Annotated in this window: 43 protein-coding genes, 1 rRNA gene and 1 pseudogene (1 of these 45 cut by a window edge); 32 read left to right on the top strand and 13 right to left on the bottom strand. The window is 69.0% G+C overall.

Annotated elements, in window-relative coordinates:
• From rrf to arfB, 11 genes are all read left to right on the top strand, one after another.
• Window positions 1-99, top strand: a 5S ribosomal RNA gene (gene rrf / locus DEJ33_RS11955); the annotation flags it as partial.
• Window positions 100-455: 356 nt separating this feature from the next.
• On the top strand, window positions 456-1607 hold the full coding sequence (locus DEJ33_RS17605) for a hypothetical protein (RefSeq protein ID WP_258378161.1): 1152 nt from the start codon (window positions 456-458) through the stop codon (window positions 1605-1607).
• On the top strand, window positions 1604-2380 hold the full coding sequence (locus DEJ33_RS11950) for a hypothetical protein (RefSeq protein WP_258378160.1): 777 nt from the start codon (window positions 1604-1606) through the stop codon (window positions 2378-2380). The genes DEJ33_RS17605 and DEJ33_RS11950 overlap by 4 nt, the downstream gene beginning before the upstream one ends.
• Window positions 2381-2411: 31 nt before the next feature.
• Entirely contained in the window at window positions 2412-3386 is a 975-nt protein-coding gene (locus tag DEJ33_RS11945) for an HAD-IIA family hydrolase (protein ID WP_258378159.1), read from the top strand.
• 323 nt (window positions 3387-3709) lie between these two features.
• The gene (locus DEJ33_RS11935; RefSeq protein WP_181437303.1) at window positions 3710-4504 is read left to right on the top strand and encodes a TlyA family RNA methyltransferase; all 795 of its coding nucleotides are present in this window, start codon (window positions 3710-3712) and stop codon (window positions 4502-4504) included.
• Complete coding sequence (locus DEJ33_RS11930) at window positions 4501-5424, top strand: NAD kinase (RefSeq protein ID WP_110904138.1); 924 nt, start codon at window positions 4501-4503, stop codon at window positions 5422-5424. Before DEJ33_RS11935 ends, DEJ33_RS11930 begins: the two co-directional genes overlap by 4 nt.
• A gap of 165 nt (window positions 5425-5589) precedes the next feature.
• Window positions 5590-7281: a DNA repair protein RecN gene (recN, locus tag DEJ33_RS11925; RefSeq protein WP_111195083.1), complete on the top strand. Its 1692-nt coding sequence runs from the start codon at window positions 5590-5592 to the stop codon at window positions 7279-7281.
• Window positions 7282-7416: 135 nt separating this feature from the next.
• Window positions 7417-9129 (top strand): CTP synthase, encoded by a 1713-nt coding sequence (locus DEJ33_RS11920; RefSeq protein WP_111078572.1) that lies wholly within the window; start codon window positions 7417-7419, stop codon window positions 9127-9129.
• Window positions 9130-9252: 123 nt separating this feature from the next.
• Window positions 9253-9822, top strand: a complete 570-nt coding sequence (locus DEJ33_RS11915) for an NUDIX hydrolase (protein WP_111078571.1) — start codon at window positions 9253-9255, stop codon at window positions 9820-9822.
• 39 nt (window positions 9823-9861) lie between these two features.
• The gene (locus tag DEJ33_RS11910; RefSeq protein WP_111195082.1) at window positions 9862-10854 is read left to right on the top strand and encodes a site-specific tyrosine recombinase XerD; all 993 of its coding nucleotides are present in this window, start codon (window positions 9862-9864) and stop codon (window positions 10852-10854) included.
• A gap of 38 nt (window positions 10855-10892) precedes the next feature.
• On the top strand, window positions 10893-11315 hold the full coding sequence (arfB, locus tag DEJ33_RS11905; protein WP_111195081.1) for an alternative ribosome rescue aminoacyl-tRNA hydrolase ArfB: 423 nt from the start codon (window positions 10893-10895) through the stop codon (window positions 11313-11315).
• A gap of 31 nt (window positions 11316-11346) precedes the next feature.
• Here arfB and DEJ33_RS17495 read toward each other — a convergent pair whose 3' ends face one another.
• On the bottom strand, window positions 11347-11802 hold the full coding sequence (locus DEJ33_RS17495; protein ID WP_111195080.1) for a DUF2510 domain-containing protein: 456 nt from the start codon (window positions 11800-11802) through the stop codon (window positions 11347-11349).
• A 120-nt stretch (window positions 11803-11922) separates the two neighbouring features.
• On the bottom strand, window positions 11923-12960 hold the full coding sequence (locus tag DEJ33_RS11895; protein WP_111195079.1) for an LLM class flavin-dependent oxidoreductase: 1038 nt from the start codon (window positions 12958-12960) through the stop codon (window positions 11923-11925).
• A 48-nt stretch (window positions 12961-13008) separates the two neighbouring features.
• Here DEJ33_RS11895 and DEJ33_RS11890 point away from each other — a divergent pair, with 48 nt between their 5' ends.
• Both DEJ33_RS11890 and DEJ33_RS11885 read left to right on the top strand, forming a co-directional pair.
• Window positions 13009-13344: a TraR/DksA C4-type zinc finger protein gene (locus tag DEJ33_RS11890; protein ID WP_111195078.1), complete on the top strand. Its 336-nt coding sequence runs from the start codon at window positions 13009-13011 to the stop codon at window positions 13342-13344.
• A 122-nt stretch (window positions 13345-13466) separates the two neighbouring features.
• Entirely contained in the window at window positions 13467-13946 is a 480-nt protein-coding gene (locus DEJ33_RS11885) for a TIGR02611 family protein (protein WP_258378158.1), read from the top strand.
• Window positions 13947-13973: 27 nt separating this feature from the next.
• Here DEJ33_RS11885 and DEJ33_RS11880 read toward each other — a convergent pair whose 3' ends face one another.
• Window positions 13974-15218 carry an MFS transporter gene (locus tag DEJ33_RS11880; protein ID WP_111195076.1) on the bottom strand — a complete coding sequence of 415 codons (1245 nt, stop codon included), beginning with the start codon at window positions 15216-15218 and terminating at the stop codon, window positions 13974-13976.
• A 93-nt stretch (window positions 15219-15311) separates the two neighbouring features.
• Here DEJ33_RS11880 and DEJ33_RS11875 point away from each other — a divergent pair, with 93 nt between their 5' ends.
• Entirely contained in the window at window positions 15312-15695 is a 384-nt protein-coding gene (locus DEJ33_RS11875; protein WP_111122184.1) for a helix-turn-helix transcriptional regulator, read from the top strand.
• Window positions 15692-17242: a class I SAM-dependent methyltransferase gene (locus DEJ33_RS11870; protein WP_111195075.1), complete on the top strand. Its 1551-nt coding sequence runs from the start codon at window positions 15692-15694 to the stop codon at window positions 17240-17242. Before DEJ33_RS11875 ends, DEJ33_RS11870 begins: the two co-directional genes overlap by 4 nt.
• An 81-nt stretch (window positions 17243-17323) precedes the next feature.
• Here the strand turns inward: DEJ33_RS11870 and DEJ33_RS11865 are convergent, their stop codons facing one another.
• Entirely contained in the window at window positions 17324-18178 is an 855-nt protein-coding gene (locus tag DEJ33_RS11865) for an NAD(P)-dependent oxidoreductase (RefSeq protein WP_181437299.1), read from the bottom strand.
• 628 nt (window positions 18179-18806) lie between these two features.
• A complete protein-coding gene (locus DEJ33_RS11860) occupies window positions 18807-19820 on the bottom strand; it encodes an LLM class flavin-dependent oxidoreductase (RefSeq protein ID WP_111195073.1) in 1014 nt (337 codons plus the stop codon).
• A 76-nt stretch (window positions 19821-19896) separates the two neighbouring features.
• Here DEJ33_RS11860 and DEJ33_RS11855 point away from each other — a divergent pair, with 76 nt between their 5' ends.
• Both DEJ33_RS11855 and DEJ33_RS11850 read left to right on the top strand, forming a co-directional pair.
• Entirely contained in the window at window positions 19897-22452 is a 2556-nt protein-coding gene (locus tag DEJ33_RS11855) for an RNA helicase (RefSeq protein ID WP_111078559.1), read from the top strand.
• Between the two features lie 60 nt (window positions 22453-22512).
• Complete coding sequence (locus DEJ33_RS11850) at window positions 22513-22764, top strand: DUF6458 family protein (RefSeq protein WP_111078558.1); 252 nt, start codon at window positions 22513-22515, stop codon at window positions 22762-22764.
• 79 nt (window positions 22765-22843) lie between these two features.
• Here DEJ33_RS11850 and DEJ33_RS11845 read toward each other — a convergent pair whose 3' ends face one another.
• Window positions 22844-23365: a ribonuclease H gene (locus tag DEJ33_RS11845; protein ID WP_111078557.1), complete on the bottom strand. Its 522-nt coding sequence runs from the start codon at window positions 23363-23365 to the stop codon at window positions 22844-22846.
• A gap of 142 nt (window positions 23366-23507) precedes the next feature.
• Between DEJ33_RS11845 and DEJ33_RS11840 the strand changes: the two genes are divergently transcribed.
• Complete coding sequence (locus DEJ33_RS11840) at window positions 23508-23837, top strand: hypothetical protein (RefSeq protein WP_111195072.1); 330 nt, start codon at window positions 23508-23510, stop codon at window positions 23835-23837.
• A 144-nt stretch (window positions 23838-23981) separates the two neighbouring features.
• Here DEJ33_RS11840 and DEJ33_RS11835 read toward each other — a convergent pair whose 3' ends face one another.
• Together DEJ33_RS11835 and DEJ33_RS11830 are read right to left on the bottom strand one after the other, a co-directional pair.
• Window positions 23982-24800, bottom strand: a complete 819-nt coding sequence (locus DEJ33_RS11835; protein ID WP_111195071.1) for an aldo/keto reductase — start codon at window positions 24798-24800, stop codon at window positions 23982-23984.
• Between the two features lie 76 nt (window positions 24801-24876).
• Window positions 24877-26082, bottom strand: coding sequence for an MFS transporter (locus tag DEJ33_RS11830; protein WP_111195070.1), 1206 nt, complete (start codon window positions 26080-26082; stop codon window positions 24877-24879).
• Window positions 26083-26447: 365 nt separating this feature from the next.
• Between DEJ33_RS11830 and nrdH the strand changes: the two genes are divergently transcribed.
• The 4 genes from nrdH to nrdF all read left to right on the top strand — a co-directional run bounded on the left by nrdH (window position 26448) and on the right by nrdF (window position 30879).
• Window positions 26448-26681 carry a glutaredoxin-like protein NrdH gene (gene nrdH / locus DEJ33_RS11825; RefSeq protein WP_017886897.1) on the top strand — a complete coding sequence of 78 codons (234 nt, stop codon included), beginning with the start codon at window positions 26448-26450 and terminating at the stop codon, window positions 26679-26681.
• A gap of 117 nt (window positions 26682-26798) precedes the next feature.
• The gene (nrdI, locus tag DEJ33_RS11820) at window positions 26799-27215 is read left to right on the top strand and encodes a class Ib ribonucleoside-diphosphate reductase assembly flavoprotein NrdI (RefSeq protein WP_110904159.1); all 417 of its coding nucleotides are present in this window, start codon (window positions 26799-26801) and stop codon (window positions 27213-27215) included.
• Between the two features lie 17 nt (window positions 27216-27232).
• Window positions 27233-29338, top strand: coding sequence for a class 1b ribonucleoside-diphosphate reductase subunit alpha (nrdE, locus tag DEJ33_RS11815; protein ID WP_111195069.1), 2106 nt, complete (start codon window positions 27233-27235; stop codon window positions 29336-29338).
• A 539-nt stretch (window positions 29339-29877) separates the two neighbouring features.
• Window positions 29878-30879 (top strand): class 1b ribonucleoside-diphosphate reductase subunit beta, encoded by a 1002-nt coding sequence (gene nrdF / locus DEJ33_RS11805; protein WP_258374787.1) that lies wholly within the window; start codon window positions 29878-29880, stop codon window positions 30877-30879.
• Between the two features lie 111 nt (window positions 30880-30990).
• Here the strand turns inward: nrdF and DEJ33_RS11800 are convergent.
• A pseudogene (locus DEJ33_RS11800) lies at window positions 30991-31149 on the bottom strand (methionine synthase); the annotation flags it as partial.
• A 126-nt stretch (window positions 31150-31275) separates the two neighbouring features.
• Between DEJ33_RS11800 and DEJ33_RS11795 the strand changes: the two are divergent.
• Together DEJ33_RS11795 and DEJ33_RS11790 are read left to right on the top strand one after the other, a co-directional pair.
• On the top strand, window positions 31276-32880 hold the full coding sequence (locus tag DEJ33_RS11795) for a hypothetical protein (RefSeq protein WP_111195068.1): 1605 nt from the start codon (window positions 31276-31278) through the stop codon (window positions 32878-32880).
• 6 nt (window positions 32881-32886) lie between these two features.
• On the top strand, window positions 32887-33351 hold the full coding sequence (locus DEJ33_RS11790) for a hypothetical protein (protein ID WP_111195067.1): 465 nt from the start codon (window positions 32887-32889) through the stop codon (window positions 33349-33351).
• A gap of 177 nt (window positions 33352-33528) precedes the next feature.
• Here the strand turns inward: DEJ33_RS11790 and DEJ33_RS11785 are convergent, their stop codons facing one another.
• Window positions 33529-34749, bottom strand: coding sequence for an MFS transporter (locus DEJ33_RS11785; protein ID WP_111195066.1), 1221 nt, complete (start codon window positions 34747-34749; stop codon window positions 33529-33531).
• A gap of 1152 nt (window positions 34750-35901) precedes the next feature.
• Here DEJ33_RS11785 and DEJ33_RS11780 point away from each other — a divergent pair.
• Both DEJ33_RS11780 and DEJ33_RS11775 read left to right on the top strand, forming a co-directional pair.
• On the top strand, window positions 35902-37788 hold the full coding sequence (locus tag DEJ33_RS11780) for an alpha/beta hydrolase (protein WP_111078550.1): 1887 nt from the start codon (window positions 35902-35904) through the stop codon (window positions 37786-37788).
• Window positions 37789-37933: 145 nt separating this feature from the next.
• Window positions 37934-38332 carry a hypothetical protein gene (locus tag DEJ33_RS11775; RefSeq protein ID WP_111078549.1) on the top strand — a complete coding sequence of 133 codons (399 nt, stop codon included), beginning with the start codon at window positions 37934-37936 and terminating at the stop codon, window positions 38330-38332.
• 194 nt (window positions 38333-38526) lie between these two features.
• Here DEJ33_RS11775 and DEJ33_RS11770 read toward each other — a convergent pair whose 3' ends face one another.
• The gene (locus DEJ33_RS11770; protein WP_258374784.1) at window positions 38527-39066 is read right to left on the bottom strand and encodes a hypothetical protein; all 540 of its coding nucleotides are present in this window, start codon (window positions 39064-39066) and stop codon (window positions 38527-38529) included.
• Here DEJ33_RS11770 and DEJ33_RS11765 point away from each other — a divergent pair.
• Genes DEJ33_RS11765 through DEJ33_RS11745 form a run of 5 tightly spaced genes read left to right on the top strand, consistent with a single transcriptional unit; the run spans window position 39044 to window position 42180 of the window.
• On the top strand, window positions 39044-39376 hold the full coding sequence (locus tag DEJ33_RS11765) for a hypothetical protein (protein WP_111195065.1): 333 nt from the start codon (window positions 39044-39046) through the stop codon (window positions 39374-39376). The two genes, DEJ33_RS11770 and DEJ33_RS11765, sit on opposite strands and share 23 nt — an antisense overlap.
• 51 nt (window positions 39377-39427) lie before the next feature.
• Window positions 39428-40027, top strand: a complete 600-nt coding sequence (locus DEJ33_RS11760; RefSeq protein ID WP_146242605.1) for a DUF5819 family protein — start codon at window positions 39428-39430, stop codon at window positions 40025-40027.
• Window positions 39955-40995: an HTTM domain-containing protein gene (locus DEJ33_RS11755; RefSeq protein WP_220034481.1), complete on the top strand. Its 1041-nt coding sequence runs from the start codon at window positions 39955-39957 to the stop codon at window positions 40993-40995. Before DEJ33_RS11760 ends, DEJ33_RS11755 begins: the two co-directional genes overlap by 73 nt.
• Window positions 40979-41812, top strand: a complete 834-nt coding sequence (locus DEJ33_RS11750) for a serine hydrolase (protein WP_181437298.1) — start codon at window positions 40979-40981, stop codon at window positions 41810-41812. The genes DEJ33_RS11755 and DEJ33_RS11750 overlap by 17 nt, the downstream gene beginning before the upstream one ends.
• On the top strand, window positions 41809-42180 hold the full coding sequence (locus DEJ33_RS11745; protein ID WP_111195061.1) for an SdpI family protein: 372 nt from the start codon (window positions 41809-41811) through the stop codon (window positions 42178-42180). Before DEJ33_RS11750 ends, DEJ33_RS11745 begins: the two co-directional genes overlap by 4 nt.
• Before the next feature lie 201 nt (window positions 42181-42381).
• Here the strand turns inward: DEJ33_RS11745 and DEJ33_RS11740 are convergent, their stop codons facing one another.
• Entirely contained in the window at window positions 42382-43431 is a 1050-nt protein-coding gene (locus DEJ33_RS11740) for a methionine synthase (RefSeq protein ID WP_111195060.1), read from the bottom strand.
• A gap of 32 nt (window positions 43432-43463) precedes the next feature.
• Window positions 43464-44456 (bottom strand): putative oxygenase MesX, encoded by a 993-nt coding sequence (locus DEJ33_RS11735; protein WP_111195059.1) that lies wholly within the window; start codon window positions 44454-44456, stop codon window positions 43464-43466.
• A gap of 118 nt (window positions 44457-44574) precedes the next feature.
• Here DEJ33_RS11735 and DEJ33_RS11730 point away from each other — a divergent pair, with 118 nt between their 5' ends.
• A protein-coding gene (locus tag DEJ33_RS11730; RefSeq protein WP_111043938.1) for a LysR family transcriptional regulator crosses the window boundary here: on the top strand, window positions 44575-44613 show its beginning. It continues 903 nt past the right edge of the window; only the first 39 of its 942 coding nucleotides appear in the window; it begins with the start codon at window positions 44575-44577; the stop codon falls past the right edge of the window.

The following is a 44613-nucleotide window of genomic DNA, read 5'->3' as shown; positions in this document are numbered from 1 at the left end:
AGGGAAACGCCCGGTCACATTCCGAACCCGGAAGCTAAGCCTCTCAGCGCCGATGGTACTGCAAGGGGGACCTTGTGGGAGAGTAGGACGCCGCCGGACTTCTTTTCATGATGTGGCCATCGGCCCTCCATCGAGAGCAACAGCTCTCGTGAGGGCCGGTGGCCATTTTCTGTTGCATCAGGGGCGCTCGAGGTCGACTCTGCTTCCCGTCCATGATGGACTGGGTGGAGCACGCGGCCCGGGGTGCTTCATCTACACAACGACACAGCGGACGATCGCCGAGACACGAGTCATCGGCACGCGACGAGGAGCAACGGTGGCGAACGACGACGAACAGCGACGAGACGGCCGAGACGGAGACCGTCCGGATCGACCGCGACGTGCAGGCGACAGCGGTCGTTGGTCGTCTGGTCCTCGCGATTTCGAGCGTCGTGAAGGCGATCGTGCGGAACGTGGTGCTCGTCCTCGCGATGAGAGCTCCGACCGCCGTCCGGCCGGCCGTGACTTCCGCGATGGTGGCGCTCGGAACGATCGTCCTTCGTGGCGCTCGGACCGGCCCGCATCCGATCGTCCTCGTCGTGATGGTGATCGTCCGTTCCGTGGGAACGACGAGCGTCCGCGTCGTGATGGTGATCGTCCGTTCCGTGGCAATGATGACCGTCCGCGTCGGGACGGAGACCGTCCGGTGCGCAGCGGTGGCAATGATCGTCCGTTCCGTGGGAATGACGACCGTCCGCGTCGTGATGGTGATCGTCCGTTCCGTGGGAACGATGACCGTCCGCGTCGTGACGGAGATCGTCCGGTGCGCAACGGTGGCAATGACCGTCCGTTCCGTGGGAACGACGAGCGTCCGCGTCGGGACGGAGACCGCCCGTTCCGAACTGGCGGCAACGATCGTCCGTTCCGTGGGAACGACGACCGTCCCCGTCGTGATGGTGATCGTCCCTTCCGTGGGAACGATGACCGTCCCCGTCGTGACGGAGATCGTCCGGTGCGCAACGGTGGCGACGACCGCCCGTTCCGTGGGAACGACGACCGTCCGCGCCGGGACGGAGACCGCCCGTTCCGAAGTGGCGGCAACGACCGTCCGTTCCGTGGGAACGACGACCGTCCCCGTCGTGATGGTGATCGTCCCTTCCGTGGGAACGATGACCGTCCCCGTCGTGACGGTGATCGTCCCGTACGGAGCGGCGGCAACGACCGCCCGTTCCGCGGGAGCGACGACCGTCCGCGTCGTGACGGAGACCGCCCGTTCCGCAGTGGCGGCAACGACCGACCGTTCCGGGGCAACGACGACCGTCCGGCCCGCGATGGGGGCGCCGAACGCAAGCGCTTCGGCGACGGCAACCGATCGGCCGGAGCGCGCTTCGGCGAGGCAGCCCGTGACGACTGGGAAGACCGCGATCCCTACGGCACCCGATCGATCCGCCCGCGCCACGACGACCCGGAGATCCCGGAGGAAGTGGATGCGCGTGACCTCCACCCCGCCGCGCGTGCTGAGCTCAAGACCCTCAGCAAGGACAACGCCGACTGGGTCGCGCGACACCTCGTCACCGCGGCGCTGCTCGTCGACTCGGACCCGGAAGAAGCGAACCAGCACGCGTTGAGCGCAGCCCGGCGTGCCGGCCGGGTGGCCGTCGTCCGAGAGACCGCGGCGATCACGGCGTACCGCCTGGGTGACTTCGCCACGGCCCTCCGTGAGCTCCGCACGTACCGACGCATCTCGGGTCGGAACGACCAGCTCCCGATGATGGTGGACTGCGAGCGTGGCCTCGGCCGCCCCGAGCGTGCACTCGAGCTCGGGCGCTCCGTCGACCGCGCCGCACTCGAGACGCCGGTGCAGGTCGAACTCGCGATCGCGATGTCCGGCGCTCGGCTGGACCTCGGGAACCCCACAGCCGCGCTGGGTGAGCTGGAGATTCCACAGCTCGACCCCTCGACCGCCTACAGCTGGTCGCCGGCGCTCTACAGTGCTTACGCGGCCACGCTCGAGGAGCTCGGTCGCCAGGACGAGGCCGACGAGTGGTGGGCCCGGGTCGACCGCGCGGCCGAAGCCCTCGCGGAAGCCGCTGAAGACGATGCTTGGGAGACAGTGGATGTGGTCGAGGAAGCGATCGAAGTCGACGAGTTCGACGAATCCGGGGACGACGGATCCGGGGACGACGAGTCCGGAGACGACGAGTCCGTCGAGCTCGACGACGCCGAACTCGACGACGCCGAACTCGGCGACGCCGAGCCGGGCAACGGGTACGTCAGCACCCTCGGGGACGACGACACCGACGACGACACCGACGACGACGACTCCGACGACGCCGCCGACCAGCCCGGAGAGATCGACGAGGACAACCCCCGCGACATCGACGGCTCCGCAGCCGGCTGAGTCACCGCGCACTCCGGTCGACGGCATCGACGTGGTCCTGACGGACCTCGACGGTGTCGTCTACCGGGGTCGGAACGCGATCCCGCACGCCGTGGAGGCCCTCACCCGGGCCGCGACGTCGGCGCGCGTCGGCTACATCACCAACAACGCCTCGCGTCGTCCGGCGGACGTCGCCGAGCACCTCGAGCGGTACGGGCTCCAGGTCACCGCTGACGACGTCGTGACGTCCTCGCAGGCGGGGGCGCGGTTGCTCGCCACGCTGGTGCCGGCAGGTTCGACCGTGCTGGTGATCGGTGGGCTGGGACTCACGACGATCGTCGAGCAGGCGGGCTTCGTGGTCACCGACAGTGCGGACGACAGCCCCGCAGCAGTGATCCAGGGGTTCTCGCCGGACCTCGGGTGGCAGCAGCTGGCCGAGGCGTCCTTCGCGCTGGCGGATGCCTCCGTGCCGTGGGTCGCGACCAACATGGACTGGTCGATCCCGGTCGAGCGCGGCATCGCGCCCGGCAACGGCACCCTCGTCGCGGCCGTGCACCAGGCCGTCAGTCGCATGCCCGTGGTGGCAGGGAAGCCCGAGCGACCGATCTTCGACGCCGCCCTGGCACGGTTCGGCGGCGAACGACCGCTGTTCATCGGTGACCGTCTCGACACGGACATCAAGGGCGCGAACGACGCCGGCATCCCGAGCGTGCTCGTGCTCACCGGCATCGACCAGCCCAAGCAGGTCCTGGCCGCGGATCAGCGCTCGCGGCCGACGTACGTGCTCAAGGACCTCCGCGGACTACACGAGCCGTACCCGGTGACCATCCGCAGTGAGGACCCGGACGGCACGCGTCGGGTCACCGTGGGGGAGTCGACCGTCTCGATGCGCGGGCACGTCGTCCGCGCCGAACAGGTGGGACCGGACGAGATGGACCTGTTGCGCGCCGGTGCGACCGTGATCTGGGATTCCGGCCTGGCGATCTACGGCCTTGACGTGGACCCGGCGCTGTACGGCGGCGAGTAGCGTGTCGGGCGTGGAACCAGCCCGGACGGACGACACGACGGGCCCTGCCCTCCCGGCCTCGTCGGGCGGTGTGCCAGCGGTGCCTCGGGCTGTCCCCGGGCCATCGCAACCGACCCCCGGTGGGCCTCGCAGCGGAGCAGCGACCCAGGAAGCCGAGAGCGTCGGGCGCCGAGCTGCAGAGGTTGAGCGTCTCCCACTGGCCGACCGCGCGGACGCGTTCGCAGCGCTGCACGACGAACTCCGGACACGACTCGAACAGGGCGGGGATGCTCGTGTCTGACCACGACGCCGCCGTGGACCCGGTGACGTCGCCGGTCGTCACGATGCGCCTCGACGCCGCGATCCCGGCGCGAGGTCTGGCGCGCTCCCGGACTGCAGCGGCCGCCCTGATCCAAGCCGGTCGTGTGACGATCGACGGGGTCCCGGTCGTGAAGGCCTCGACCCCGGTCACCGCCTCCGCGGACATCGTGGTGGACGCCGAGGACGAGTGGGTCTCCCGCGCCGCGCTGAAGCTCGTCGGCGCGCTCGATGCATTCGGCGTCGATCCGGATGGCCGGACCGTGCTGGACGTGGGTGCCTCGACCGGCGGGTTCACACAGGTGCTGCTGGCACGGGGAGCCGCGCGCGTGATCGCACTGGACGTGGGTCACGGTCAGCTGGCGCCGGCGATCGCCCTGGACGACCGGGTCGTCGTGGTCGAAGGGGTCAACGCCCGGAACCTCACGAGCGCCGACTACCTGGCCCTCGACCCCGCTGCGGAGCGCACCAGCCTGGTGGTGGGGGACCTGTCGTTCATCAGCCTCCGCATGGTGTTGCCCGCCCTGGTCGAGGCGGTCCCGGCCGACGAGTTCGTCCTCCTGGTGAAGCCGCAGTTCGAGGTCGGCCGGACCGGCATCCGTGAAGGGATCGTCCGGGATGCGTCGTTGCGCCAGGACGCGCTCATGAACGTCCTCTGGGCTGCGTGGGACCTGGGCCTCGGAACGGCGGGGTTGGCGCCGTCGCCGATCGTCGGTACCCACGGCAACCACGAGTACCTCGCGCGTCTCCAGCGAGGTGCCGGGGAGAACCCGACAGAATGGATCCTCCGGGCGACGGAACTGGCGGAGGGAGCTCCATGAGCGACGAACGACACATCCTGCTGGTCTCGCACACCGGACGGCGCGACTCGATCGACGCCGCGGTCGAGGTGTGCGACATCCTGCACGATGCCGGCGTGACCCCGGTGATGCCCTTCGACGAGTACGCCGACATCCGTCGGGCCGAAGCGTCGGTCGGTCAGGTCGACATCCTGGGCGTCGACGTCCGTCCCGACGAGATCGAGATCGTCATCGTCCTCGGCGGTGACGGGACGATCCTCCGCGCCGCCGAACTGGCGCGAGGCACCAAGGCCCCGATCGTCGGCGTCAACCTCGGTCACGTCGGCTTCCTCGCCGAGAGCGAGCGCGACGGCCTCGCCGAGACGGTCGAGCGCGCCCTGACCGGCGAGTACAAGGTCGAGGAGCGCGTGGCCCTGCAGGTCGACGTCGTCGTCGGCAACGAGATCGTCTACTCCAGCTGGGCGCTCAACGAAGCGACGGTCGAGAAGGCCTCCCGTGAGCGCATGCTCGAGGTCGTCACCGAGGTCGACGGTCGGCCGCTGTCCTCCTTCGGGTGCGACGGTGTGGTGTTCTCGACCCCGACCGGTTCGACCGCGTACTCCTTCTCCGGCGGCGGCCCCGTGGTGTGGCCCGACGTCGACGCGATCCTGATGGTGCCGCTGAGCGCACACGCCCTGTTCTCCCGTCCGATCGTGGTCGGACCGGATCGGGTCCTCGCGGTCGAGGTGCTGCGCCGGACGAGCGGTGTGGGTGTGCTGTGGTGCGACGGGCGGCGGACGCACGACCTGCCTCCCGGCGCTCGGGTCGAGGTGCGCCGGTCCCCGGAGCCGGTGCGTGTCGCCCGGATCAAGGACGCCGCGTTCGCCGATCGTCTGGTGGCGAAGTTCCGTCTCCCGGTCGCCGGGTGGCGCGGGCCGCAGCGTGACGACGAGGACGTGTGACGCGGCCGTCCAGCCGCACCGGCCGGTCCCGCACGGGCCATGAGCACGACCGACCCCCACGAGCACGACCGACCCCCACGAGCACGACCACCGGCACGAGCATGAGCAACGGCACGAGCACGAGCACCGGCACCACGACGTGAACCAGCAGCAGGAGCACATCCAGTGATCGAGGAAATCCGCATCTCCGACCTCGGCGTGATCGGCGACGCCACCCTCGAGCTCGGCCCCGGCTTCACCGTCGTCACGGGGGAGACCGGCGCCGGGAAGACGATGATCGTCACCGCGCTCGGCCTGCTCCTCGGTGCCCGTGCGGACGCCGGCTCGGTCCGCCGCGGCGCGCCGAACGCCGTCGTCGAAGGACGCTGGGACCTGCCCGACCACGCGGCCGTCGCCGAGCGGGTCGAGGACGCCGGTGGGACCGTGGAGGACGGCGAACTCATCCTGACCCGCACGGTCTCCGCCGAGGGCCGCAGCCGCGCGACCGTCGGCGGCCGCAGCGCTCCGGTCGCGGTGCTCGGCGAACTGGCCGACCAGCTCGTCACCGTGCACGGACAGTCCGACCAGATCCGGCTGACCTCCGCGGCGGCGCAGCGGGCGGCCCTCGACGGCTTCGGCGGCGCTGCGGTCGAGAAGGCCCTGGCGAAGTACGTCGCCGTGTACGACGCGTGGCAGCAGCACGCCGGTGACCTCGAGACGCTGACTCGCGACCGCGACGAGCGGCTCGCCGAGGCTGCGCGCCTCCGTGCTGCCTCGGCCGAGATCGAGGCGGCAGACCCGCAGCCGGGCGAGGACACCGAGCTCGCCGAACGTGCCGAGCGGTTGGGGAACCTCGAGGACCTCCGTCTGTCCGCAGGCCTGGCGCACGAGGCGGTGTCGAGCGAGTCGCTCGACGGTCCGGACGTCATCGGTCTCGTCGAGTCCGCCCGTCGCGCGATCGAGCGCGTCGCGGGCGTCGACCCGGCACTGCAGCCCGTGCTCGAGCAGCTCACCGAGCTGGGGATCCAGGCGAGCGAGGCCTCCGCGTCGCTGTCGAGCTACATCGGCTCGCTCGAGCCCGAGGCCGGCCACGACCTCGAGCTCATCAACGAACGACGCGCACTGCTCGTCGGGCTGATCCGGAAGTACGGCGAGAGTGTCGAGGACGTCATCGCCGCCGGGCAGCGCGCCTCCGACCGGCTCCTCGAGCTCGACGGCGACGACGACCGCATCGTGCAGCTGCAGCAGGCGGTCGAGGCCGACCGGGCAGCGCTCGAGGCGGCCGGCGCTGCGCTCACGAAGGTACGGACGAAGGCGGCGACGGACCTGGCGAAGCGGGTCACCGCGGAGCTGAAGAGCCTCGCGATGGCCGGTGCGACCCTGGTGGTCGAGGTCACCGACGCGGGCGAGTTCCGGCGACACGGGCGCGACCAGGTCGCGATCCTGCTGCAACCGCACTCGGGCACCGACCCGCGGCCGATCGGCAAGGGTGCGTCCGGCGGGGAGCTCTCACGCGTGATGCTCGCGATCGAGGTCGTGATGGCCGGCAGCACCACCGTCCCGACCTTCGTGTTCGACGAGGTCGACGCGGGCGTCGGTGGTGCCGCGGCGATCGAGATCGGTCGGCGCCTGGCGGCGCTCGCCGAACGGACGCAGGTCATCGTGGTCACGCACCTGGCGCAGGTGGCGGCGTTCGCGAACAACCACCTCAACGTGGTCAAGGACGCCAGCGGTGCCGTGACGTCGTCGAGCGTCCGCCGCCTCGAGGGTGACGACCGCCTGCAGGAGATGGCACGGCTGCTCTCCGGCCTCGGCGACAGTGCCAGCGGCATGGAGCACGCACGCGAACTCCTCGAGGTCGCCGGCCGCTCCGCCTGACCCTCCGGCACGACAGCCGGGAGGCACGCCCCGCCTCGGTGAGCACGCTCCGCCCGGGCGAGGACGTGCGGGACGCAACGCGCCCGGCGAACGCGGGTCGCGCCTCCCGGCACTTCTGACGTACGATGGAACCCCGTGGCGGACACTCTCAGCGGCGGAACCAATTCTTCGAACGCGACCCCGAAGGTGACGAAGCAGATCTTCGTGACCGGCGGGGTCGTCTCGTCTCTCGGCAAGGGCCTGACGGCGGCCAGCCTCGGCAACCTGCTCACGGCACGCGGCCTCAAGGTCGTCATGCAGAAGCTCGACCCGTACCTCAACGTGGACCCGGGCACGATGAACCCGTTCCAGCACGGCGAGGTCTTCGTGACCGACGACGGCGCCGAGACGGACCTGGACATCGGGCACTACGAGCGCTTCCTCGACATCGACCTGGCGCAGTCGGCGAACGTCACGACCGGGCAGGTCTACTCGACGGTCATCGCCAAGGAGCGTCGCGGCGAGTACCTCGGCGACACCGTCCAGGTCATCCCGCACATCACCGACGAGATCAAGCGTCGGATGCGCGAGCAGTCCGAGAACGACCCGCAGCCCGACGTCATCATCACCGAGGTCGGTGGCACGGTCGGCGACATCGAGTCGCAGCCCTTCATCGAGGCGGCACGGCAGGTGCGGCACGAGCTCGGTCGGAACAACGTGTTCTTCGTGCACGTCTCGCTGGTGCCGTTCATGGCGGCGTCGGGTGAGCAGAAGACGAAGCCGACGCAGCACTCGGTCGCGCAGCTCCGTTCGATCGGCATCCAGCCGGACGCCCTCGTGCTCCGCTCGGACCGCCCCGTCTCGGACGCGAACAAGCGCAAGATCGCGCTGATGTGCGACGTGGACGAGGATGCCGTGGTGAACGCGGTCGACGTCCCGTCCATCTACGACATCCCGACGATGCTGCATGACCAGGGTCTCGACCAGGTCATCATCGAGGCCCTCCGCCTCGAGGCGCACGACGTCGACTGGTCGCGTTGGAACGGTGTGCTGACCGCGGTGCACGAGCCGAAGAAGGCCGTCACGATCGCCCTGGTCGGCAAGTACATCGACCTGCCGGACGCGTACCTGTCGGTGACCGAGGCGCTGCGTGCCGGAGGCTTCGCCCACACCGCCAAGGTGACGCTGAAGTGGGTCGCCTCGGACGAGTGCCTGACTCCGGAGGGCGCTGCGAAGAACCTCGGGGACGTCGACGGCATCTGCATCCCCGGTGGGTTCGGGATCCGTGGCATCGAGGGCAAGCTCGGTGCGCTGAAGTTCGCGCGTGAGCAGAACATCCCGACGCTCGGCCTGTGCCTCGGTCTGCAGTGCATGGTCATCGAGTACGCCCGCCACGAGGCCGGCCTGCTCGACGCGTCGAGCACCGAGTTCGACCCGGAGACCTCCACCCCGGTCATCGCGACGATGGCGGAGCAGGTGGACATCATCGCCGGCGGCGACATGGGTGGCACGATGCGCCTCGGCATGTACCCGGCGAAGTTCCTCGAGGGCTCCCTGGCCTCCGAGCTGTACGGCGCGCACGAGGCGTCCGAGCGTCACCGTCACCGCTACGAGGTCAACAACCACTACCGCGAGCAGATCGCGGACGCCGGCATGGTGTTCTCCGGCACCTCGCCCGACGGCACCCTGGTGGAGTACGTCGAGCTGGACCGTGCGGAGCACCCGTTCTACATCGGCACGCAGGCGCACCCGGAGCTCCGGTCGCGTCCGAACCGCGCGCACCCGCTCTTCGCGGGCCTCGTCGGTGCGGCGATCGAGCGCAACGAGTCGACGCGGCTGTTCGACCCGGAGACCGAAGCGGTCGCCTGATCCGGCAGGTCGCGGTCGCGACCACGTGTGTGACGGGAGGCTCCCCACCAGCTGGTGGGGAGCCTCCCGTCCGTCTCCTGCCGGTCTGGACGCGCGTCGACCACGGTGGGGCAGGATGGCGAGGTGACTGACGCATCGATCGCCGACGAATCCGCCTCCTTCGACGTGACCGCCTCCGAGCGGGTGTTCGAGGGCGCCGTCTGGGACGTCACCCGCGACACCGTCGACTACAACGGCAAGGACATGGTCCGCGAGTACATCGACCACACCGGTGCGGTCGCGGTGTTCGCGGAGGACGAGGACGGCCGCGTCCTGGTCATCCAGCAGTACCGGCACCCGGTGCAGCTGCGCGACTGGGAGCTGCCGGCCGGACTGCTGGACCACGAGGGTGAGGACCACCTGACCGCCGCGAAACGCGAGCTGGCCGAGGAGGCCGACGTCGAGGCCGACGACTGGCAGCACCTGGTGCGGTACAACACGTCCTCTGGTGGGAGCAACGAGTTCATCGAGGTGTTCCGGGCGACCGGCGTGCGGGCGACCTCGTCCGCGTTCGAGCGGGAGGCCGAGGAGGCCGACATCGAGATCCGGTGGGTGCCGCGTGCCGAACTCGTGGCCGGGATCCTCGAGGGGCGCCTGCACAACTCGGCACTCATCGTGGCGACGCTCGCGGTGGAGGCGGCCGAGCGCCGCTAGCCCGTCGCCCGTCCCGCGCCGCAGTAGCCTCGTCGGGTGATGCCGTTCGAGCGTGCCGTGCAGGACTACCTGCGGCACATCGCCATCGAGCGGGGCCTGTCGCAGCACACCCTGTCGGCGTACCGGCGCGATCTCGTGACGTTCGGTGCGTGGGTCGGCACGCAGCCCGTGGTGGAGTCCACCGGGGCTGACCGCGCCGGCGGGGCAGGGGTCCTCGAGGACGTCGGACGCCTGGCGCGCGCGGACCTCGCCGGGTTCGTCCAGTACCTGACCACGCGACCGGAGGGGCCGCTGGCGCCCCGCTCGGTCGCGCGGATGCTCAGCTCGGTGCGCTCGTTCTCGGCGTTCGCCGCCGGCGAGGGGTGGTTGCCACTCGATCCGGGCGCTTCGGTCCGCCCGCCGAAGGCCCCGATGCGCCTGCCGAAGGCGATCTCGGTGCACGACATGGAGCGGCTGATCGGGTCGGTCGTCGGCGACGACCCCGTCCAACTCCGCGATCGGGCGCTCCTCGAGCTGCTGTACGCGACCGGTGCCCGCATCTCGGAGGCGGTGGGCCTCTCGGTCGACGACGTGACCACGCTCGCCGACGTGGACGGGGTCCCGGACGACGACACCGACGTGTCCGTGGTGCGGGTCACCGGCAAGGGGAACAAGCAGCGCATCGTGCCGCTCGGCAGCTACGCCCGTGCAGCGGTGGACGCGTACCTGGTGCGGGCGCGGCCGGTGTTCGCCGCCCGGGGGGCCGGGACCCCCGCGCTGTTCCTCGGCGCGCGGGGCGCTCGACTGTCGCGGCAGAGCGCCTGGCTCGTCATCCAAACGGCTGCGGAGCGGGCCGAACTGACGGCGCACGTTTCACCGCACACCTTCCGGCACTCGTTCGCGACGCACCTGCTCGAGGGCGGCGCCGACGTCCGGGTGGTGCAGGAGCTGCTCGGCCATGCGAGCGTCGCGACCACGCAGATCTACACGCTGGTGACGGCGGACATGCTGCGCGACGTGTACCAGACGGCGCACCCGCGGGCGCGGCGGTAGGGATCGCGGCGCTGCGGGGAACGTGCGACCCTTGCCGGATGGACCTCGAGGTGGGGCCGGGGCTGACGATCCCCGAGTCCGAACTGCAGTGGCGGTTCTCGCGGTCGTCCGGCGCCGGTGGCCAGCACGTCAACACGTCCGACAGTCGCGTCCAACTGACGTGGGACGTCGCCGGGTCCCCGGTGCTCAGCGACGAGCAGCGGACGCGCATCCTCGAGCGGGTCGCCCGGCGTACGGCCGCGGGGACGATCACCGTGACGGTGTCCGAGCGGCGGTCGCAGTTGCGCAACCGTGAGGCCGCCCTCGACGCGCTCCGTGGACTCCTGCGGGACGCGCTCGCCCCGCCCGGCCCGCCACGGCGCGCGACCCGTCCGACGCGTGGCTCGCAACGCCGCCGCCGGGCGGGCAAGCAGCAGCGCTCCGCGACGAAGCAGCAGCGTCGGCGGCCGTCGGAGGACTGATCGTCGCCCGACGGCCGGGCAGGCGTCGGGTTCAGAACAGGTGCAGGTGCCCGTTCGCGACGACGACACCGGTCGCGACGGCGAGCACGAGCGCGGATGCCCCGATGCTCTGCCCGACGACCCGCCAGGGACCGGTCGCGCCCGGACGCACCAGTGCGATCAGGCCCGCGGCGATGCCGAGCAGGCTGCAGAGCCCCCACGGGTTCAGCACGAGGGACACGATCGCCGCCAGCACGGCGAGGACCGCGAACACGCAGAACCGTCGGTCGGTGCTGCCGTACGCCCACGAGCGGGCCTCGACGGCGCGGGCCGACGCCTCGACGGAGAAGGCCGGTCCGGCGGGCATGGCGGTGAGGACGGACACGATCGGGTCAGGTGCCTCGCGGGGGAGCACCCGGGTCGCCTCGCCCCAGGCGTGACCGTCCCACCACCGCAGTCGTGCGGTGTCCTGCGGGTCCGGGAACCAGCCGGCGGCCGGCAGCGTCACGGGGAACTCCTGGTGTGTGGGGGTGTCGTCAGTGCCTCTCGACGCTACCTGGCACGTGCCGACGCCGCTGCCCCAGACCGGGTGTCGGCAGAAGGGGGGACCGGGGTGCCCGGTTCCACCTCAGACCGCTGCCGGAGCGGCGTCCACCTCGGTGAAGACGTCCTTGACGGCGGCGAGCAGCCGGGCGTTGAAGTCCACCCCGAGCTGGTTCGGCACCGTGACGAGGACCGTGTCGGCAGCCCGGACGGCCTGGTCGGCGGCGAGTTCCGCGACGAGCTGTTCGGGTTCGCCGATGTACGAACGGCCGAACCGGGCGAGGCCCCCGTCCAGGTGCCCGACCTGGTCCTGCCCCTCCACCTGTGCGCGGACGCCGAAGTAGTGGCGCGACTCGTCGTCGATGATCGGGATGATGCTGCGGCTGACGCTCACCCGGGGTTCGTGGTCCCAGCCGCTCTCGCGCCAGGTGGCTCGGAAGCGCTCGATCTGCTCCGCCTGCAGCTGGTCGAAGGGCACGCCGGTGTCCTCGGTGAGCAGGGTCGACGACATCAGGTTCATGCCCTGCTCGGCGGTCCACTCGGCAGTGGCGCGGGTGCCGGCACCCCACCAGATGCGCTCGGACAGGGTGTCGGACCGCGGCGTGATCGCGAGCGACCCGACCGCACCGGTCATCTGCGGGTTCGCGTTCGCCATCGGCTCGCCGGCGATCGCGCGGCGGAAGACCGCGGTGTGGTCACGGGCCAGGTCGGCGCCGTTCTCGTCGTCCGCCTCCGGCACGTAGCCGAACGAGCGGTAGCCGGCGAGAGCGGTCTCGGGTGATCCCCGGCTCACGCCGAGCTGCAGTCGGCCGCCGGAGATGAGGTCGGTGGCCGCCGCCTCCTCCGCCATGTACAGCGGGTTCTCGTAGCGCATGTCGATCACGCCGGTGCCGATCTCGATGCGGCTGGTACGGGCCGCGATCGCCGACAGGAGGGGGAAGGGTGCGGCCTGCTGGGGTGCGAAGTGGTGCACGCGGAAGTACGCGCCGTCGACGCCCGCCTCCTCGGCCGCCACGGCGAGGTCGATGGCCTGCACGAGCGACTCGCGCCCACTGCGGACCTTCGACCCGGGGACGTCACGCCAGTGCCCGAAGGAGAGGAACCCGATCTTCGTCATGTGCATGCGAACGCATCCGGGTCGAGGTCCATTCCGCGGACTACCGTCGGCGACATGGACTTCGAGCCGCGAACCGCCCTGCAGGCTGAACGGGCTCGCGCGAGCAAGCTGCTGGTCGACGTCGAGCTGAGCATGCAGGACGTCAGTGACGCCCGGGACGGCGCGAACACGGACGACGAACACGACCCGGAGGGTTCGACCCTTGCCTGGGAGCGCGGGTCCCTCGGCGCGGTGCGGGACGACGCCCGCCGGCGCGTCGAGCAGGTGGACGTGGCCCTCGGGCGCCTCGACGCGGGGACCTACGGCCGCTGCGCCGTGGGTGGGGAGCCGATCCCGGAGGCGCGCCTGGCCGCCGTCCCGTGGGCGGCGACGTGCGTCGCGCACGCGTGACGGGCCTCCCGTCCGGACCGGAGGCGCGGGGTGCGCAGGAGCACGGCACGCGATGCGCCGTCCGCACCGAGCACCGACCGGTTCCGCCGCGGTTTCCCAGCCGCGCGCCCTAGCGTTCGGACATGCACGGCGACCCGACTGAGCCTCCCCGGAGCGGCGTTCCCGACGCGTCCGCGGCGACATCGTCCACGGACCCGGGTGACGGCGGACGCCAGCGCTTCCAGTGGTTCCGGGACATGCGCACCTGGATCCACGCCCGCCCGCACGTGCACCTCTTCTACAAGGTCCTGGTCGGGATCGTCGGTGGTCTGATCGTCGTCATCGGCCTGATCCTGGTGCCGCTGCCGGGTCCGGGGTGGCTCGTGGTCTTCGTCGGCCTGACCGTGCTGGCGAGCGAGTTCCACTTCTTCCACCGGATCATCACGTGGCTCCGTGCGAAGCTGCACCGGTTCTGGGACTGGGCGAAGCGCCACGCGCCGTCGAAGCGGATGCGTGACGCGGCGGACCGGGGCAAGGCGGACGTCGACGCCGCACACGCCGAGGCACACCGGAACGTCGGGGTGCAGAGCCCCCGCGGTCGGACCGCGCGTCCCGGGCACTAGCGACCAGGACCCGCACCGGAGCTCGCGTCAGACCGTGCGGACCGAGCCCGTCGCCGTCAGTTCGACCGCTTCCGCCGCGGCTTCCTCGACCTGCGCGGCGTCCTTCGACGTCACCTGCAGCACGAGGGCGACGACCGCTGCCAGGACGATGAACGCGCCGTAGCCGGCGAGCACCGGCACGAGGCCGAGCGACGGCTCGAGGAACCCGCCGATGACGCTCGGGACGCCGAAGGCCAGGTAGCTGACCACGTAGATCGTCGACAGCAGTCCTGCGCGGTGGGTGGGGGCGGCGGTGGCGAGCAGCATCCGGAGCGGTGCCTGGAAGCCCGCGCCGAAGCCGACACCGGCGATCGCACTGCCGACGACGAGGCCAGGCAGCGACGGCACGAACACGAACGTGACGGTGACGACCGGTCCCAGCACGAGGGCGACGAGGCCGATCAGGACCGCCTTCCGCGTGTCCATCCGCTGGATCACCAGTCCCGTCAGTGCACCGACGCCGGTGACGACGGCGATGAGGGCGCCCGCGGCGAAGTGGTTGTGGATGCCGAAGACCACGCCGAGCGCGGACGGGACGAGGGACAGGAACAGTCCGCCGAGCGCCCAGCTGGACACGAGCGATCCGGCGACGCTCCGGAACAGCCGACGGGAGGCCCGTGGAACCGACACCGTGGGACGGAGCGACCGCAGGGCCCCGGGTCGACGGACGACCTGCTCCGGGACCACCGCCAGGGCGACGACGAGCAGCACGAGGAGCGACCCGAACAGCACGTAGACGAGCTGCTCCGGCGCGGGGCCCCATTCGACGAGGGCGCCGCTCGACAGGGCACCGGTGGCGAGGGCGATCGGCGGGATGACGCCGTTGAGGACGCCGGCGAGCGAGGGGTGCCGTTCGAGCGAGTTGTCGATGAGCGCCGCGCCGAGCGCGCCGATGAGCAGCCCCACGGAGACGCCCTGCACGATGCGGTCGACGATGAGCGCGCCGAGCCCGTCGGCGACGGCGAAGAGGCCCAGCGAGACGGCGACGCCGAGGCCGCCGACGATCAGGACGGGCTTCCGACCGACGTGGTCCGACAGCTGTCCGGCGACGAGCAGGCTGAGCAGCAGTCCGGCGACGTAGATCGCGAACACGGCCGTGAGCATCAGCGGGGTGAGGTGCCACTCGGCCGCGTAGACCGGGTAGATCGGGGACGGCACGGCCGACGAGGCGACCGAGACGAGGAGCATCGTCGCGAGGATCCAGAACCCTGCGACGGAACGTGGTGACTGCATGGCCGTCCCTTTCGTTGTACGAGTGCATTCGTACCGTACGCGCCCTGTACGACGCAACTCGTACTGGCGGGCCCGGAGTGGTACCGTCCGTGCATGCCCGAGCGCACCGACGGAGCCGAACTGCTCCCGCAGCACAGCCCGCTGCCGCAGCCCACGGTCGGCGAGATGGACCTCCCGACGGTCCTGGACGCCCTGTCCGACCCGATCCGGCTGTCGATCCTGCACCGCTACCTCGTGGACGGCGCGGGCGAGGAACGCTCCTGCGGGTGGGTCGGCATCGACCGGCCGAAGTCCACGCTGACGCACCACTTCCGGGTGCTCCGTGAAGCCGGTCTGCTCGAGCAACACCTCGAGGGACTGACCCGGGTCAGCCGCGTCCGGACCGACGAGGTCCAGCAGCGGTTCCCGGGCCTGCTCGACCTGGTCCTCGACTGGCAGGTGCCCGCCGGCCTGGTCCGTGCCGAGGCCCTGGCATGAGCGGGGAGCGCACAGCCGCGGACACGCTGCCCGACGTCGTCGCCGAGCCCGCCGTCACCTCGGCGCTCGCCGCGGACCTGACCACCGCCGGCTACTCCGTCGAGGGGGTCGACGCACTCTGGGGGACAGAGGCGGCCGCCGCCCTGCACCGTGGGGTGCGCGTCGCCGCCCGTCGGGCCCTCGCCGCCCGCCCGACGACACCGCTGTCCACCATCGCCACGCTCTTCGTGCTGGGCCTGCCGGTGCCGCGGGCCGATGCCTCGGCCGCGTTCCCGTCCGCCGGCGTGGACTCCTTGGTCGCGGCCGGGGTCCTGCGCGTCGACGGGGACACCGTCGCTGCGGCCGTCGACCTCCGCCCGTACGCGTTCGTCGACGACCTGGGCGCCGGCAGCTGGTGGATCGTCTCCGACCTCGGTGAACTCGCCCTCGGACACGCCATCACCGAGGAGCACGTCCTCGGCGTCGGTGGGGCCACCACCACGTTGAGTGGCCTGCAGCTGCCCGTGCCGGTGCGGCGGGTGCTCGACCTCGGCACCGGGTGCGGCATCCAGGCGATGCACGCCCGACGCTTCGCCGACCAGGTCGTCGCCACCGACATCTCACGACGGGCGATCGACATCGCCCGGTTCAACGCGCAACTCAACGGCGTCGACGGCATCGACTTCCGTCTCGGTTCACTGTTCGAACCGGTCGCGGGGGAGCGGTTCGACCGCATCGTCTCGAACCCGCCGTTCGTCATCACGCCCCGCCGTGCGGGCGTCCCCGCCTACGAGTACCGGGACGGCGGCATGGTCGGCGACGCCCTCGTCGAGACCGTCCTCCGCGGACTGGCCGAGCACCTCGAGCCGGGCGGCACCGCACAGCTGCTCGGCAACTGGGAACACCGGTGGGGGCAGGACGGACTGGAGCGCGTCCGCTCCTGGTTCGCCGACACCGACCTGGACGTGTGGGTGGTCGAACGCGAGCGCGAAGACCCGCCCGCCTACGCCGAGACCTGGATCCGCGACGGCGGCACGAAGCCCGGCACGCCCGTCTTCGACGACCTGGTCGACGCCTGGCTGGACGACTTCCGCGTCCGCCACGTCACCGGGGTCGGCTTCGGCTACGTCGTCGTCCGGTCCGGAGGCTCGCCCGACCTCCGCCGCTTCGAACGCCTCCCGCAGGTGCTCGGCTCCAACCCCGCCGGCCTCGGCGCGACGATCGCCCGCGTCCTGGACGCCGTCTCCTGGCTCGCCGAGCGTGACGACGACGCGTTCGCCGCCGCGCACCTCCGCGTCGCCGGCGACGTCACCGAGGAACGGCACTACTGGCCCGGCAACGACGACCCCACCGTGATGACGCTCGTGCAGGGCGGCGGGTTCGGCCGCCGGGTCGACGCCGACACCGCGCTCGCCGCGTTCGTCGGTGCCGCCGACGGTGAGCTGACGGTCGGCCAGATCATCGGCGCGATCGCCCAGCTCACGGGTGTCGACGACCAGGCGTTGACCGCGGACCTGCTGCCGCGCCTGCGCGACCTGGTCCTCGACGGCCTGCTGCTCCCCGCCTAGACCCGCGGAACGCAACGTCGGCGGCCCCACGCAACGGAGTACCGCTGTGAGTCGCCGCCGACGTTGCGTTTTGCGGAGGGGTCAGGGGCGCCAGGTGTGCTCGGGCGAGTAGCCGAGGAGCTCGCGGGCCTTCTCCGACGACAGGAGCGAGCTGACGCCGTCGATCTCGGCGCGGCGCTCGACGTCCGGCAGGAACTGCTCGACGAGCTCCAGCGTCGGGGTGTCCATCACGGTGTCCGGGCTGGCGATGATGAACGCCTCGAACCCGGTCAGCTCACTCTCCACGGCCTTGCGGACCGCCTGGGCGCCGTCGCGCGAGTCGATGTAGGACCACAGGTTGAAGGTCTTCGCCTCCGGGGTGGCGTCCCACGGGAACGCCGGGTAGTCGGTCTCGTCCATCACGTTCGAGAAGCGCAGACCGATCATCTTCAGCTGCGGGTCCCAGCGGGTGAAGTGGCGGGCCATCTCCTCCTCCACCGCCTTGCCGAGCGAGTACGACGACTGCGGGCGGACCGCGAACTCCTCGTCGACGGGCAGGTAGGGCGGGTGGTGCTCGCCCATCGGGATCCCCAGCAGCGTCTCACTGGAGGCCCACACGACGTTCCGGATGCGGGCCGCGCGGGCAGCGTGGAACACGTTGATCGATGCGGTCACGTTGTTCGTGATGAGTGCGACGTCCGGCACCTGGCCCGGCGCAGGGACGGCGGCGAGGTGCACGACCGCGTCCACGGAGTCGTAGCGGTCGTCGACGCCGAGGAACGTGTTGAGCACCTGCCCGTAGTCGGTGAGGTCCGTCCGCACGAACTGCACCCGCTCGGGCTTGTCCGGGGAAGCCACGCGGTCGAGGAGCACGACGTCGTACCCGTGCTCGTCGAGGTCGCGGACGACCGCCCGTCCGAGCTTGCCGCTGCCACCGGTCACCACTACACGCGTCATCGCGTCACTCCACCTCGTCGTCGAGACCCCGGGTCGGGTCACGCCCATCCTGCCCTGCCGGTGGTGGACGCAGCCAGGTACGGACGGTACCGGCCGGGCCGGAGGCGGGCCGACGACGTCCGTGACCCTCGGACTGGAGCGCGCCAGGAGGCTGTGATTCCGTCCACTTTCCGCACCGTGCCCGGTCGCATCGGTACGATCGGAGGTGCGCCAGTCGGCTGGTTACCGTCGGCGCACGCATCGATCAAGGACTGCCGAGCGAGTGTCGCGGCCTCCTGATCCGGCCGATGACGCCCCGGTGGTCCTGATGCGTCCTGATGCGCCCCCGCACTCGTTGCGGGGGCGCATCCTCGTTCCCGCGGGTGCATCCCCGTTCCCGGGGGCGGCACGGCCTCGTTCCCGCGGCGGCACCGTGGTCGTGCGGAGCGGATTCGTCACGGGTGACAAAAAGGTGCGCAGGTGGAACGATGAGTGCACCATCGCGTTCGGATCAGGAACGCCGATGGTCGTCCGGCGGTGCAGCCCACGGAACTCACCGGCCCGTGGGCCCCGCTGGACGCTGAGGCCGGACGGCGCCCCGGCGCCGGGGCCGGTGGCGGGGCCGGGCGCCGGTGCCGCTCGTGGGCGCTCAGACGGCGCGGACCACCGGTGCGATCTCCTCGGCGACGATGCGGAGGATCCGCTCGTGGGAGGCGCTGTCACCGTTGGCGGGCAGGGTCACGACCAGCTCGTCGGTCGCCGCCACGGCCGGGTCGGCACGCAGGGCGTCGACGATGGCTGCCGGCTCGCCGGACAGGACCCTGCTGAAGCGGAACGGCGGACCCGACAGCGGTCGACCCTCGTCGTCCATGCCGGACGCGTACCCGGTGAGGAACTCCCGGTGGACGTCGTGGTCGTGGTCGTCGAGCAGCGGGACGATGATCCGGCCGACGGCGACCTTCGACTGTCGGTCCGGGTGCAGTTCGGCGAACCGGGAGCGGTACGCGGCGATCTGGTCGGCCTGCGCTTCGGCGAACGGTGCGCCGGTGTCCTCGGTGTTCAGCGTCGAGCAGTGCAGCAGCAGGCCCTTCTCGGCCGTGCGGACCGCGGTGCCCATGCTGCCGCCGCCCCACCAGACGCGGTCGAGCAGGCCGGGGCTCTGCGGCTGCAGGGTCAGTTCGGCGTCGGCGGGGATGCTCTCGTAGCCCTTGCCGGCCGAGCCGAGGGCGTCGCCGTGCAGGACCTCGAGCAGCCGGGCCGCGCGTGCCTCGGCTTCGTCGCGGAAGGGCCGCTCGGAGCCGCCGAACACCGGGTCCAGGATCGGGCCGTAGCCGGCGATGCCCGTGCTGATGCCGAGCTGGACCCGGCCGCCGCTGAGCAGGTCGACGGTGCTGGCGTCCTCGGCCAGGCGCACCGGGTCCTCGTAGCGCATGCCGAGCACCGCGGTGCCGAAGCCGATCGTGCTGGTCCGCTGGGCTGCGGCGGCGAAGAACGTCATCGGGCTGGTGAGGAAGGGCTCGAAGTGCCGACCGCGCACCCACCCGGTGCCGTAGCCCAGGGCTTCGGCGGTCTGGAAGAGCCGCAGCCCGTCCTCCAGGGCGCTCGCGGCACCGGGAGCACCGCCGTGGTTCGGGACGAAGGAGAGGAATCCGAGTTCACGCACACGGCGAGTCTATGCGGGCGCATGCATCTGCGGGAGGTGCGGGCCGTGTCAGGCGTGGGGCTGGGAGGATGGGCACATGACCGACGTCACCACCGCCCCTCCGCTCGTCGCCGCACTGCCGGCGGCCGAGGGCGGTGTCGTCGATCCGGACGCCGTCTACCTCGCCTTCGCCGAGTGGGCGGCCTCCGGCGGACGTCCGCTCTACCCGGCGCAGGACGAAGCCCTCATCGAACTCGTCTCCGGCGCCAACGTCGTCCTGAGCACCCCGACCGGCACCGGCAAGTCCCTCGTCGCCGCCGGTGCGCACTTCGCCGCGCTCGCGGAGGGCAAGCGCAGCTACTACACCGCGCCGATCAAGGCCCTGGTGTCCGAGAAGTTCTTCCAGCTCGTCGACCTGTTCGGCGCCCAGAACGTCGGCATGGTCACGGGCGACTCCGCCGTGAACGCCGACGCCCCGATCGTCTGCTGCACCGCCGAGATCCTCGCGAACCTCGCGCTCCGCCAGGGTCCCGACGCGGACGTCGACGTCGTGGTCATGGACGAGTTCCACTTCTACGGCGACGCCGACCGGGGGTGGGCGTGGCAGGTGCCGCTGCTCGTGCTCGAGAAGGCGCAGTTCCTGCTGATGTCCGCCACCCTCGGGGACGTCACGACCATCGCCGACGACCTCTCCCGCCGTACCGGTCGGTCGACCGCACGGGTCACCGGGGTCTCGCGCCCCGTGCCGCTCGAGTACGAGTACGTGATGACCCCCGTGCAGGAGACCGTCGAACGGCTGCTCGACGAGGGCAAGGCACCGGTCTACATCGTGCACTTCGCCCAGGCCGCGGCACTCGAGCGAGCCCAGGCGCTCATGTCCGCGAAGGTCGCCTCCCGCGAACGCCGGGACCAGATCGCCGAGGCCATCGCCGGCTTCCGCTTCAGCGCCGGGTTCGGGCAGACCCTGTCACGCCTGATCCGGGCGGGCATCGGCGTCCACCACGCCGGCATGCTGCCGAAGTACCGGCGGCTGGTCGAACAGCTCGCCCAGCGTGGCCTGCTGCCCGTCATCTGCGGCACCGACACCCTCGGCGTCGGCATCAACGTCCCGATCCGCGCCGTCCTGTTCACCGGTCTGACGAAGTTCGACGGCACCAAGATGCGCCAGCTCTCCGCACGCGAGTTCCACCAGATCGCCGGACGTGCCGGACGTGCCGGGTACGACACCGAGGGCGACGTCGTCGCCGAGGCACCCGAGCACGACATCGAGAACGCCCGCGCGGTCGCCAAGGCCGGCGACGACCCGAAGAAGAAGAACAAGATCAAGCGGAAGAAGGCACCCGAGGGCTTCGTGTCCTGGGGTCAGGCGTCGTTCGAACGCCTGATCGCCGCCGAGCCCGAGCCGATGGTGTCCCGGATGCGGATCACGCACGCCATGGTGCTGTCCGTCGTCGCCCGCGGCGGGGACGCGTTCGAGGACGTCCGCTCCCTGGTCTACGACAACCACGAACCGCGTGCCCGCCAGCTCGCGATGGCACGTCGGGCGCTCACGATCGCGCGGACGCTGATCAACGCCCGTGTCATCGAGAAGGTCGACGGCACCTACCGACTGACCGTCGACCTCCAGGCGAACTTCGCGCTCAACCAGCCACTGTCACCGTTCGCGCTCGCCGCGTTCGAACTGCTCGACCCGGAGTCGCCGACCTTCGCTCTCGACATGGTGTCCATCGTCGAAGCGACCCTCGACGACCCCCGCGCGATCCTGTCGCAGCAGCAGTTCAAGGAACGCGGCGAAGCGGTCGCCCGGATGAAACAGGAGGGCATCGAGTACGACGAGCGGATGGAGCTCCTCGAAGAGGTCACCTGGCCGAAACCACTCGACGAACTGCTGACCGCCGCGTACGAGAGCTACGCCGACGAACAGCCCTGGGTGCTCGACTTCTCGCTCTCCCCGAAGTCCGTCGTCCGCGACATGTACGAGCGAGCGATGACCTTCGGTGACTACGTGCGCTTCTACCAGCTCACGCGCTCCGAGGGCCTGGTGCTGCGGTACCTGTCGGACGCCTACCGCACCATGCGGCAGACCATCGCGGACGAACACCGCACCCAGGAGCTCGACGACATCATCGAGTGGCTCGGCGAGCTCGTCCGCCAGGTCGACTCCTCGCTCGTCGACGAGTGGGAAGCGCTGATGAACGGGGACATCGCGCTCGCCGAAGCGGATCACGAGGAGATCGCGCCGCCACAGCCCGCCCGCCTGACCGGGAACGTCCGGGCCTTCCGGGTCCTCGTGCGCAACGCCCTCTTCCAGCGGGTGCTGCTGGCCGCCCGGGACGACATCGAGGGACTCGGCGAACTCGACGCCACCGCCGGGTTCGACCAGCACGCGTGGGACAACGTGCTCGAGGAGTACTACGACGAGCACGACACGATCGGCATCGACGCCGAAGCCCGGTCCATGCAGTACCTCGTGCTCTCCGAACAGGGCCGCTCCTGGCGTGCACGGCAGATCTTCGCCGACCCGGCGGGCGACAAGGACTTCGGGTTCTCGGCGACCATCGACCTCGACGCCTCCGACGACGCCGGCGAGGCCGTGGTCCGCGTCACCGAGATCGGACGCTTCGACGGGTGGGCCGAGGTCGACGTCGACTGAGCCAGAACACGCGGGCTGCCGACCGGGTACGGTCAGCCGCAGCCCACGGAAGGAACCCCCATGCGAATCGGCTCCAGCATCGCCTTGATCGTGATCGGCGCCATCGTCGCGTTCGCGGTCGACTACCAGGTCGCCGGCATCGACCTGCGCCTCATCGGCTACATCCTGATGGCCGCCGGCGTCATCCTGCTCATCATCAGCCTGGCGGTCGGCTTCGGCGGACGTCGGACGACCACCACCACGCGCTCCGGGGTCGACCCGGCCTCCGGCGAGCAGATCACCCGGCAGGACCGCCGCGACGGCACCTACTGAGTCCAGTACGACAGACAGCGAGGGCGGGACCGAACGGTCCCGCCCTCGCTGTCTGTCGTGTGGCTGTCGGTCCTGCGGTCTAGAAGAGCGTCGCGGGGGGAGCGACCTCGGGGATCGCCGCCGGCTCCGGAACGTCGACGCCCGGCCAGCCCGGTCCGGTCGGGACCTCGGTGCGGTTCTGGTACGCCGTCGCCGCACCACGGGCACGGACGTCGGCGGCCTCGTTCATCTCGTGGCCCATGTGCCCACGGACCCACTCGAACGTCACCTTGCGGCCCTGCAGCTCGGCGTCGAGCTCCTGGATGATCTCCACGTTGAGCACCGGCTTGCCGTCGGCCTTCCGCCAGCCCTTGCGCTTCCAGCCGGCGAGCCACTCGGTGCAGGCCTTGATCGCGTACTGACTGTCGCAGAGGATGTGCAGCGGTTCCCCGGTGTCCTTCGTGGCCTTGAGGAGCTGCAGGACGGCGGTCAACTCGCCCTGGTTGTTGGTGCCGCGGGGCCAGCCGCCGGCAGCCCAGCGGTCGTCGTCCACGTACCAGGCCCAGCCGGCAGGGCCGGGGTTGCCGAGGGCTGAGCCGTCAGCGGCGGCGACGATCGTCACGGTGGACCTCCTGGTGGTGGCGAGTGCCCGACGAGCGTAACGGACCTGCGAGGGTGCGTCCGAATGTGCCCCGATCGGACCGGTGCCCTGGGAGTCCGCAGCCGTCCGCCGCCTAGCGTTCGGGGAAACGGGAGGAAACAGCATGAGCAACGACATCGCAGGCCCCGAGCACTCCGACGACCGGGACCGCTCCGACGCCCTGACCTCGGCAGCGCACAGCGACGACGTCGACGGGGTGAGCGGGCGCGAGCAGCGGGCCGCCGACACGTCGTACAGCCCGTCGAGCGAGCGGGAGATGGACGCGTCACAGACGAAGCAGCGCGACGACGACGACCTGCGCGAGGACGGCATCGACCCCTCGCGCATCGTCGCAGCCCCGGGGACCGGTGGCGCGGACGACGCCGGTGACGTCGAGCCCGAGCCGGGCGACCTGCACCTGCCGTGGCAGTCCGAGGAGGACCGCCGGGGCTGAGCCCCTCTGGGCCTCGGGCTCCGGGCTCCGGGCTTCGACAAGACACCGGTGTTCGTCGGTGACGCCGCGCGCTTCCGCGGCGCGACTGACGAACACCGGTGTTCCGCGTGATGACGACGGCGGCGGATGCGGCGACGAGCCCGGTCAGGCGACGGCGTCGGGGTGCGAGCCCGTGCGCTGCCCGGACTCGAGGCTGGCGATCGCGGAGAGTTCGTCGTCCGTCAGGACGAAGCCGTCGACGTCGAGGTTCGAGCGGATCCGCGACGGCGTCACGGACTTCGGCAGGACGACGACGCCCTGCTGCACGTTCCACCGGACCAGCACCTGGGCGACGCTGACGTCGTGCGCGGCCGCGATGCCGACCAGGACCGGATCCTCGATCAGTCGTCCGCGGCCGAGCGGGGACCACGCGGCCGTGACGATGCCGTGCTGCTCGTGGAACGCCATCAGTTCGCGCTGCGGCAACCACGGGTGCCGCTCGACCTGGTTGACGGCGGGGACCTCGCCGGTCTCGTCGATGATCCGCTCGAGGTGCGGCACCTGGAAGTTCGAGACGCCGACACTGCGCGCCCGCCCGGACTCGCGGAGTTCGACGAGGGTGCGCCAGGTCTCGACGTAGCGGTCGTTCGCCGCCGCCGGCCAGTGGATCAGGTACAGGTCGACCGCGTCGAGCCCCAACCGCTCGAGACTGGCGTCGAACGCCCGCAGCGTGCCGTCACGCCCCTGGTGCTCGTTCCACACCTTCGTGGTCACGAACACGTCATCGCGCTCCAGCCGGGAGGCCCGGATCGCCTGCCCGACGCCACGCTCGTTGCCGTACATCTCGGCCGTGTCGACGTGCCGGTACCCGGCGTCCAGTGCGAGACCGACGGCCGTCGCGGCCTGGGCGTCGTCGACCTTGTAGACGCCGAAGCCGATGGTGGGGATGCTCCGGCCGTCGCGGAGGGGGGTGGAGATGACCATGCACCCATCCTGCCCGCCGTGACGGGGGCGAGCCGTGCCTCCAGGACGTCTTGTGGAGAACTCCCGGAGCGACGGATCAGGTGGGGAGGTGGACCGGCTCGGTGTCGGGCAGCGGGCTGGCGTCACGACCACGCAGGTCGGGCAACCACCGGCGCACGACCAGGGGGAAGACGACACCGGCCGCCGCCATCACGGCACCGACCATCAGCCCGCCGCTCGGGCCGTTGCTGTCGATCAGGAAGCCCGCGACCGCGGAGCCACCGGCGGCACCGATGAGCTGGCCGGTGCCCATCCAGCCGTAGGCCTCGGCCGTGTCGGAGAACTTGACGGTGGCGGAGACCGAGCCGAACATCACCGTCAGCGCGGGGGCGATGCCGGCGCCGGCGATGACCAGCGAGATGCAGAGCCACCAGAAGGTCGGGTTGCCGACCGCCAGCGCGAGTCCGACGAAGACGATCGTCATGCGCAACCAGAGGGCGTTCGGCGAGATCGGGAGGTGCCCCAGCGCGAGACCGCCGACGAGCGACCCGACCGCGAACACGGCGAGGACGATGCCGGCGTTCGGGCTGCCCTCGCCGAAGACGCTGGTGACGCTGGCCTCCACCGCGGCACACGCGCCGATGAGCAGCAGGCCGGTGACGGTGGCGACCACGACCGACGGCCGCTTCATGACGACCCCGAACGCGCGCTTCGAGCGGGGGATGCGGACCCGGCCGAGCTCGGGGGAGGCGATGAACCAGGCGCCACCGATGAGCAGGAACACCATCGCGACGACGATCGCCTGGACCGTGCCGATCTGCGTCGCGACGAACGTGGTGATGACCGGGCCGGCGACCCAGATGAGCTCCTGCGCGCTGGCGTCGAGGGAGAAGAGCGGGGTGAGCTGCGAGGACGTGACCATCTTCGGGTAGATGGTGCGGACGGCGGGCTGCACCGGCGGGACCGCCAGACCGCCGACGAAGCCGATCACGACGTAGGCCCAGAGCGGCATCACGAAGAAGGCGATGACGCCCATCGTCACCAGCGCCACGATGCTCGTCAGGATGAGGACGGGGCGCATGCCCCAGCGGCCCATCCAGCGGCTGGTGAGCGGACCGGCGAGGGCCTGGCCGATGCTCGTGGTCGCCAGGACGAGTCCGGCTGCGCCGTACGAGTCGAAGATGTGCTCGACGTGCAGCAGGTACGCCAGTGACAGCATGCCGAACGGGAACCGCGCGGTGAGTTGCGCGGCGATGACCCGGCCGACCCCGGGCGTCTTCAGCAGGGACCCGTACGCGCTCACGAGACGAGTGTACGGACCGGACGGACCGCGTTGCGGCGGCTGTGGAGAACGGTGCCACCCGTGCGGGGGACGGTACTCGGGGCGGTGTCCGCGCAGCGCTCTCAGACACGCCGAGCGGGAGGTTTCCACACCCGTGGACAAGGCCCCCCAACAGGGTGTGGGAAGTGTCGGTGGGCGGTGGCAGAGTGGCGGAAAACCGGGCCTCACGGGAATCCACAGACTGTGGATGACGTTGTGGAAACTACAGGGGTGTAACACTTCCTCTAGTGGTCCACCCGCCCATCGGGCACTACATGTAGTAGCGTCATCGACAACACAGCACCAGAACGACGGGCCTCCAACCGGGCCCAGAACCAGGGGAGATCATGGCCGTCACCGTGTACACCAAGCCGTCTTGCGTCCAGTGCACTGCGACGTACCGCGCCCTCGACAACAAGGGCATCGAGTACGAAGTGCACGACGTCTCCACGGACGAAGCCGCCCTCGAGCACGTCAAGAGCCTGGGCTACATGCAGGCCCCCGTCGTCGTGACCGACGACGACCACTGGTCGGGCTTCCGCCCCGACAAGATCGCCACCCTCAGCGCCGAACTGGCCTGACGCCTCGCGGGCCACTCGGCCCGCGACGCCCGGTGGCGGGTGGACGGCCAGGAGGCTCGTCCCACCTCCACCACACCCCTCCGGTCCGCAGTCCGCACCTTCGTCAGGGAGCGCACCATGAGCCGCCTCGTCTACTTCTCGAGTGTCTCGGGCAACACCGCCCGGTTCGTGGAGAAGCTCGGCCAGGACGCCGACCGGATCCCGCTGCACGCGAGTGAGCCGCCCCTGCGGGCGGACGGCCCGTACGTCCTGGTCCTCCCCACCTACGGTGGCGGCAACGGACACGGAGCGGTCCCCAAGCAGGTCATCAAGTTCCTCAACGACGAACACAACCGGGCACTGATCCGGGGCGTCATCGTCGGCGGGAACACCAACTTCGGCGAGGCGTTCGGTCTCGCCGGGGACATCGTCGCGCGCAAGTGCGGAGTCCCCGTTCTCTACCGCTTCGAAGTCTTCGGGACCCCCGACGACGTGGTGGCGGTCAACTCAGGATTGGAAGCATTTTGGACGCAGCAGTTGCAGACGTCGATCTGACGTCTCCGCAGACGGGGATGGACTACCACTCCCTCAACGCGATGCTCAACCTCTACGACGCGGACGGGAACATCCAGTTCGACAAGGATCGTGAGGCGGCCAAGCAGTTCTTCCTGCAGCACGTCAACCAGAACACCGTCTTCTTCCACAACCTGAAGGAGCGGCTGGACTACCTGGTCGAGAACGAGTACTACGAGCAGGCGACGATCGACCTGTACTCGATGGACTTCATCCAGCGGCTCAACGACCTGGCGTACTCGAAGAAGTTCCGGTTCCAGACGTTCCTCGGTGCGTTCAAGTACTACACGAGCTACACGCTCAAGACGTTCGACGGCAAGCGCTACCTCGAGCGCTTCGAGGACCGCGTCGTGATGACCGCCCTCGGCCTGGCCCAGGGCAACGAGCAGCTCGCGATCGACCTCGTCGAAGAGATCATCGCCGGCCGCTTCCAGCCCGCGACGCCGACGTTCCTCAACACCGCGAAGGCCCAGCGCGGCGAACTCGTCTCCTGCTTCCTCCTCCGCATTGAGGACAACATGGAGTCGATCTCGCGCGGGATCAACTCGTCGCTGCAGCTCTCGAAGCGCGGCGGCGGCGTGGCCCTGCTGCTCTCCAACATCCGTGAGGCCGGCGCCCCGATCAAGCAGATCGAGAACCAGTCCTCGGGCATCATCCCCGTGATGAAGCTGCTGGAAGACTCCTTCTCCTACGCGAACCAGCTCGGTGCGCGTCAGGGTGCCGGCGCCGTCTACCTCAGCGCCCACCACCCGGACATCATGAAGTTCCTCGACACCAAGCGCGAGAACGCCGACGAGAAGATCCGCATCAAGACGCTGTCCCTCGGCGTCGTCGTGCCGGACATCACGTTCGAGCTCGCGAAGAACAACGAGGACATGTACCTCTTCTCGCCGTACGACGTCGAGAAGGTCTACGGCGTCCCCTTCGGCGACGTCCCGATCTCCGAGAACTACCGCGCGATGGTCGACGACTCACGCATCAAGAAGACGAAGATCAAGGCCCGCGAGTTCTTCCAGACCATCGCGGAGATCCAGTTCGAGTCGGGCTACCCGTACATCGTGTTCGAGGACACGGTGAACAAGGCCAACCCGATCAAGGGCCGGATCAACATGTCGAACCTGTGCTCGGAGATCCTGCAGGTCAACACCCCGACCACCTTCAACGAGGACCTCTCGTACAAGGAGATCGGCAAGGACATCTCCTGCAACCTCGGCTCGCTGAACATCGCGCTCACGATGGACTCGCCGGACTTCGGCAAGACCATCGAGACCGCCATCCGCGGCCTGACCTCGGTCTCGCAGATGTCCCACATCACCTCGGTGCGTTCCGTCGAGGACGGCAACGACAAGTCGCACGCCATCGGCCTCGGCCAGATGAACCTGCACGGCTACCTGGCTCGTGAGCGTGTGTTCTACGGCTCCGACGAGGGCATCGACTTCACGAACATCTACTTCTACACGGTGCTGTTCCACGCCCTGCGCGCCTCGAACAACATCGCGATCGAGACGGGGGAGACCTTCGACGGCTTCCGCGACTCGAAGTACGCGTCGGGTGAGTTCTTCGACAAGTACACCGACCAGGTCTGGACGCCGGCCACCCCCCGCGTCGCGTCGCTGTTCGACAACGCGAACATCACCATCCCGACGCAGGACGACTGGAAGGCGCTGAAGGCGTCCGTCCAGGAGCACGGCATCTACAACCAGAACCTGCAGGCCGTCCCGCCGACCGGTTCGATCTCGTACATCAACCACTCGACGTCGTCGATCCACCCGATCGCGTCGAAGATCGAGATCCGCAAGGAAGGCAAGCTCGGCCGCGTCTACTACCCGGCGCCGTTCATGACGAACGACAACCTGGACTACTACCAGGACGCGTACGAGATCGGCCCCGAGAAGATCATCGACACGTATGCCGCGGCGACGCAGCACGTGGACCAGGGCCTGTCCCTGACGCTGTTCTTCAAGGACACCGCCACCACGCGTGACATCAACAAGGCGCAGATCTACGCATGGCGCAAGGGCATCAAGACGATCTACTACATCCGTCTGCGCCAGCTCGCGCTCGAGGGCACCGAGGTCGAGGGCTGCGTCAGCTGCATGCTGTGACGCCTTCGGCGTCATCGACGCCGACCACCGGTCGCTGACGCGACCACCCCCGGCCTGGAGGCGCGGTGCCAGCCCGCACCGCGCCTTCAGATCCGCACAAGTCCACAAAGAGCTCAGGACCAGGTTCGCGAAAACCTGGTCCTGAACAGCCCCTAACAGGGACTCCAACTGAGCGCTGGAACGTCCACTGTACATGAGTCGAACTGGCCAGTCGGGTCAGGCTCTCGGGGCTGAATCAGTCCCGAGAGGAGGTGAAGACAGTGGGTAAAAGTGTCAACCGAAGCGCTGCAAGTGGCCGCTTCGTCAATGCAGCTGCCGCCGCTCGTTGGCCGTCGAAGACGACCACCGAGCGTGTGGGTAGCGGCACAGGCAACTCCCGCACGGTGAATCGTTCCGCTGGTACTGGGCAGTTTGTGACAGCAGCAAGCGCGAAGCGAAACCCCGACGACACCATCACGCAGCGCGTGTAGCGCTGGGGGCGGGGCAGGTTCACGCCTGCCCCGCCTACCTCGACGGCAAGCCATATCCAGGAAGAGACCATGACCCTCACCGACCCGGTCCACGCCACGGGCAAGGCCATCCCGCTGATCCGTTCGGTCAGCGCGATCAACTGGAACCGCATCCAGGACGAGAAGGACGTCGAGGTCTGGAACCGCCTCGTCAACAACTTCTGGCTGCCCGAGAAGGTGCCGCTGTCGAACGACGTGCAGTCGTGGAACACCCTCACGCCGGAGGAGCAGCAGCTCACCATGCGCGTGTTCACGGGTCTGACGCTCCTGGACACCATCCAGGGCACCGTCGGCGCGATCAGCCTGATCCCCGACGCGATCACGCCGCACGAGGAGTCCGTCTACACGAACATCGCGTTCATGGAGTCGGTGCACGCCAAAAGCTACTCGTCGATCTTCTCGACCCTGGCGTCGACGCCCGAGATCGACGACGCTTTCCGCTGGTCCACGGAAAACGTGAACCTGCAGAAGAAGGCGCAGATCGTCCTCGACTACTACACCGGTGACGACCCACTGAAGCGCAAGGTCGCGTCGACGCTGCTCGAGTCGTTCCTGTTCTACTCCGGCTTCTACCTGCCGATGTACTGGTCCTCGCGTGCGAAGCTCACGAACACTGCTGACCTGATCCGCCTGATCATCCGCGACGAAGCCGTCCACGGGTACTACATCGGGTACAAGTTCCAGAAGGGCCTCGAAGGCGCTTCCGAGGAGCGCAAGCAGGAGATCAAGGACTACACGTTCAGCCTGCTGTTCGAGCTCTACGAGAACGAGATCCAGTACACGCAGGACCTCTACGACCAGGTCGGGCTGACCGAGGACGTCAAGAAGTTCCTGCACTACAACGCCAACAAGGCGCTGATGAACCTGGGCTACGAGCCGATGTTCCCGAAGGAGACGACGGACGTGAACCCGGCGATCCTGTCGGCGCTGTCGCCCAACGCGGACGAGAACCACGACTTCTTCTCGGGTTCTGGCTCGTCGTACGTCATCGGCAAGGCGGAGAGCACTGAGGACGAGGACTGGGACTTCTGATCCTGGTGTGACTCTGGGGCGCCCCGCTGGCTTCGGCCTGCGGGGCGCTTTGTTGTGCCAACCCGTGTCCTGGCTGCACAAGGAGTTCTGTCAAAATGAACCAAAGCATCTGAGCTTGTCGGCGTCCACGAACGCGAGCGCGCGGCGCAGGACCTCGGCGACTTCTTCGGGTGTCTCGACGGTCTCGGTCGCGACGTCGATCGCCCCGAGCATGACGTTCTTCCCGCGGACGAGTTCGACGAGTTCGGGCGGAACGTGCGGGTTATTCGAGGTGTTCGCACCGACTTCTGCGATCACAGGCGCCTGCGATGAGGCGGGATCTGAGGAGAAGACGGTTCAGGCGCAGCCTTCCAGTAGAGTCGCAGTCCGAACCGGGGTGGGTCGGAGGGGGACGTCATGGGGAAGATCGAGTTCGACGCAGCGGCAGCAGATGCCGTCATCAGGGCGGCCACATCGGCGGAGGACGAGCTCCGCGCTCAGGCCGGTGCTCGGCGGTCCGCGGTCGAGGATGCAGCGGCAGACTTCTCTGGGACCTACGCGGACCGGTTCACCGAGTCCGCCTTGGCCGAGTCGGCTGACCGGGGCAAGCTGGCGTCGGTCCTGAACGACCTAGCCGGGCAGGTGCGCGACGCCAAGGCCGCCGCGGAGGCCGAGGAAGAGCGGCTGGACGCCCTCGATGCCTGGAATGAAGCCGAACGCAACCGCCAGCAAGCCGCGGCGACGTCGCTGATCGCCATGAGTACCCTGCCCCCGCTCGCAATCCGGGCACCGAAACCCTCGGAGGTCGCAGTGCAACCGCCGGCGATCCACGCGGCGTTCACACCTCGCGAACGAAGCCGCTCCGGGGGCGGCACGGGTCAGGGGCGGAGCTCGGCAGACCCGGCACGACTGCGTGGCTTCAGCACCGTCAGTATGGCGAATGACGTAGCTGCGGAAGCAAAGGCCGTGACCCTCGCCGTTTCGTGGAAGGCGTTCACCGCTTCGTGCTCTTGGGTGCGGATCGACGGGTGTACCTTCCTGACGGGGTTTGAGCGGTTCCTTGAGGAGAACCGCGCTGATGCTGTGTGGATCGACCGCATCGCAGACGCATTCGAACGTGCTGGGAGCGATAGGTCCCTGAAGAACACCGCCATCGACAAGATGACCGACGACAAGCTCGTCCGCAATGTTGAGCGGCTCTTCGCCAAGGGCTTGACCCCCACCGAGGTCGCGGCGACCTCGGTGCTGAACGCCTTGGGGAATCTCGAAGACGTGGGCGAGGCAGTCCTCCGCGCGGAAGCAGAAGCGGCGTGGCCGTACGTGCAGGATGCTGCAGCGGTCGCCGGGAACGTGTTCGCCTCGATGGGCAATGCCATGGTCCACCACCCGGACGAGATCATCGAACTCCTCGGTGGCCTGGCGACGATGGTTGGAGGAGCAGCGATGGAAGGCGGGGGTGTCGCACTCGACATCACCGGCGTGGGAGCGATCGCCGGAGTGCCGTTGAACATCTCCGGTGCGGCGGTGATGGCAGCGGGTGCCACAGCGGCTGCAGCAGGCGCAAGCCAGCTCGGTGTGCACGCGATGACCGATGACCGAGTCAGCCCCAACCGCACCGACCACGTCGAGCAGGCGAAGAAAGACCCGAACGGCCCGAATGAGAACCATCCCGGGCGCAACAACAAGGGTGAGTACCGGTCGGAGGGCAACGACAAGGCGCGTGCTGACTCCGCTCAGAAGGAGGCACAGGGCCTCAAGCAGTACGAGGAGCAGCGTGGCGTCGACGTCGACGTCACTCGCGTGCGCGCATCACAAGACGGAGCAGACCGGGTTCGGTACTACGACGGTCTGGTGAAGAAGGCGGACGGCACGTACGAAGGAATTGAAGTGAAGAGTGGCACGTCGAAGGACGCCAGTCAGGAGGCGTTTGACAACGGCGTTTCCTATGACAAGCCTGCGTATGCAACGCTGCGTGGGGAGCGCATCAAGATCACCTCTGTCGCCTACGAGCACGTGGAGTAGCCCGCTTTGATCATCATGAAGACCAACGGTTCTGTCAGCAGCGTCCTGAACGACACGTTCCGCCCGGTCCCTGACCAGATCCGCCGCAGCCTTGGCCTGCTCGACAACGGCGACCACTTCGCGTGGCTCGTCTTCTCCGCACCGATCGACGATCAGACCTGGCGCGCCGGTCCGCAGTCGGTCATTGACGAGTACGGCAACTCCTACCTCCAGGCCGGGGGCACCGCGGAGAAGATGAGCGTCGAGCTCCGCCGTCTTGAGGACGACGGCGAGTACCGGTTCTACGTGATCGGCCGTGACCACGACCTCGCTGAACCGCTCACCGAGACCATTGACGTGCAGGCTGCTCATGAGCCGCGGCACCCGTCAGAGCTCTTCACGGCCGACCAGGCAGCGCCGGTGTTCGTGCACTACGTCGAACACCAGACGGTCCCCGACGGCTACACGCTCCGTCTCATCGCCGACATGTGAGGGGTGGGGCGCAGCCGCCGCGTGTCTGTGACCCTGATCCGGACTGGAGGCTCGGTACCAGCCGGCACCGAGCCTCCAGGCCGACCAGATGGAGCAGCGTACTCGGCTGCCTGTCGACAGCTCGTTCCGGACTATGTCCGCTCAAGCTGATCGCATGGACCGCGTCGGTCGCATCCGCTACCGGCTGAGCTCGTCCTCGACGAACGTCGGGCGGCCGAGGGGGATCGCGGGGATCGCTGCCGCGAGTGTGACGGCGAGGAGGAAGAGCAGCGGCAGCGTCCAGCCACCACTGGCGTCGTGGAGCAGCCCGACCAGCAACGGGCCGAGCGCTCCGAGTGCGTACGCGGTGCCTTGGGCGAAGCCGCTCAACGCCACAGTTCCGCCGTGTGTCCGGGTGCGGACGTTGATGAGCACGAGGCAGACGGGGAACAGGATCGAGCCGCAGCCGATCAGGAGCACCCAGAGCAGGGTGAGCGGCGCCGGTGCGAGCAGCAGGCCGAGGTATCCGAGAGCGAAGCTCAGGACGCCGGCGGCGATGAGCCAGCCGACGTTGCGGAGTCGGGGCACGAGCAGAGGAGTGATCAGCGCGCCGGGAACACTGATCACGCCCGTGACGGCGAGGAGGACGCCCGCTTCCGTCGGCGTCGATCCGGCGACGCCCTGCAGGATCTCCGGCAGCCAGGCGAAGGCCGCGTAGGTGCAGATCGCGCTCGAGGAGAAGAGCGCGGTGATCGACAGTGCGGCGCGGGATCGCCACAGACGGGTGACGACCTCGGTGGGTGCGGGGCTGACGAGACCGGCGTCGGTGCGGCGCAGTCGGCGCTGCTGTGCGAGGACGATGAGCCAGGGAACGAGTGCTGCCGCCGAGGTGACTGCCCAGACGGCGAGCGAGGTCCGCCACCCGGCGTACTGCGCGATCGGTGCCGCCAGGGCAGCCGGCACCGCGGTGCTAACTCCGACGATGCACGCGTAGACCGCGGTCAGCAGGGCCACCCGGTCGGGGAAGTAGCGACGGACGACGGACGGCAGCAGCACGTTGCCGACACCGGTCCCGGCGAACGCCAAGATGCTGCCGACCAGCAACATCGCGACACCCGGTGCGACCGCGCGGACGAGGTGGCCGACCGTGATGAGGGCCAGCGCGAGGACGATCCCGCCGTCGAGCCCGAGGCGCCGTGCGACGCGTGGGGCCGTGAACCCCGAGGCCGCGAACAGCAGCGGCGGCAGGGTGCCGAGCAGGCCGACGTCGAGGTTCGAGACGGGGAAGTCGGCCCGGACGTCACCGATGATCGGCGAGACCGCAGCGACTGCTTGGCGAAGGGTGAACGCCACGAGCACGATGCCCAGCAGCGCGGCCGTGCGACCCGCCCACAGTGGAAGGCGACGGCTCTCGAGCATCTGCCGAGTCTAGGGGTGAGGTTGCTTCGTCTCATGGTGCGGCCGGGGCTCCCAGCGGCCAGTGCTCCAACTTGCCGTCGGGGGCGACAAGCTCGTTCCGGACGATGTCCGCTCCCGCCGCCAGCGCGCCGAGCTTGTCGAGCGCTACGCCGGTGTCCGTGCACTACGTCGAACACCAGACGGTCCCCGACGGCTACACGCTCCGGCTCATCGCCGACAGGTGAGGGGCACCCCGCCGTCCGCGTGTCCGCGACCCTGTGCCTGACTGGAGGCGCGGTGCCAGCTGGCACCGTGCCTCCAGTCCGAGGAGATGGAGCAGTACCGTCAGCTCCGCCCCGACAGCTCGCCTCGGAAGATGTCAGTTCGCGCCGCGCTGGCGGCCCCCGCGCTCCCGCGCTTCCTCGGGTCACCGGCGCTGCTCATGCCGGAGGCGTCGTACCTGCACCCTCATTGTCGTCTGCTCCCGCAGGACCTGTACCGGCCTGATCGAGGTTCTCGTGCGGATCACCCATGTCGCCGGTCGCTCTGCCAATGGGGGACAGCCCGAAGTGCTTGCGGACGGCGTTCGCCTCAGTGGCGGACACGGTGTTTCCGGCTCCGGGGGAGGGTGCACCCTTGATCGCGCTCTTCGCGTACCCGACGTGCAGATCCGTTCCGTCGAAGGTGGCGTCTTCGACCGGGACGAGCGCGGAGTGGCCTCCGAAGAGTCCTGTCGCGACGCTGACGAACGCAGCGCTGCCGTCCTCGTCGGAGGGGAAGACCTGCGCGACCTTGCCGACCGATGCGCCGTCGCGATCTCAAACTGGCGCGTTTTTGACCTCGTAGATCATGCTCTTGGTGATCATGCGTGTAGTCAACGCCCCAGGCCTGACCCGTTTGTGTCAGCGCCCGCGCGGCCGGCTCGAGCGCCTCACGAGATGATCGTGGAGATGTTGCTACAGCGCAGCGGTCTGGGTGGAGCTCCCGCATGACAGTGCATCGTCACGTTCGTCGACGGATCGTCCAGCACGGTCGGCGACGAGTGGGAGGCCAGTGATGACCTGCAGCTCGGACAGCCGCCCGATCGAAAACTGGCATGTGGAATACGTGACTTCAGGGGGAGCTTCACGCTAGGGTCGGAACCCGGACCGGGGTGGGCCGGAGGGGGACGTCATGGGAAAGATCGAGTTCGACGAGGCGGCGGCAGACGCCGTCATCAGAGCGGCCACGTCGGCGAAGGACGAGCTTCGCGCTCAGTCGGGGGCTCGTCGGTCCGCCGTCGAGGAAGCAGCGGCTGACTTTTCCGGAGCCTACGCGGACCGGTTCACCGAGTCTGCCTCGACTGAGTCGACCGACCGGGGCAAGTTGGCGTCCGTCCTCGACGACCTCGTCGGTCAGGTGCGCGACGCAAAGACCGCTGCGGAAGCCGAGGAAGACCGGCTGGACGCCCTCGACGCGTGGAACGAAGCCGATCGCAGACGCCAGCACGCTGCGGCGACGTCGCTGATCGCCACGAGCACCCTGCCCCCGGTCGTGATCCTGGCACCGAAACCGTCGGAGGTTGCGGTGCGACCGCCGTTGATCCATGCGGCGTTCGCACCCCGGGAACGCAGGCGGTCCGGGGGCGGCACGGGTCAGGGGCGGAGCTCGGCAGACCCGGCACGGCTACGCGACTTCAGCACGGTCAGCCGGGCGAACGATGCTGCTGTAGCAGCGAAGGCCTCGACGCTCGCCAGCTCGTGGAAGACCTTCACCGCGTCGTGCTCCTGGGTGACGATCGACGGGTGCACCTTCGTGACGGGGTTCGAACGGTTCCTCGAGGAGAACCGAGCCGATGCTGCGTGGATCGACCGCATCGCCGACGCGTTCGAGCAGGCGGGGGGCGTCGGATCACTGACGAATGCCGCGATCGACAGGGTGACCGACGACGAGCTCGTCCGAGACGTTCAGCGGCTCTTCACGACGGGACTGACCCCGACCGAGGTCGCCGCGGTGTGGACGGACCTCGGTCTCACGAGGGAAGACGCTACGGACCTCGCTCTGCTTCCGACCTCGGTGCTGACCGTGTTGGGGAATCTCGAAGGGGCACCGTACTGGGCACGCAGCGCTGCGAACGTCGCCGTGCTCGATCGCCGGATCGCGTCCGCGAAACAGTTCCTCGACGACCTCGATCGTCCGGACCGCGTCTACAGCGCTGAAGCGCGCAAGAACGCCGAAGACCTCTCCGCACTCGAATCGATCAAGTCTTCTCTCAGCTCCGGCGGTCCGAGTGCACCGCGCACGCTCACGGTGCTCAGCGCGGACCATCCGCCCCTGGCAGCGGTCTCCATCGGCGATCTCGACGAAGCCGCCAACGTCACCTGGGCGGTGCCGGGGATGGGATCGAGCACGGGCAGCATGACCGATTGGACGGATGCCGCTCAGAACGTCTACAGCGAGCAAGCCAAGGCGGTCCCCGCGGGTCGCGGCACCACGAACGCCGTCGTCGCGTGGATGGGGTACGAGGCGCCGCCGGTCCCGCCGGCGAGTGCCGCCGTGTTCGGCAGCGACTTCGCGAAAGCCGGTGGAGAGAAGCTGGCCGCGTCGATCACGGGCCTCGATGCGACGAGGGCCGGTACGATTCCCACGGTCAACGTCCTCGGGCACTCCTACGGCACGACGACTGCGTCCTATGCCCTCACGACCGAGGGTGTGCACGTCGATTCGTTCACCGCGATCGCGTCGGCAGGCATCCCGGACAGCATCCACGGGGCAGACGAGATTCATGCGGATGCGGTCTACGCGGGGCAGGCAGAAGTGGTGAAGCCGATCATCGAGCACTGGAGTGGCGACGAATGGGCGGCGGTCGGGCGTGACTTCAGCTCTGACCATCATCAAGATCCGACTGCTCCGGAGTTCGGCGCGACGAGCTTCGGCGCTGACGGGGCGCCGGGCCTCAAACCTGTCCGTGACCACGGGGTGCACACCTGGTACGGCGGCGGGTACCTCGACGAGAACACGCAGTCGCTGCAGAACGTCGGGTACGCCACGACCGGCCAGCCAGAACTGTTGACGAAGTGATCACGCCGATCTCGCTGAAGCGAGCCGATCTGGAAGGAACTGCCAGATGAAACCACCTCGGCGGAAAGCCGTCACCGTCCTCTGGGCAACAGGAGCAGCCCTGCTCACCGTCGCCCTTCTCACTGGTTGCAGCGAAGGATCTGGCATGAACGCGAAAGAAGCGAGACAGTCCATCGTCAAGTTCGTCGACGGATCGACCAGCGTGGTCGGTAGCGGGTGGGAGCCCAGTGACGGCCCGCGACTCGGAAAGTGCGGTCTCGGCATGGGGCAAGGCGGCGTCCAGTACGTTTACGCGATGGTCCGTTCTGCGAGCGCTGACCCGAAGGCGGATGTCGTTGCGGTGGAGCGTCACTGGAAGGACCTCGGGGTCACGACGGAGCGCTACCAGACCGGCGGGGAGGACCCCATCCTCGGAGTGCGGGGCAGGGGCGGTCCGGTGAGTTCTTCGGACTTCCGCGCCGATCCCCGGGGGTACACGATCGACGGCAGCTCGCAGTGCATTGCGGGTGACTTCGACAAGATGGTTCTCGACAGCCAGGAGTGACGAAGCGGAGCTGACCGACGGTCAGGCCCGAAGAACGGAGCGCTCGGCCAACGTGAGCTGCTGGCCGGAGCCGAGCCGCGTCTCCAGACCGGACCGCGAGCCAGGCGCCTCGCGGACGCGACGTGCAGGACGGCTCGCCTCGTTGCTGAGGCAAGCCGTCCTGTGGAGCTGAGCCGCCCTGCGGAGCCGAGCCGCTAGCTCGCTGCCGACGCGGCAGTGCCGGTGAGTTCGCTTCGCACGATGGCCGCACCCGCCGCCAGCGCGCCGAGCTTGTCCAGCGCAGCACCCCACGCCAGGGGAGCCATCCCGCAGTTGGAGCTCGGGATGAGCTCGACGAGCTCGAGCGGGACCTTGGAGTGGATGCTCTCGAGCGAGATGATGTCGATGGATGACTGCTGCAGGAGCGGGAACGACTGCTCGTACTGCCGCCACTCCGGCCCGAGCGTCGCCTTCCAGTTGTTGTTGGCTTCGATCCCGTAGCCGTAACAGATGTGCACGGCGGTCTGCGCGCGGAGGCCCTCGGCGGCGCGTTCGAGTGCGGCCACGCCCCAGTCCTGTACCTCGTCGTGGAAGACGGTGAAGGCGGGCTCGTCGAACTGGATGATGTCGACGCCCGCGGCTTCGAGCTCCAATTGCATCGCGTCTGACAGGTAGACCTGTCGGTCTGCAACTGATACACAGGTACTCCAAACAACAGATTGGAGTTCGAAGATGAAGTTCAGAACGAAGCTCATCGATTCCGCTGCTGTAGTCGCGGTCGGAGGCACGTTCCTGCTGGCTGCGCCGGCTCAGGCTGCTCAGGGGTCCTACGAGCAGTCCAGCGCGATGGCAGACGTCGTCGCGAACCACGGTGCCTCGTCGATGGCCTCTGAGCCAGAGCAGCGCGGAGTGGTGGGTGTCGCGAAGGCTTTGGCAGCAGGGTTCAAGGCGGCCAATGCGCCGCGGGCGGCGGGGAACGTCGCTCGTCTCGCGAGCATCCTCGGTTTCGCCGCGGAGGCAAGGCAGCCGTCGGCACAGCTCGAGTCCGCCTACTTCGATCGCTGACGAGTACGAGGGGCCCGTCCCAGTGGGCGGGCCCCTTCCTCCTGGAGAACCATGCAGAAGTCCTTGCTTGCAGCCACTGGAGTGGCAGTCGCGGGAACGTTCGGTGCTTGCGCCCTGGTGCTGGCTGGTCCGGTCACGCCGATCAAGTTCGACGTTGCCCCGGTGACGTCCCTGCTGAATCCACACCTCTCCCAGAACTGGCAGCTCTTCGCGCCGGATCCCATCAGCGATGAGCGCGGTGTGGTTGCTCGCGTGCGGTGCCAAGGCGAGGCGACGGATTGGACCGACATCTCTTCGTCCGCCATCGCGCGGACCCAATCGTCGAGGTTCTTCCCGGATCGTGAGAGCCGGATCGTCAGCAATGCTCTCGTCGAGCGCTTTGCACAGGACGACATCAGCAAACGACTCGAGACCAGGGGCAAGGAAGACCTCGTGCCCTCCGACGTCGGGACCGAGCGACGAGCAGAGCGCGTCCTGGCTCGCTACGCGGCACTGCGGGTGCTGTGCCCATCTGCGATGAACGCTGATGACCAGCCCTCTGCCGTGCAACTTCGGTTCGTCGTCCAATCGCTCCCGCCGTGGTCGAAGCGCAGCGACGATGCAGCCCGCGCAGAGCCTCGCATCACGGACTCGGAATGGATCCCCTTGTGACTCGCGCGCTTGGTTCCCGAATCCGTGCCGTTGCCGACTGGATGGTGGACGCGCCTCGTGCGACCACCGCCCTGAGCCTGCTCAGGGCGGTCATCGGTGTGGTGTCGGCGGCGCTGTACATCAGGCAGTACGCGGGGCGATCAACGTTCTTCGGTCCGGACGGTGTCTACGGACTCGAAGGCATCCGCGATTACACGGCCGGTATCGGGACCTGGAGCCTCTACGCAGCGTCGGATTCGGCGGTGTTCTTCGAGGTCGTCTTTCACATCGGCCTGGCGGTCGCGCTGCTTGTCACGCTCGGCGTGGGTGGCCGTCCGGTCCTCGCGGCGCACTACGTGCTCCTCTGGTCGCTCTACATGGCGAACCCGGCGTTCATGGACGGTGGCGATGCCTTGGCCGCGTCAGCAGTGCTCTTCCTCTTGCTGACCAGGTGCTACTCGGCGTTCACCATCGTCAAAGGACGTCGAAATCGGGAGGCAGGCCCGTTCGCGTCAGTCCTCAACAACACGGGACTCCTGCTCCTGGTGACCCAGGTGACGGTCGTCTACCTCATGGCTGGGTTGTACAAGGTGCAGGGTGAGCTCTGGCAAGACGGCACGGCCCTGTACTACATCCTCAACGTGCCGGAGTTCTTCCTCCCGGGGATCACCCCGTTGCTCGTGCAGTCCGATTGGCTGATGGTCATCGGTGCGTACGTCACTGTCCTCACTTCGGTGTTCTTCCCCGTCCTCGTCTTCTTCCGTGCGGGGAGGCCCGTCGCAGTGACGGCGATGCTCATTTTCCACCTGGCGATTGCCGTGCTCATGGGGCTGACGTCGTTCGCCCTCGTGATGGCCGCGTTTGATCTGCTCTTCGTGAACGCCCACGTCGTCGGTCTCCAGCGCCGCGCTCGGTCGTTGTGGGACGGCGCTGCCGCCCGCATCTCGGCCCGTCTGCAGAGAGAGGGACACAGTGCGGAATCCGCTTGAGAGTTCTGGACACTGGCGCGCAAGCCTTCACGCCGGCGATGGCTGGAACACGCTCCGTGAGCCCCGCGGGCCGTACGCCTCCGCTTCGCTGCTCGAGTGGGGGAGCATCACGAAAGGACTCGTGGGCACGACGGCCTGGCTCACCCTCGAGGTCGAGCGGCCGGTCGTGCACTACCTCCCCGGTGTGCCCGACGCCGAGATGACCGTTGCTGACCTCGTCCACCACACCTCCGGGTTGCCGCGGCTTCCGGCCGCGATCCGCGACAGCCTGTTTCGCGACCCGTACCGAAAGGCCGTCGGCGTTTCCCTCGAGCTGGCGGCTGCGGTACCAGTCGCACCCCGCGGCCGGTTCGTGTACTCGAACCTCGGGTACGCGCTCCTCGGCGCCGTGCTCGACGCCGTTCACGGCGACTGGTTCGCCGCCGTGCGCCAGCAGGTTCTCGAACCGGCGGGGGTCAGCACGGCGGCGCTCGTGCCTGCTCTGTCAGAACGCGTGGTGCCGAGGCTCTTCGGTCGTCCGATCAAGCCGTGGGTGCTCGGGGAGTCGTCGTTCGCGGCTGCTGGCGGCGTCTGGTCCACGTTCGACGATCTCTGTCGCTATGCCGACTGGGCGCTCGAGCCTGGTGCTGGGCCCGCTCGTACGGTGAGCTGGCAGCGAGAAGGGGCATCGACCTGGATCAACGGCGAGGTGCGGGCGGCAGGAGCGGTCATCGCCAACGCTGCGGGAGTCACCGCCGCGGTCCACACGCTCGCCAAGGCTCCCCATGCGGCCGACACGATCGCCACGGCGCTCATCGAGCAGGAGGCGCGGCGGTGAAGTCCCGCCAGTTCCGTACTGGTTCCTTCCCCCATGAGAAAGTGAGACAGCAAATGGTTTCCGTCGAGATGGTTGCTGCGGTGTTGACCATCGTCTTCGCCGTGTTGCCCGCGCGCGGTGTGATCGGCCGGAATTCGTTCGTCGGTGTTCGGACGCGAGCGACGATGCACGACGCGGCAACCTGGCGCCGAGGGCATCAGGCTGCTGTGCTGCCCACCAGTGTTGCTGCCGGCGGCGTCATCGCGCTCGGGATGGCCGCAGCTGTGACGGGGCGGACGAACGACGTGTCCGCGGTGATCCTCTGCGCCGCCGTGCTGCTTGCGGGAGCGTTCTGGAGCGTCGCCGCTGCGCATCGAGCAATTCGGTAGGCAGCTTCGTGCTCCACGCTGCTGGCCCTGTCGGTCCGTCGGTCAGCATTCAGTAGACGAGTGACGCCGGTACCAAGGCGACCTGTCGGTCGGACGGCAGCCGAGCCTCCAGGCCGGATCAAGTGCCGAGCACCTTGCGGACGCGACGAACAGGGCGGCTCGCCTCCTTCCGGAGGTGAGCCGCCCTGCAGCTGGTGTCGTCTAGCGCTCGGACGGGACGGCGGTGCCGACGAGCTCAGCTCGGACGATGGCCGCCCCCGCCGCCAGCGCGCCGAGCTTGTCCAGCGCGGCACCTCGCGCCAGCGGCGCCATCCCGCAGTTGGAGCTCGGGATGAGCTTGTCGGCGTCGACGAACTCCAGGGCACGACGAAGCACCTCCGCGACCTCCTCCGGGGTCTCCACCGTCTCGGTCGCGACGTCGATGGCGCCGAGCATGACCTTCTTGCCCCGGATCAGCTCGACGAGCTCGAGCGGGACGTGGGAGTGGATGCACTCGAGCGACACGATGTCGATCGACGACTGCTGCAGGAGCGGGAAGGACTGCTCGTACTGGCGCCACTCCGCTCCGAGCGTCTCCTTCCACTTGTTGTTCGCCTCGATGCCGTAGCCGTAACAGATGTGCACGGCCGTCTCAGCGCGGAGGCCCTCGGCCGCACGCTCGAGTGCGGCGACACCCCAGTCCTGCACCTCGTCGTGGAAGACCGTGAAGGCGGGCTCGTCGAACTGGATGACGTCGACGCCGGCCGCTTCGAGCTCCCGGGCTTCTTGGTTCAAGATCGTGGCGAACTCCCACGCCAGCTTCTCGCGGCTCTTGTAGTGGCGGTCGGAGAGGGTGTCGATCATGGTCATCGGGCCGGGGAGCGCCCACTTGATCGGGCGATCGGTCTGGGCACGCAGGAAGCGAGCGTCGTCCACGAACACGGGCGCCCGGCGGCTGACGGCACCGACGACGGTCGGGACGGCCGCGTCGTACCGGTCACGGATGCGGACGGTCTCCTTGCGCTCGAGGTCAACGCCGTCCAGGTGCTCGATGAACGTCGTGACGAAGTGCTGGCGGGTCTGCTCGCCGTCGCTGACAATGTCGAGGCCGTGTCGCTCCTGCTCATGGACAGCGGCTCGGAGTGCGTCCTGCTTGCCCTCGGTCAGTGCTGCCCCCTCGAGCAGCCAGGGGGACCAGAGTCGCTCGGGCTCGGCGAGCCAGGAGGGTTTCGGCAGGCTGCCGACGATCGCGGTGGGCAGGAGGGTGCTCATGTGCAGGTGGTTCCTGTCGGGTGGGGTGTCGGTCAGAGGGAAGGGACGGCGGCGCGGGTGGCCCAACGCTCGAGGAGTGCTCGGTGCGGCGTGACGAGGTGCTCCTCGGTGTACCGGCCCTGGGTGATCGCGAGGCGGCTCCGTTCCTCGCGGTCGTACGAGACGGAGGGCACCAAGTAGTCCGAGTGCGCGAGGCTCGGGCGGTAGGTGCTCGGCGCGGCCGTGTTCGCGTTGTAGATCTCCGGTCGGTAGATCTTCTGGAACGTCTCCATGGTGCTGATCGTGCCGATGAGCTGCAGGTCCGAGTAGTCGTTGACCAGGTCGCCGCGCGTGTAGAAGGCGAGCGGCGCCTTCCCGCCAGCGGGCATGAAGTACCGAACCTGCATGCCCATCCGACCGAAGTAGTCGTCGGTGAGCGACGAGTGCTCGTGGTCGTACTCGGCCCCGAGGACCGGGTGGACGTACTCCGTCTGCCGGTAGGTGTGGCTCGTGGAGACGCTGATGCAGACCACGGGCTCGGCAGAGAACTGCGACCGGAAGGCATCGGACTCGAGGAAGCGCTGGAAGAGCTGCCCGTGCAGCTCGCCGAAGTCTGAAGGGATGCCAGCGCTCTTGTCGAGCGACGGCAGCAGCACGGCGAAGTCGTAGTCGCGCAGGTACGAGGAGAAGTTGTTCCCCAGGATCCCCTGGTGGCGCTCGCCGGTGTGCTGATCGACGATCGTGACGTCGAGCATCTCGAGCAGGGGGAACTCGCCGGACGAACCCTGGTCGACGAAGTGCGCCGTGGCCGAGACGATGTCGAGCTCGACGCGGTAGCGATCACCGGCCGAGTCGACCGAGCCGGCCGAGCCAGCGAGGTCGTTGCAGCGCCGGTCGATCATGTCGAGGGCGGTGCGGAGGTTCTGCTGGCGGTGCTCGCCGCGCGCCAGGTTGGCGAAGTTCGTGGTCAGCCGGGAGCTGTCCGAGGGGGAGTAGTCCTCGTCGAACCGTGTCCTGGTGATGCTGAAGGTGAGGTCGTTCGCCATGGTCGGCAGTCCGTACGTCGAGTGCCCGGGGGCTCGGGGAAGGTGTCCCACGATCATGACTGCAGGCGCGGGTCATCAGGTAATACCGAGGCCCTATGCGCCGGTATAGCCTGCGCCTATGGCTCGGGTCTCGAACGACATCACCCTGCAGCAGCTC

Source organism: Curtobacterium sp. MCPF17_047 (assembly GCF_003234045.1).
Classification (GTDB): domain Bacteria; phylum Actinomycetota; class Actinomycetes; order Actinomycetales; family Microbacteriaceae; genus Curtobacterium.
Note: the sequence above shows the minus strand (reverse complement) of the source record. Positions and strands in the feature narration are given on the sequence as shown.

What these genes read in the sequence shown, in the direction of transcription:
- DEJ33_RS11760 (WP_146242605.1), top strand. Translation starts at nt 39,428, where the DNA reads ATGCAGAAGTCCTTGCTTGCAGCCACTGGAGTGGCAGTCGCGGGAACG.
- DEJ33_RS11875 (WP_111122184.1), top strand. Translation starts at nt 15,312, where the DNA reads ATGCCCGAGCGCACCGACGGAGCCGAACTGCTCCCGCAGCACAGCCCG.
- arfB (WP_111195081.1), top strand. Translation starts at nt 10,893, where the DNA reads ATGGACCTCGAGGTGGGGCCGGGGCTGACGATCCCCGAGTCCGAACTG.
- nrdI (WP_110904159.1), top strand. Translation starts at nt 26,799, where the DNA reads ATGAGCCGCCTCGTCTACTTCTCGAGTGTCTCGGGCAACACCGCCCGG.
- DEJ33_RS11910 (WP_111195082.1), top strand. Translation starts at nt 9,862, where the DNA reads ATGCCGTTCGAGCGTGCCGTGCAGGACTACCTGCGGCACATCGCCATC.
- DEJ33_RS11935 (WP_181437303.1), top strand. Translation starts at nt 3,710, where the DNA reads ATGCGCCTCGACGCCGCGATCCCGGCGCGAGGTCTGGCGCGCTCCCGG.
- DEJ33_RS11865 (WP_181437299.1), bottom strand. Translation starts at nt 18,178, where the DNA reads ATGACGCGTGTAGTGGTGACCGGTGGCAGCGGCAAGCTCGGACGGGCG.
- DEJ33_RS11855 (WP_111078559.1), top strand. Translation starts at nt 19,897, where the DNA reads ATGACCGACGTCACCACCGCCCCTCCGCTCGTCGCCGCACTGCCGGCG.
- DEJ33_RS11850 (WP_111078558.1), top strand. Translation starts at nt 22,513, where the DNA reads ATGCGAATCGGCTCCAGCATCGCCTTGATCGTGATCGGCGCCATCGTC.
- DEJ33_RS11735 (WP_111195059.1), bottom strand. Translation starts at nt 44,456, where the DNA reads ATGGCGAACGACCTCACCTTCAGCATCACCAGGACACGGTTCGACGAG.
- nrdE (WP_111195069.1), top strand. Translation starts at nt 27,233, where the DNA reads ATGGACTACCACTCCCTCAACGCGATGCTCAACCTCTACGACGCGGAC.
- DEJ33_RS11895 (WP_111195079.1), bottom strand. Translation starts at nt 12,960, where the DNA reads ATGCACATGACGAAGATCGGGTTCCTCTCCTTCGGGCACTGGCGTGAC.
- DEJ33_RS11840 (WP_111195072.1), top strand. Translation starts at nt 23,508, where the DNA reads ATGAGCAACGACATCGCAGGCCCCGAGCACTCCGACGACCGGGACCGC.
- DEJ33_RS11885 (WP_258378158.1), top strand. Translation starts at nt 13,467, where the DNA reads ATGCACGGCGACCCGACTGAGCCTCCCCGGAGCGGCGTTCCCGACGCG.
- DEJ33_RS11780 (WP_111078550.1), top strand. Translation starts at nt 35,902, where the DNA reads ATGGGAAAGATCGAGTTCGACGAGGCGGCGGCAGACGCCGTCATCAGA.
- nrdH (WP_017886897.1), top strand. Translation starts at nt 26,448, where the DNA reads ATGGCCGTCACCGTGTACACCAAGCCGTCTTGCGTCCAGTGCACTGCG.
- DEJ33_RS11785 (WP_111195066.1), bottom strand. Translation starts at nt 34,749, where the DNA reads ATGCTCGAGAGCCGTCGCCTTCCACTGTGGGCGGGTCGCACGGCCGCG.
- DEJ33_RS11740 (WP_111195060.1), bottom strand. Translation starts at nt 43,431, where the DNA reads ATGAGCACCCTCCTGCCCACCGCGATCGTCGGCAGCCTGCCGAAACCC.
- DEJ33_RS11930 (WP_110904138.1), top strand. Translation starts at nt 4,501, where the DNA reads ATGAGCGACGAACGACACATCCTGCTGGTCTCGCACACCGGACGGCGC.
- DEJ33_RS11765 (WP_111195065.1), top strand. Translation starts at nt 39,044, where the DNA reads ATGAAGTTCAGAACGAAGCTCATCGATTCCGCTGCTGTAGTCGCGGTC.
- nrdF (WP_258374787.1), top strand. Translation starts at nt 29,878, where the DNA reads ATGACCCTCACCGACCCGGTCCACGCCACGGGCAAGGCCATCCCGCTG.
- DEJ33_RS11835 (WP_111195071.1), bottom strand. Translation starts at nt 24,800, where the DNA reads ATGGTCATCTCCACCCCCCTCCGCGACGGCCGGAGCATCCCCACCATC.
- DEJ33_RS11795 (WP_111195068.1), top strand. Translation starts at nt 31,276, where the DNA reads ATGGGGAAGATCGAGTTCGACGCAGCGGCAGCAGATGCCGTCATCAGG.
- DEJ33_RS11870 (WP_111195075.1), top strand. Translation starts at nt 15,692, where the DNA reads ATGAGCGGGGAGCGCACAGCCGCGGACACGCTGCCCGACGTCGTCGCC.
- DEJ33_RS11775 (WP_111078549.1), top strand. Translation starts at nt 37,934, where the DNA reads ATGAACGCGAAAGAAGCGAGACAGTCCATCGTCAAGTTCGTCGACGGA.
- DEJ33_RS11880 (WP_111195076.1), bottom strand. Translation starts at nt 15,218, where the DNA reads ATGCAGTCACCACGTTCCGTCGCAGGGTTCTGGATCCTCGCGACGATG.
- DEJ33_RS11770 (WP_258374784.1), bottom strand. Translation starts at nt 39,066, where the DNA reads ATGAGCTTCGTTCTGAACTTCATCTTCGAACTCCAATCTGTTGTTTGG.
- DEJ33_RS11890 (WP_111195078.1), top strand. Translation starts at nt 13,009, where the DNA reads ATGGACTTCGAGCCGCGAACCGCCCTGCAGGCTGAACGGGCTCGCGCG.